We start from the raw sequence: 57671 nt of genomic DNA, 5'->3' as shown, positions 1-57671 counted from the left end.
ACCTTGTGGCGGCCGCCGGAAGCCGGGTCGTCCTTGCTGGCGGCGAAGGACAGCGCCGAATCCATCACCGGGTCCATGCCCGGGATCTTGCGGAAACGCTCGGCCATGAAACCGCCGGAGCGGTAATGCAGAAACGCCGGATCAGTGTGGCGCGTGAGGCGCGCCACCATCGCGTTGCCCTCGTGGCCGGATGATCCGATGGTGTAGAACACCTTGTTCTGCACGCGCAGCACGCGCGCCATCAGGTCGAGGTGGCGCGAGATCAGCTGCGACTCCAGCAGCTCGCGGAAACCGCGCGCGTCCAGCGAACTGCCCGGCAGCACCGTCTCGCCGTCGCGCGGCGCGATGCGCACCTCGCCCTGCCACAGCTGCACGAACTCGATGAAGTTCTGGTCGACGACTTCGGCACGGTTGAAGCCCTTGTGGCGGGCGCTGAGGGTGAACGGAATGGACATGGCGGTCATCGGCAAGGTGGTGAAAGGTTCTGTGCAGGAGCCCGCTTGCGGGCGATGCCTTTGAAGGTTATCGCCGCGCGAGCGGGTTCCTACGACGGTAGATGCTGCATCGGGGTGTGGCCGGGTTGTGCCCGCACGCGATCGAGCCACGCGCGGATGTTGGGGAACACGGACAGCTCGAAACCGCCGTCGCCGGCGCAGTGGGTATACGCGTACAGCGCGATGTCGGCGATGCCGTAGCGCTCGCCGACGAACCAGTCGCGCCCGGCCAGGTGCTGCTCCATCACGCCGAGTACCTGCGTGCCCTTCTGCAGCAGCGCGGGCAGCTCGGCCTGGCGCGGGTGGTCGGCCGGCAACCAGCCGCGGATGAAGCGCGCCACCGCGATGCATGGCTCGTGGCTGTATTGCTCGAAGAACAGCCACTGCAGCGTCTGCGCGCGCAGCCATGCATCCTCGGGCCCGGATCCATTCGGCCAATAGGCGCTGCCTTCGGCGAGGTAGCACAGGATGGCGTCGGACTCGGCCAGCCGGCGGCCGTCCTCCAGTTTCAGCAGCGGCACCTTGCCGTTCGGATTCATCGCCAGGTAGTCCGGTGTGCGCGTCGCACCATGCGCGCTGTCCACGTCGACCCAGCGATAGTCGCGGCCCAGCTGGTCCAGCAGCAGCTGCAGCTTGTAGCAGTTGCCGGAGGCGCGCATGCCGTAGATGGTGATCATGGCCGTTCCCCGCCCAATTGTTTCAGCAGCGCCGCACGTTGCAGGTCCTTGGGACGGCCGAAGCTTTCGCAAAGCCGGATCTGCTCTTCGACCGACGGCACCGGCACCGCCAAGCCGTTCACCCCGGCCAGCACGAGCTTTCCCGGCAGCACCGGCTGCCAGCGGTCATCGGCATGAAGCTCGAGCGCCCCCATCACCTCGACCGGCGCGCCGGGGAAATGGAAGCGGGCGAAGTGCGAACGGAACCGATCGGCATCCGGCGGCGTGAACGCGGGCTCGCGCCACTGTGCCCAATGCGCCATCAACACCTCGGCGTCGGCACGCGAGGTCAGCACGTCCAGGTCCGCGGCGCTGGTCTGCGCGCCGAGTAGCGGCGCCGCGGCGCTGCCGATCAGGCACCATGGATCGACGCAATGCACGTGCAGGTCGGGCACGATCTCGGCCAGGGTGGCGTACAGCGCGGGCGAGAGGTGGCTCATGCGCGGCGCCGACGCCACTGCTCGCGCGTCTGCGCCCAGATTTCGGTGGGGGAATCCTCGTACGGCGCGGGCAACTTGCCGGGGCCGCGGCAAGTCGAGCCGAGCCGCTGCGCCAGCGCCTGCGAGGCGTGGTTGTCCGGGTGGATCGAATGGATCATCTCGCTCCAGCCCAGCTGATCGAACGTCCAGTCGATCGCCGCGACGCAGCCTTCCAGCGCGTAGCCGTTGCCCCAGGCAGCACGCGCCAGACCCCAACCCACCTCGGTACCGGGCCAGTCGACCGGATGCCACGGCCCGAGCCGGCCGACCCATTGGCCGCTGCTCTTCTCGATCACCGAAAACATCGCGAAACCCTGGATCGACCACGCCCCGGCCAGCGACAGGAAACCGCGCCAGGCGGCAGCACGCGCCTGCTGCCCGCCGATGAAGCGGGCGGCCTCGGCGTCGGCCATGTTGGCCGCGTAGGCGTTGAAATCCTCCGCCCGGGGCGGACGCAGGATCAGCCGATCGGTTTCGATGCGGATGTCGGGAACGTGCAAAGCCTCGTCTCCTGGAAGCCCCTCTCCCGTCGGCGACCAAAGGAAGTCCCCTTGCGGGAGAGAGGGGTTGGGGGTGAGGGTGCGAAACTTGCGCGATGAGTGGCCGCGCGCTCCGCCCGCACCCTGATCCATCGCTGCGTTGACCTTCCCCTTACGGAGAAGGTCAACGCTAGAACGCGTTGATGCCGGTCAACTCGCGGCCCACCACCAGCTCGTGCACGGTCTCGGTGCCCTCGTAGGTGATCACCGATTCGAGGTTCAACGCGTGGCGGATCGCGCCGTGCTCGGTGGTGATGCCGGCGCCGCCGAGGATGTCGCGGCACTGGCGCGCGATGTCGATCGCCATGCGGCAGTTGTTCCACTTGGCCAGCGAGACCTGGGTCGGCTGCATCTTGCCGGCGTCCTTCAGCCGACCGAGTTGCAGCGACAGCAGCTGTGCGGTGGTGATGCGCCGGGCCATGTCGGCGAGCTTCAGCTGGATCGCCTGGTTCGAGGCCAGCGGGCGGCCGAACAGGATGCGCTCGGCGGTGTAGTCGAGCACTTCCTTGAGGCACGCCTGCGCCGCGCCGATCGGCCCCCAGGTGATGCCATAGCGCGCCTGGGTGAGGCAGCCCAGCGGACCCTTCAGGCCCTTCACGTTGGGCAGGCGATTGGCTTCCGGCACGCGCACGTTGTCGAAGAACAGCGCGCTGGTGACCGAGGCGCGCAGGCTCATCTTCTTGTGGATTTCCTGCGCCTTGAAGCCGGCGCTGTCGGTCGGCACGATGAAGCCCTGGATACCATCGTCGGTCTGCGCCCAGACGATCGCGATGTGCGCCAGGTTGCCGTTGGTGATCCACATCTTGGCGCCGTTGATGACCCAGTCGGCGCCGTCCTTCTTCGCGTGGGTCTTCATGTTGGCCGGATCGGAGCCGCCGTGAGGCTCGGTCAGTCCGAAGCAGCCGATGATCTCGCCCGCCGCCATCTTTGGCAGGTAGTGCAGCTTCTGCTCTTCCGTGCCATAGGCGTAGATCGGGTACATGCACAGCGAGCTCTGCACCGAGGCGAAGCTGCGCAGGCCCGAATCTCCGCGCTCCAGCTCCTGGCAGATCAGGCCGTAGCTCACGCCATTCATGCCCGCGCAGCCGTACTTCTCCGGAATGGTGGCGCCGAGCAGGCCGAGGCTGGCGATCTCGGGCACCAGTTCCTTGGGGAAGCGGGCCTGGTCAAAGCAGTCGCCGATGATCGGCAACACGCGCTCGTCGACGAAGCGGCCGACGGTGTCCTGCACCATGCGCTCCTCGTCGGTGAGCAGCGAGCGGACGTCGTACAGGTCGAGCGGATTCAGACGGACAGCCATGGAAGCTCCGGAGAGGGGGCGTAAAACCGGTATTGTAGCGCGGCCCATGCCGCTGCACAGGCCGGCTGCGCCCGGCTTGGGCCGGCCGGACTGTTGCGGTTGGCGCCCGGCCCGGCCGCCGTTCCCGTCCCATCCCACATCCCCCCGGAAATCCATGTTCAAAGGTGTCCTGCTCGGCTTCATGGCTTTTGCCGCCTTCGCCATCAGCGATGCGTTCGTGAAATCGCTGCGCGGCTCGCTGCCGGCCTACGAAGCGGTGTTCTTCGGTGCCGCGCTGGGCCTGAGTGCGCTGCCCTTCATCAAGGGCGCCGGTGACCGCTGGCGCGACGTGGTGCTGGCGCAGCGCCCGGGCCTGTGGCTGGTGCGCGCCGGCGCCAGCGCGGTAGGCAGCATCGCGGCGGTGATCGCCTTCACCGCGCTGCCAATGGCCGAGGCGTTCGTGCTGATCTTCCTGCTGCCGATCTTCGTCACCATCCTGTCGGTGCTGGTGCTGAAGGAGCATGTCGGCTGGCGCCGCTGGTCGGCCGTGGTGGCCGGCTTCGTCGGCGTGCTGGTGGTGCTACGGCCCGGTTTTCGCGTGCTCGGCATCGGCCACCTGGCAGCCACCGTGTGCGGACTCTCCGGCGCCGTCTCGATGATCGCGCTGCGCCTGTCCGGCGCGCACGAGAAGCGCGTGACCCTGTACGGCGCCGGCATGATCGGCTCGATGCTGGTCGCCGGAATGATGATGCTGGCCAGCTTCCGCTGGCCGGATCCGGCCCAGTGGGGCCTGCTGCTCGGCTACGGCCTGCTCGCCGCGCTCGGCGCCGTGCTGCTGATGCTGGCCACGCAGAAAGCGCCCGCCAACCACGTCGCGCCGACCCAGTACAGCCAGATGCTGTGGGCCGTGCTGTTCGGCTACGTGCTTTTCGACGATCCACTGGACTGGCCGATGGCGATCGGCATCGCGATCATCCTCGGCGCCGGCCTGTTCACCTTCGTGCGCGAGGAGAAGGTGACGCGCTGGTGGAAGCGGATCCGGATGATCTAGGCGCCCCTCACAGCTGCACCCGATTACCGGCAGCAACCGCATCCACGACTGCGCGACGCGCCCGCCGCGCCGGAAGTGCCACTGGACGCCGAAGACCGGTGCGGGTGCACAATCCGGAGGGCCGGCAAAGGGCGCTCCGCCCGCTCGGCCATCTAGGTCGCGCGGCTCGCTATGCGGCGTCGCGTGCGCCTCCCCAGCGCGACCAGTGCAGCCAGCAACAGCAGCACGGCACCGGCGATCATGCCGCGGTAATGTTCCTGCAGGAAGCGCGCCGTGCCATAGATCCGATCGAGACGCCGCAAGGTGGTCGTGTCGCCGAAGGCCGTTTGCGTTATGCGCTCGGCCAGTTGCATGGTCTGCTGCGTTTTTGGTTCAAACGCCGGCCACTCAGGCAGGCCTGGCCCATTGGGGTTGCCCGTCTTAGCAAAGTTGGTCCAGTAAGCGATCATCGTGTCGGATAACTGGCGGTCCGCCGCCGACCATGCCAGCGACTGCAGGTCCAGGTGTCCGAATACGTACGGCATTTCCATGCCATGTCCCGCGCCCCAGCCGAAGTAGCGGTCACCCGGCCGATACGGCGGAACCTGCACAAACTCATACAGGAAAACCCGGGCACGACCCGCACTCGAAACAAGCCGTGCCCACGTCCACATGTCCCAGCGAAAACGCATGTCGCGATGGAACATGGCGGCTGCGTTCCGCGCCGTCTCGTCGGTATCGCCCGGATCGGGCGCAGCGAGCCTGACCAGCAGATTCGGGAAACTGCGCTCCAACTCGCGCCGGAAATTTTCGCGCGTGATGGTCTGCCCGGCGATGAAGCCCGAGCCCTCGTCGCGGTTGAACCCGACAAGCAGCGGCACGTCCTGCTGTCGACCCGCGCGATACACATCGTACGGCGGCTCAGGCAACGCATGGCCATCCACGATGAGATGCGGATCGAAGCCGATCTGCAACAGTTGATCGGCGGGCATGCGGCGCAGCGCCTCGATGGAGTCACCGCGGGCGCGTCTCGCAAAACGCAGACCCGCCTGTTCCGCTCCGCGCAGCATGAAGTCATCGGACAGGCTCATCGGTTCGAACAGACCGCCGCTCTCGGCAATGGCGCGCTGGAATAACCCTCGCGCGAGCGGCGATGTGGTCAGTGCGCTGATCGAAATGGCCCCCGACGACTGGCCGAATACGGTTACCCGCGATGGATCACCACCGAATGCCGCAATATTCCGTTGCACCCACCGCAAGGCAGTAATCTGGTCGAGCAGGCCGTAGTTGCCGGAGCTGTGGTACGGCGATTCGCGGCTCAATTCCGGGTGCGCGAGGAAACCGAACACGCCAAGGCGGTAATTCAGCGTCACCACGATCACACCTTTCCGCGCCAGTCGGTCACCCGCGTACAGCGGCGTCGACGAGGAACCGTTCTCCAGGCCGCCACCGTAGATCCACACCATCACCGGCAGCTTGCCAGCCGCAGGATCGGCCGGGCGCCACAGGTTGAGATACAGACAATCTTCGCTGGTCGGCTCTGCCGCCGCATCGGGTGGATAGGTGCCGCTCTGCATGCACACCGGCGCGAATCGATCTGCCTGCCGGACGCCCGGCCAGGGCTCGGCTGGCTCCGGGGCACGCCAGCGCAGCTCACCGACAGGTGGCCTGGCGAATGGCACCCCCTTGTAGACGAGCACATCGTGCTCGGCCACGCCCTCCAACATGCCCGTATCGAGGCGTACCAATCCCACTTGTGCACACGCCGTCGTTGCCCACAGCAACATGACACCCGCAAATATCCACGTCGCCAGATGCCGCATACGCCGGCGCCTCCCCAGCAAAGCCATCATCCCTGCCCCCTTGGATACCCACGTATGTCCGTCGGAACAGCTCCGCGCCCGCGCCGATGCTAGTGATTGCTCACGCCGTGCGGCACGTGCCCGGTGGCCACGTGCTTGCGCGCTGACTCCACGTTGGCCAGCGAGTCGTCGAAGAAGATGTCCGCGCCGAACGCGTCGAGGAACGGACCCTTGTCGCGGCCGCCGAGGAACAGCGCCTCGTCGATACGCACGCCCCAGCGACGCAGGGTGAGGATCACCCGCTTGTGCGCGGGGGCGGAACGGGCGGTGACCAGCGCGGTGCGGATCGGCGAGTCCTCCGCGGGGAACGCGGTCTGCAGGTGGTGCAGCGCGGTGAGGAAGCCGCGGAATGGACCGACCGATAGCGGCTCGGCAGCATGCTCGGTCTCGTTGCGGTGGAAGGCCTCCAGGCCTTCCTCGCGCGAGACGCGCTCGCCCTCGTCGCCGAAGATCACGGCGTCGCCGTCGAAGGCGATGCGCAACTGCTCGCTCATGCGCGGTGGCGCAACGCTGGGCAGGATGGTGGCCGCCGCCACGCCGGCAGCCAGCGCGCGGCCGACGTCTTCGGCGTTGGCCGAGAGGAACAGGTCGGCCCGGAACGGCGCAATGTAATCGGAGGTGGGCGCGCCGCTGGTGAACGCGGCGCGGCTGATCTCCAGGCCGTAGTGCTGGATCGCGTTGAAGATGCGCAGCCCAGTGTCGCCGGAGTTGCGCGACAGCAGGATCACCTCGACCGGCGGCACGTCACCGGCCAGCTTGTTCAGCCCGAGCAACTTCTGCACCAACGGAAAGGCCACGCCAGGCTGCAGGATCTCGTCCTCGTGCTCGATCTGGAACGAGCGGTAGGCATCGAGGCCCTCGCGTTCGAACAGCGCATGGCTGTCGCCGAGGTCGAACAGCGCGCGCGAGGAAATCGCCACCACGAGGCGGTTGTCGGTGGAGGAGACGGGATCGTGGGCGGTTGGCTGGTTCATGCCGCGAATCTACCGCATCGGGCGGGCGAGCGGAGAGGGTGAAAGGCTAGAGACGGCGGGCTCAGGCTTTTCTCCCACCTCCCGCCTTTCTCCACGCGTTTCTGCTCGTTCATTCCGCGGCGAACTGCTCGTCGAGGATGCGCTGCTCCAGGTTGTGCTCGGGGTCGAACAGCAGCCGCACGCCCTGCCCGCCGGACTGGCGGATCGCCACCGTGCGCACGTCGCGCACCTCGTGGAAATCGGCGGTGGCGCTGACCGGGCGCTTGCCTGGATCGAGCACGCGCAGCGTCACCTGGGTGCGGTGCGGCAGGATCGCACCGCGCCAGCGGCGCGGGCGGAACGGGCTGATCGGGGTAAGCGCCAGCACATTGGCGTCCAGCGGCAGGATCGGGCCATGCGCGGACAGGTTGTAGGCAGTCGAGCCGGCCGGCGTAGCCACCATGATGCCGTCGCAGATCAGGTTCGGCAGCTTCACCGTATCGTTGAGCTGCACCTCCAGGTGTGCGGCCTGGTTGCTCTGGCGCAGCAGCGAGACTTCGTTGAACGCCAGCGCGACGTGATGGTTGCCGGCCGCGTCGACGACCGCCATCTGCAGCGGAAACAGCGAGGCCGTGTGTGCGCGCGCGACCCGCTCCGGCAGGCCGTCAAGCCGGTGCTTGTTCATCAGGAAGCCGACCCGGCCCAGCTTCATGCCATATACCGGCACGTCCAGCGCGTGGTACGCGTGCAGGGTGCGCAACATGAAGCCGTCACCGCCCAGCGCCACGATCAGCTCGGCGTGCTCCGGCGGCACGTTGCCATAGCGCTCCACCAGTTTGCGCCACGCCTGCTGGGCGACACTGACCTCACTGGCGACAAAGGCAATGCGCATGGGGAGGGGCCGGGAATAGGGAGTAGGGAATAGAGAGTCGGAAGAGCTGTCATGCGTGCTCTTCCGATCATCCCGGCAAGATACGCGACAAATCAAGCCTGCGCGCCGCCGCCTATACCATTCCCTATTTCCTGTTCCCTATTCCCAGCTCTCAGACCACCGGCACCTGCGCCAGCTGGGCCAGCCGGCGCACCGCGACCGAGGCGATCGGGTAGTCCGCGTTCTGGGTGAGGATTTCCGCCAGCATGCTGCGGGTGTACTGCAAGGTGGCGTCGTCGCGCTGCAGCCACGCCTGCACCGGCGAGACATCCTTGCTGCCGCCGCCGAGGTTCAGCACCTGCAGCGACAGCGCCCGGTGCTGGTGGTTGAGCTCGTCCAGCAGCGAGCCGCGGGCCTGTGCATGCCAGTGGCCTTCCACCGGCAGCGCCTCGATCTGGTCGCGCAGCCATTCCAGGTCCAGCGCCTCGCCCAGCTCGTAGAACACGCTGGCGACCTTCTCGATCGGCTGGCCGCTCTGCTGGCTCACCTCGACCATGTCTAGCGCGGCGCGCAGCTCCGGCATGCGGGCCATCCGCAACGCCAGCTCCACCGGCAGGCCCAGGCCTTCCCACTTCTCGTGGCTGGAGGAGAAATCGCCCTTGCCGGTCGCCGTGAGCACGCCGGGCAAGGCCTTGCGCAGGGCCGATACACCGGTTTGGTAGCGCTCGACGTTGGCGGCGATGTCCAGCGAGCCGCCGGGGCGGTTCAGCAGCCAGCGCGTCATGTGCCGCAGCAGCGACCAGATCTGCTTGATCGCGTCGATCTGGGTGTCCTCGGCTACCCTGGCGTCCAGCGCCTCGATCTCGGCCCACAGCTCGCGCGCCTCGAGGATCTCGCGCGCCGCGGTGTACGCCTTGGCGATCGCCGCCGGGCCCTGCCCGGTGTCTTCCTGCATGCGCATCATGAAGGTGGCGCCCATGCGGTTGATCGTCGAGTTGGTCACCGCGGTGGCGATGATTTCGCGCTTCAACCGGTGGCGCTGCATGTGCGCGGCGTACTTCTCGTGCAGCGGCAGCGGGAAGTAGCGCACCAGTTCCTTCGACAGATAGGGGTCCTCCGGCACGTCCGAGTCCAGCAGCTGCTGGAACAGGCGGATCTTGTCGTAGGACAGCAGCACCGCCAGCTCCGGCCGGGTCAGCCCCAAGCCGCGGCTCTTGCGCTCGGTCAGCTCGGCCTCGCCGGGCAGGTTCTCCACCTGGCGGTCGAGCGTGCCTTCGGCCTCCAGCGTGCGGATGAAGTGCGCCATCGAGCCGATGCGGTGCACCGACTGCTGCTCCATCAGGGTGATCGCCTGGTTCTGCCGGTAGTTGTCCCACAGCACCAGCTGGGCCACCTCGTCGGTCATCGCGGCGAGCTGGGTGTTGCGCGCGTCGAAGCTGAGCTCGCCGCGCTGCACCGCGTCGTTCAGCAGGATCTTGATGTTCACCTCGTGGTCGGAGGTGTCCACGCCGGCGGAGTTGTCGATGAAGTCGGTGTTCAGCAGCACGCCATGCTGCGCCGCCTCGATGCGGCCCTTCTGGGTCATGCCCAGGTTGCCGCCCTCGCCGATGATCTTCGCGCGCACGTCGGCGCCGTTGATGCGCAGCGCGTTGTTGGCGCGGTCGCTAACCTCGGCGTGCGTTTCGCCGGACGACTTGATGTAGGTGCCGATGCCGCCGTTGAAGATCAGGTCCACCGGCGCCTTCAGGATCGCGCTGAGCAGGTCGCTCGGCGCCAGCTGCTCGACCTCGGGCTTGAGCCCCAGCACCGCGCGCATCTCCGGCGACAGCGGGATCGACTTGGCGCTGCGCGGGTAGACGCCGCCGCCGGCGGAGATCAGCGACTTGTCGTAGTCGTCCCAGCTCGAGCGCGGCACGTCGAACATGCGCTTGCGCTCGACGAACGAGCGGGCCGCATCCGGGTTCGGATCGAGAAACACGTGGCGATGGTCGAACGCGGCCACCAGCAGGGTGTGCTCGGACAGCAGCATGCCGTTGCCGAACACGTCGCCGGACATGTCGCCGATGCCCACGCAGGTGAAGTCCTGTGTCTGGCAATCGCGGCCGAGCGCGCGGAAATGACGCTTCACCGACTCCCACGCACCGCGGGCGGTGATGCCCATGCCCTTGTGGTCGTAGCCGTGCGAGCCGCCTGAGGCGAACGCGTCGCCGAGCCAGTAGTTGTGCTCGATCGAGATCGCGTTGGCGATGTCGGAGAACTTGGCGGTGCCCTTGTCGGCGGCCACCACCAGGTAGGGGTCGTCCGCGTCGTGGCGCACCACGTCGTGCGGATGCACCACCTTGCCGTCGACCAGGTTGTCGGTGACGTCGAGCAGGCCGTTGATGAACAGGCGGTAGCAGGCGATGCCCTCGGCCAGTACCGCGTCGCGATCGCTGGCGGCCGGGGACTTCTTGACGAAGAAGCCGCCCTTGGAACCGACCGGCACGATCACCGTGTTCTTCACCATCTGCGCCTTGACCAGGCCCAGCACCTCGGTGCGGAAATCCTCGCGGCGATCGGACCAGCGCAGGCCGCCGCGCGCCACCGGGCCGAAGCGCAGGTGGACACCCTCGACGCGCGGCGCGCACACCCAGATCTCGCGGTACGGTACCGGCTTGGGCAGGCCAGGCACGGCATGCGAGTCGAGCTTGTAGCTGATGTAGTCGCGGTACGCGCCGTCCCACTGCTGGAAGAAGCTGGTGCGCAAGGTGGCGCGGATCAGCTTCACGAAGCCGCGCAGGATACGGTCCTCATCGAGGCTGGCCACGTTCTCCAGCAGGATGCCTACCGCGCTCTCCACCGCCTGGATCTGCTCGTCGCGCGGCTTCGACAGCGACGCGGCCAGCTCGCCGATCAGGCCCGGCTGCGCGGCCTGTACGCTGGCCGGGATCAGCGCCAGCATCTCGGCAGCAAGCGTCGCGACGGCGGCCTGCAACTCGTCGGCGGAAAGCGTCTCGCGGCGCGGATCGAACTTGGCCAGGAACAGCTCCACCAGCAGCCCGGCGATCGCGGGATAGCGGTTCAGCGTTTCCTCCATGTACGACTGAGAGAAGGTGGCGCCGGTCTGCAGCAGGTACTTGCAGTAGCCGCGCAGCATCGCCACCTGACGCCAGCTCAGCTTGGCGCCGAGCACCAGCCGGTTGAAGCCGTCGTTCTCGGCGTTGCCGCGCCAGATCTGCTCGAACGCGTCCTCGAACAGCGCGCCGACCTGCTCCACCCCGAAGGTGAGCTTGCCGACCGGCTGCACCTCGAAATCCTGGATCGACAGCGAAGCCTCGCCGGAAACCTCGTAGACATGCTCGGTGAGCACGCGCAGGCCGAGGTTCTCCAGCTGCGGCAGCACTTCGGACAGCGCGATGTCGCCGCCGGAGCGGTACACCTTGAAGCGCAGCGTCTCGGGAGCCTTCGGCGGGTGGTAGAACGACATCCGCAGCGCGTTGTCACCGACCAGCTGCGAGAGCTGGTACACGTCCTCGGCGGCCACCGCGGGGCTGACGTCCTCGATGTAGCCGGCCGGCAGCGCGCGTGTGTAGCGATTGGCCAGCACCACGCCCCCGTGCTCGCCGCGCAGGCGCACCAGCGCGTCGCGCACCTCGTCGTGCCAGTTGCGCACGATGCTGGTCACCCCCTGCTCCAGCTCGGCCAGGTCGTAGGACGGTTGGTCGCCGATCTTCGGCCGCAGCACGATGGTCAGCCGCGCCAGCGCGGCCTCGCCCATCTGCACCGAGGAATCGCTCTGCTCGGCGTGCAGCGCCGTGCGCAGCAGCGACTCGATGCGCTCGCGCACGGAGGTGTTGAAGCGGTCGCGCGGCACGAACACCATGCAGGTGAAGAAACGGCCGTAGCGGTCGCGGCGCATGAACAGCCGCGTGCGCGCGCGCTGGCGCAGTTCGAGGATGCCCATCGCAGTGGCGAACAACTCGTCCTCGGTGCTCTGGAACAGTTCCTCGCGCGGCAGGGTTTCCAGGATGTGACGCAGCGACTTGCCGGAGTACGAATCGCGCTTGAGGCCGGAGCGCGCCAGCACCGCTTCCGCCTTGTGCCGCACCAGCGGCACGTCCTGCGGGCGGGCCATGTAGGCATTGGAAGAGAACAGGCCGAGGAAGCGCTGCTCGGCCACCGCACGGCCGTCGGCACCGAACTGCAGCACGCCGATGTAATCCATGTAGCCGGTGCGGTGCACGTGCGAGCGCGCGTTGGTCTTGGTCAGGATGATCGCGTCGATGGCACCCGACTGCGGCAGCTCGCTGGCGGCCAGCGTGCTCAGCGAGCGCGGCGCCATCGAGCGTTCGTTGCTGCGCAGGATGCCCAGGCCGGACGATTCGACCGCCCGCAGCACGCGATCGCCGTCGGCGTCGGCGACTTCGTATTCGCGGTAGCCGAGGAAGGTGAAGTTGTCGGCGGCGATCCAGCGCATGAACTCGCTGGCTTCCTGCACCGAGGCGGCATCCAGCGGCAGCTTGCGCTGCGGCAGCTCGTTGGCCACCGCCAGCGCCTTGTCGCGCATCGCCGACCAGTCGCCCACCGCGGCGCGCACGTCTTCCAGCGCGGCGGCAACCTGCCCTTCCAGTTGCGCCTGTTCGGCGGCATCGGCAACCCGGTCGATCTCGAAATGCATCAGCGATTCGGCGCCGCCGGCGGCGCCGCCAAGGCCAAGCAGCTTGCCGGAAGCGTCGCGCACCACCTTCAGCACCGGGTGGATCACCGCATGGATCTGCAGCTTCGCCGAGACGACCATGCTGACCGTGTCGACCAGGAACGGCATGTCGTCGGTGACGATCTGCAGCAGGCTGCGGCCGGCCTGCACGTCCGCCGGACTGAGCACACGCACGCAGGCCTCGCCTTCACGACGCTTCTGCATGAAGTCCAGCAAGCTGCCGACCAGCGCCGCCCATTGCACCGGTGTGTGCAGATGCGCGTCGCCGCCCCCGATGCGTGCAAAGAAAGCCTCGCAGAAAACCTGCGCCTCATTCAGGCGCTCGGGCGAAAAACCGCCCTTTTTCAGCTCGGCGAATACTACTGACGAAAGGGAAGGGTCGTTCGCTGCAGGGGTCGCATTCATGGCATCTTCTGATTGATGGAGACGATGATGGGTGTGGCGGGTATAAAGCCTTGGAAGGATACGCCGCGAGACAAGGCGAATCCAGCCGCGCACCCCCGTCGCGACCATGCACGCGCGCATGGTTCCGCGCCCGGCGCGGGGGATGTCCGCGGTGCCTCGAAGTGCATCGCGGCAATCGGCGCGCCACGAAAAACTGCATCGCTCGGCAAGCCCGCGTGATGACTCCGGCAGGGGCTGGTCAGCCCGCTTGCTCCAGCACGTGTCCAGACCGTCATGCCCCTGTCAATGGCTGGATTCGTGGCCTCCATAAAATGTAAACTGGCCGGTATAGTCTGAGTTCACACCGCTTTGCGCAGCGCGTTGCGGAGCAGATGCCGCTTCGAGGCACGACAATTCCCCATCGCGCCAACCTATGACACAGGACACGTCGAACGCTTTGCTGTATCCCGTCTACGGGACCCGGCCTTGCGTCCGGCATCACCCCCTATCCCTGTTTCAACAAGTTCTGGAGTTTCCATGAAGTCCTCATCACTGAGCACACCCTTGCTGTGCCTGAGCCTGCTGGCGCTGGCCGCCTGCGGCAAAGGCAAGGAACAGGGGCCGCCGCAGATGCCACCGCCGGAAGTCGGCGTGATCCAGGTGCAGCCGCAAAGCTCGCCGCTGACCAGGAACCTGGTCGGCCGGCTGTCGGCCTACCGCAGCGCCGACGTGCGTGCCCGCGTGGCCGGCGTGTTGCTCAAGCGCGCGTACACCGAAGGCACCAACGTCAAGCAGGGCCAGCTGCTGTTCCAGATCGACCCGGCCCCGCTGAAGGCCACGCTGGACGCGGCCCAGGCCTCGCTGGCCCAGGCCCAGGCCACCTGGACCAACAACAAGATCACCGCTGCGCGCGTGCGTGAGCTGGCGCCCAAGGGCTACGTGTCCAAGGCGGACCTGGACAACGCCCTGGCCGCCGAACGCAGCGCCGCCGCCGCGGTGCAGGCAGCGCAGGCGAATGTGCAGACCGCGCGCATCAAGCTCGACTACGCCAGCGTCAGTGCGCCGATCGCCGGCCGCGCCGGCCAGCAGCAGGTCACCGAGGGTGCGCTGGTCGGCGCCGACGACGTGGCCACGTTGCTCACCACGGTCGACCAGATCGACCCAATGTATGTGAACTTCACCATGAGCGTGGATTCACTGGAGCAGATGCGCCGCGCGCAGAGCAGCGGCAACGTCACCCTGACCGAGCCGAACAAGGCGAGCGTGCAGATCACCCTGCCCGACGGCAGCACCTACGGCGAGCCGGGCGTGCTGGACTTCTCCGACATCGCCGTCAACCCGGCCACCGGCGCGGTCAATCTGCGCGCGGTCGTGCCGAACCCGAAACACGGCCTGCTGCCGGGCATGTACGTGACGCTGAAGGCTAACCTCGGCCAGCAGCACAAGGTGTTCGTCGTTCCGCAGCAGGCGGTGCAGCGCGACACCGGCGGCACCTACGTGATGACGATCGGCAAGGACGGCAACGTCAAGCGCAAGAACGTCACCACCACCGACATGCGCGACGGCAACTGGGTCGTCAGCGACGGCCTCGCCGCCGGCGACCAGGTCATCATGTCCGGATTGCAGAAAGTGAAGGACGGCGCGCCGGCCAAGCCCACTCCGTGGAAGCCCGCGACCGCCAACGGACCCGCCACCGCCAGTGCTCCGGGCGCCGTCCCGAACGCCAAGTAACGGAGTCCGACCATGCCGAGTTTCTTCATCGACCGCCCGATCTTCGCGTGGGTGGTGGCCATCCTGATCGCGCTGGGCGGCGTACTGTCCATCCTCAACCTGGGCGTGGAGTCCTATCCGTCGGTCGCCCCGCCGTCGGTCGTGGTCAACGCCACCTACCCGGGTGCCAGCGCAGATACCACCGAGAAGAACGTCACCCAGGTGATCGAGCAGCAGCTGACCGGCATCGATCACCTGCTGTACTTCAGCTCCTCGTCCAGCTCCAGCGGACGCGTCAGCATCACGCTGACCTTCGAGAACGGCACCGACCCGGACATCGCCCAGGTGCAGGTGCAGAACAAGGTTTCGCTGGCCACGCCGCGCCTGCCGTCGGAGGTGACCAAGCAGGGCGTGGTGGTGGCGAAGGCCAACACCGGCTTCCTCGAGGTGGTCGCGCTGCGTTCGGACAACCCGGCGATCGACCGCGCCCGCCTCAACGACATCGTGGCGTCGCAGGTACTCGACCAGATCGCGCGCGTGCCCGGCGTCGGCAACACCCAGCAGTTCGGCGGCGAGTACGCCATGCGCATCTGGCTGAACCCGGACAAGCTGCAGGGCTACGGTTTGTCGGCCAGCGAGGCGCTGGCCGCGGTCACCGCGCAGAACGTGCAGTTCGCGGCCGGCTCGCTGGGTTCCGACCCGGCGACGAGCGGCCAGGGCATCAGCGTCACCGTGGCCACCGAGGGCCGCTTCACCACGCCCGAGCAGTTCGAGAACATCATCCTGCGCGCCAACAACGACGGCACCACGGTCAAGCTCGGCGACGTGGCCCGGATCAGCTTCGGCGCCGGCGTATACGGCTTCGACACCACCTACGACGGCGCCCCGGTGGCGGGGTTTGCGGTCATGCTGCTGCCCGGCGCCAACGCGCTGGACGTGGCCACCGCGGTGCACGGCAAGATGGAGGAGCTGGCCGGCAGTTTCCCGCAAGGCGTGAGCTGGCTCGTCCCGTACGACTCCACCACCTTCGTCAAGGTGTCGGTCAACGAGGTGGTGCGCACACTGATCGAGGCGATCGCCCTCGTGTTCCTGGTGATGCTGATCTTCCTGCAGAACATCCGCGCCACCATCATTCCCACCCTGGTGATCCCGGTGGCCCTGCTCGGCACCTTCATCGGCATGCTGCTGCTCGGCTTCACCATCAACCAGCTGACCCTGTTCGGCATGGTGCTGGCGATCGGCATCGTGGTCGACGATGCGATCGTGGTGATCGAGAACGTCGAACGCATCATGACCGAGGAAGGCCTGCCGCCGAGGGAGGCCACCAAGAAGGCGATGGGGCAGATCACCGGTGCCGTGGTCGGCATCACCGTGGTGCTGGTCGCAGTGTTCGTGCCGTCGGCATTCCAGCCGGGCGCCGCCGGCGTGATCTACAAGCAGTTCGCGCTGACCATCGCGATGTCGGTGGCTTTCTCCGCCTTCCTCGCGCTGTCGTTCACGCCGGCACTGTGCGCCAGTTTCCTGACGCCGGTCCACGAAGAGAAGAAAAACTTCGTGTTCCGCTGGTTCAACACCGCGTTCGAGAAGGTCACCCACACCTACACCGGGCACATCGGCAGCGCCGTGCGCCACGCACCGCGCTGGATGGTGGTGTTCGTGCTGATCAGCGTGCTGACCGGCTTCCTGTACACCCGCCTGCCCGGCAGCTTCCTGCCCGAGGAGGACCAGGGCTTCGCGCTGGCGATCGTGCAGTTGCCGCCGGGTGCCAGCCTGCAGCGTACCAACGCGGCCATGGGCCAGATGCTCACCGTGTTGAAGCAGGATCCCGCCGTAGATAGCTCGCTCCAGGTCTCAGGCTTCAGCTTCCTCGGCCAGGGCGAAAACGTGGGCATGGCGTTCATCCGGCTCAAGCCATGGGGCGAACGCGGCTGGGCGCCGGACCAGAAGGCCGCGCAGGAGCAGCACGACAAGCTGGTCAAGGAGGGCAAGGCCAAGCCGATCGATCTGGGCGTCACCGCCGCGGAATTCATCCAGCGCGCGAACGGGGCCGTGCAGTCGGTTCGCGACGCACAGATCTTCATCGTCAACGTGCCTACGGTGCAGGGTCTGGGCCAGTTCGGCGGCTTCGACATGTACCTGCAGGATCGTGGCGGTACCGGGCGTGATGCACTCACCGCCGCCCGCAACACCCTGCTTGGTGCGGCCAGTCAGAATCCAGTGCTGGTCGGCGTGCGCCCGAACGGGCTGGAGGACGCGCCACAACTGCGCCTGGACGTCGACCGTACCCAGACGCTGTCGATGGGGCTGTCGGTGGGCGACATCTACAACGCGATCAGCCTCATGCTGGCACCGGTGTACGTCAACGATTTCTCCTACGGCGGTCGCGTCAAGCGCGTGATCATGCAGGCCGACTCGCCCTACCGGATGGGTCCGGAGGCATTCCAGCACATCTTCACGCCCAGCACGCGGACCAATGCCGACGGCACCCCGCAGATGATCCCGCTGTCCAACGTGGTGCAGGCGAAATGGCAGATATCGTCACCGTCGCTGACCCGCTACAACGGCTACTCGGCGGTCGAGATCGTCGGCTCGCCAGCGCCGGGACATGCCTCGGGCGAGGCGATGAACGCGATGCAGAAAATCGTCAGCGACGACCTGCCCCGCGGCTTCGGCTATGACTGGACCGGCCAGTCGTACCAGGAAATCCTCTCCGGCAACGCGGCGATCCTGCTGATGGTGCTGTCGGTGCTGATCGTGTTCCTGAGCCTGACGGCGCTGTACGAGAGCTGGTCGATCCCGGTATCGGTGCTGCTGGTGGTGCCGCTGGGCATCCTCGGCGCGGTGGTGTTCACCCTGCTGCGCGGCCTCCCCGACGACATCTATTTCAAGATCGGCGTGATCACGGTGATGGGCCTGGCCGCGAAGAACGCGATCCTGATCGTGGAGTTCGCGGTGATCGAGCAACGCCAGGGGCGCACCTTGCGCGAAGCCGTGGTGGACGCGGCCAGGCTGCGACTGCGGCCGATCCTGATGACCTCGATCGCATTCATCGGCGGCGTGTTCCCGCTGTTCATCTCCACCGGCGCCGGCGCCAACGCGCGCCATGCGATCGGCACCGGCGTGATCGGCGGCATGCTGTTCGCCACCTTCCTCGGCGTATTGCTGATCCCGGTGTTCTACGTCGTAGTGCGTCGCCTGCTCGGCGACAAGCTGGACGGCCACGAGCATCCGGGCATCCAGGGGCCGCACACGTTCGACTCCGATCCGCGGCGGGGGCATTGAGGGCCTGGAGCAGGAAGTAGGGATTGGGGAATAGGGAATCGGAAAAGCCCGTCCCGCAAGCCCCAAATAAAAACGCCCCGGCACCAGCCGGGGCGTTTTCATTTCCGTCGGAAGCGACGAAGCTTCAATCAGCCGGATTGCGCCGGACCGCGACGCTCTTCCGATTCCCTATCCCTGCTCCCTATTCCCAGCCTCACCGCAACCCGGTCTCCGCCCGCGCGATCACCATGCGCTGGATCTCGCTGGTGCCTTCGTAGATCTCGGTGATCTTGGCGTCGCGGAAGTAGCGTTCCAGCGGCATCTCCTTCGAGTAGCCCATGCCACCGTGGATCTGCACCGCCTGGTGGCTGATCCACATCGCCGCTTCCGATGCGGTCAGCTTGGCCACTGCCGCCTCGGTGCCGAAGCGGCCGCCGTGCTTCTCGGTCTCGCCCTTGGTCCAGGCCGCGCGCAGGGTCAGCAAGGTCGCCGCATCCAGCTTGCACTTCATGTCAGCGATCTTCGACTGCGTCATCTGGAAGCTGCCGATCGGCTGGCCGAACGCCTTGCGGTCGCGCGACCACTGCAGCGTGGCCTCGTACGCAGCGCGGGCGATGCCCACCGCCTGCGAGGCGATGCCGATGCGGCCGGCGTCGAGCACGCCCATCGCGATGGAGAAGCCGCGGCCTTCCTCGCCCAGCAGGTTTTCCTTCGGGCAGACGTAGTCGGTGAACTCGATCTCGCAGGTGGCCGAGGCGCGGATGCCCAGCTTCGGCTCGGTCTTGCCGGCGTGGAAGCCCGGCAACTGAGTGTCGATGATGAAGGCCGACACGCCCTTGGCGCCGATGCCCGGCGTCGAGATGGCAAACAGCACGATGTAGCGCGCCACCGGGCCGGAGGTGATCCAGCTCTTCTTGCCGTTGATCACCCAGTCGCCGTTCGCATTCTTCGTGGCGCGGGTGTGCATCGCCGAGGCGTCGGAGCCGGATTGCGGCTCGGTCAGCGCGTACGCGCCGATGGCCTCGCCAGTGGCGATGGCACGCACGAACTTCTGTTTCTGCTCCTCGTTGCCGTGCTTCAGGATGCCGTTGCAGAACAGCGAATTGTTCACGCTCATCACGGTCGCGGTGGCCGCGTCGGCAGCGGCGATCTCGATCATGGCCAGCACGTAGGCGACCGGGTCCATGCCCGCACCGCCGTAGGTCTCCGGCACTTCGATGCCCATCAGGCCGAGCTGGCCCATCTCGCGAATGTTCTCCAGCGGGAACTCGCCCTTCGCATCCAGCTCGGCGGCCACCGGCACGATGCGCTTTTGCGCGAAATCACGGGCAACCGACTGGATCGACAACTGGTCTTCGGTAAAACGGAAATCCACGGGCGGGCTCCTTGAGGCAATCGAGCCGCCGATTTTAGCGGGAAATGGCCTGCCGCTCCGGCGGCGCGCGCTTGACGCGTGGCAATGCGCGGCCTAGCCTGTACATCTTTGTATCGCGATACAGGGATACCGATGGATCTGGCCACCGCTTCCAGCGTGCTGCGCCTGCTGGCCGACCCCACCCGCGTGCGCCTGCTGGCCCTGCTCGAGCACGAGGAACTCACCGTGGCCGAACTGGCCGCGGTGCTGCACCTGGCGCAACCGCGCGTGTCCACCCACCTGGCCAAGCTGAAGGAGGCCGGCCTGGTACGCGACCGTCGCGCCGGCGTTTCCGCCTACTACCGCGCCAACAACGAGGGCGATGAAGCCCAACACGGCCTGCTCGCCTCACTGCGCGCCAGCATCGACGACGCCCTGCTGCGCGAGGATTCGGCGCGCCTGCCCGGCGTGCTGGCCAACCGCGCCCGCGAGGAAGGCTGGGCCGACACCGTGGCCGGCGACATGGAGCGCCATTACTCGCCCGGCCGCACCTGGGAAACCCTGGCGCGCTCGCTGCTGCAGCTGCTGGAGACCGGCGACGTGCTCGACATCGCCTCCGGCGACGGCATCACCGCCGAGCTGCTGGCGCCGCACGCGCACTCCATCGTCTGCGTGGATTCCAGCGAGCGCGTGGTCGAGGCCGCCGCGAAACGGCTCAAGGCGTTCACCAACGTGCGCGTGGTGCGTGGCGACATGCATGCGCTGGAGCTGGGCCAGCAGCGCTTCGACCTGGTGCTGATGCTGCACGCGCTGACCTACGCCGAACACCCGGCCAAGGCGGTGGCCGAGGCCGCGCGCCTGCTGCGCCCCGGCGGCCGCCTGCTGGCGGTGACGCTCGGCCAGCACGACCACCGCGCCGCCGTCGAGCCGTTCGACCACCGCAACCTCGGTTTCAGCGGCGAACAGCTCGACGGTTACGCCCGCTCCGCCGGCCTCGACGTGCTGAGCTGCAACCGGCTCAGCCGCGAACGCAAGGCGCCCCATTTCGAAGTGATCAGCCTGCTGGCGCGCAAGCGCGCCTGAACACCGCGGCGCCGCCCGACACCGTTGCGCCGCTCAACCAGAGGAAGTTCGATGAGTACCCTGCCCTGGCTTCATCCCGATCGCGTCGCCGCCCTGGAACAGGCGCTGCGCCAGCGCATCCTGATCCTCGATGGCGGCATGGGCACCATGCTGCAGGCACACGGGCTGGATGAGCACGGCTTTCGCGGCGAGCGTTTCGAGCATGGCCACGACGGGCACGCGCACGATGGCCATGCCCATGGCCATCCCGGCGGCTGCGACCTCAAGGGCAACAACGACCTGCTCACGCTGACCCGCCCGGAGATCATCCGCGGCGTGCACGAGGCCTACCTCGAAGCCGGCGCCGACCTGGTCGAGACCAACACCTTCAACTCCACCCGGATCAGCCAGTCCGACTACAAGCTGCAACATCTGGCGCACGAGTTGAACCTCGAAGGCGCGAAACTCGCCCGCGCCGCCTGCGACGCGATGACGGCGAGGACGCCGGAGAAACCACGCTTCGTGATCGGCGTACTCGGCCCCACCAGCCGCACCGCCTCGCTGTCGCCGAACGTCAACGACCCCGGCTTCCGCAACGTCACCTTCGAGGAACTGGCGGCGAACTACACCGAGTCCGCCAGCGGCCTGATCGACGGCGGTGCCGACGTGATCATGGTCGAGACGATCTTCGACACGCTGAACGCCAAGGCCGCGCTGTTCGCGCTCTCCGAACTGTTCCACCAGCGCGGCGCGCGCATGCCGGTGATGATCTCCGGCACCATCACCGACCGCTCCGGCCGCACGCTTTCCGGGCAGACCGCCGAGGCGTTCTACTACTCGGTACGCCATGCCCTTCCGCTGTCGGTCGGCTTCAACTGCGCCCTCGGCGCCGAGGACCTCCGCCCGCATATCCAGACCCTGGCCAATCTGGCCGAGAGCTACGTCAGCACCCACCCGAACGCCGGCCTGCCCAACGCATTCGCCGAGTACGACGAAACGCCCGAGCACATGGCCGGGGTGATCGCCGGCTTCGCCCGCGACGGCCTGCTCAACCTGGTGGGAGGCTGCTGCGGCACCACGCCGGCGCACATCAAGGCGATCGCCGAGGCGGTGCGCGACTGCGCGCCGAGGCGACTGCCCGGCGAAGTGCAGGAAGCGGCATGACGGCGCCCGTCCTCACCTCCGCCCGAGCGCCATTCCCGCGCAAGCGGGAATCCATCCTGCGCGCGTGCGTAAAAGCGAAACTGGGTTCCCGCTTGCGCGGGAATGACGAGCAAAAAACAAGCAAGGCGAAAGCAAACGCATGACCACTCCCCGCCACACCCGCCTGTCCGGCCTCGAGCCGCTGGTCATCACGCCCGACCTGCTGTTCGTCAACGTCGGCGAACGCACCAACGTCACCGGCTCGGCGAAGTTCAAGAAGCTGATCAAGGAAGACCGCTACGACGAAGCGGTGGAAGTGGCCCGCCAGCAGGTGGAAAGCGGCGCGCAGATCCTCGACGTGAACATGGACGAGGGCCTGCTCGATTCCGAAGCGGCGATGGTGAAGTTCCTCAACCTGATCGCCGCCGAGCCGGACATCGCGAAAATCCCGGTGATGGTGGACTCCTCCGAGTGGAGCGTGATCGAGGCCGGCCTCAAGTGCCTGCAGGGCAAGGGCGTGGTCAACTCGATCTCGCTGAAGGAGGGCGAAGGCCCGTTCCTGGAGCAGGCGCGGAAGATCCTGCGCTACGGCGCCGCCACCGTGGTGATGGCGTTCGACGAGAACGGCCAGGCCGATTCCGTGGCGCGTCGCCTGGAAATCTGCGAGCGCTCGTACAGGCTGCTCACCGAGGAAGTGGGTTTCCCGCCCGAGGACATCATCTTCGACTCCAACATCTTCCCGATTGCCACCGGCATCGAGGAGCACGCCGACAATGCGGTGAACTTCATCGAGGCGGCGAAGTTGCTCAAACAGCGCTTCCCACACTCGCACCTTTCCGGCGGCGTCTCCAACGTCTCGTTCTCGTTCCGCGGCAACGACAGCGTGCGCGAGGCGATCCACAGCGTGTTCCTCTACCACGCCATCCAGGCTGGGATGGACATGGGCATCGTCAACGCCGGCCAGCTGGCGATCTACGACGAACTGGAACCCGAACTGCGCGAGCGCGTGGAAGACGTGGTGCTGAACCGCCGCGCCGACGCCACCGAGCGGCTGATGGAGATCGCCGAGAGGCACAAGAAGGGCGCACGCGGCCAGGACAACGGCAACGCGCTGGCCTGGCGCGAACTGCCGGTGCGCAAGCGGCTGGAACACGCGCTGGTGCACGGCATCGACCAGTTCGTGGTGGAAGATACCGAGGAAGTGCGCCAGACCGTCACGCGCACGCTGGACGTGATCGAAGGCCCGCTGATGGACGGCATGAACGTGGTCGGCGACCTGTTCGGCGCCGGCAAGATGTTCCTGCCGCAGGTGGTCAAATCCGCCCGCGTGATGAAGAAGGCGGTGGCCTGGCTGCTGCCCTTCATGGAGGAAGAGAAAAAGCTCAGCGGCAACACCAGCAAGAGCAATGGCAAGATCGTGATGGCCACGGTCAAGGGCGACGTGCACGACATCGGCAAGAACATCGTGGGCGTGGTGCTCGCCTGCAACAACTTCGAGGTGATCGATCTCGGCGTGATGGTGCCAGCGCAGAAGATTCTCGACACTGCGATCGAGGAGAAGGCCGACATGATCGGCGTCTCCGGCCTGATCACGCCGTCGCTGGAAGAGATGGCCAACGTCGCCCGCGAAATGAAGCGGCGCAACTTCAGCATCCCGCTGCTGATCGGCGGCGCCACCACTTCGCGCGCGCACACCGCGATCAAGATCGAGCCGAACTACGAAACCGCCTGCGTCTGGGTCAAGGACGCCTCGCGCGCGGTCGGCGTGGCGCAGTCGCTGGTCAGCAAGGAGCTGGTCGACGGCTTCCTGGCCAAGGTGCGCAGCGAATACGCCGAGGTGCGCGAGCGCCACAAGCACCGCGGCCCCGGCAAGAAACTGGTGACGCTGGAACACGCGCGTGGCAACCGCTTCACCTGCGACTGGGCCAGCTACGACCCGCCGCAGCCGGTGCAGCCCGGCATCACCGTGTTCGACGACTACCCGCTGGCCGAGCTGCGCGAAACCATCGACTGGACGCCGTTCTTCCAGGCCTGGGAACTGGCCGGCCACTACCCGGCCATCCTCACCGACGCCGTGGTCGGCACGCAGGCCAGCGAGCTGTTCGCCGACGCGCAGGCGATGCTGGACAAGATCGTCAACGAGAAGTGGCTGAAGGCGCGCGCGGTGATCGGCTTCTGGCCGGCTGCCAACCTCATGGACGACGTGGAGATCTACACCGACGACACCCGCACCCAGCCGCTGGCCAGGCTGCACCACCTGCGTCAGCAGGCCGACAAGCCGGTGGAACGCCCCAACCTGTGCCTGGCCGATTTCATCGCGCCGAAGGCGTTCGGCAAGCCCGACTGGATCGGCGGCTTCGCCGTCACCGCAGGCCTCGGCATCGAGCCGCACCTCGAGCGCTTCCACGCCGAGCACGACGACTATTCCGCCATCATCCTCAAAGCCCTGGCCGATCGCTTCGCCGAAGCCTTCGCCGAACGCATGCACCAGCGCGTGCGCAAGGAGTTCTGGGGTTTCGTGCCCGACGAAGCCCTGGACAACGAGGCGCTGATCGCCGAGCAGTACCAGGGCGTGCGCCCCGCCCCTGGCTACCCGGCCTGCCCCGACCATACCGAGAAGGCCACCTTGTTCAAGCTGCTGGACGCCACCAACAACGCCGGCATCGAACTTACCGAAGGCTTCTCGATGTACCCGGCGGCGGCGGTGTCCGGCTGGTACTTCTCGCACCCGGGCAGCCAGTATTTCGTGGTCGGCCGCCTGAGCCTGGAACAGGTGCAGGACTACGCCAAACGCAAGGGCTGGAGCCAGGCCGAAGCCGAACGCTGGCTGGCCGCCAACCTCGACTACGACCCGGACTGACCGCACGGCGCCCGCATGGGCGCCATGCCATCACGCGGTCGCGTCGCCGGTGACGCTGTTCTTGCGGTGGCGCAAATGCACCACCAGGTTGTAGACCGAGACGAACACCGGGAAGAAGTTCGAGATGATGCCCACCGAATCGTTCTTGCCGACCACGAAATACGCCAGCAGCAGGGCGCTGCCGAACACCGACAGCCACCAGAACGCCAGCGGCATCACCACCCGCTTGTACTTGCGCGTGTAGTAGAGCTGCACGAACCAGCGGCTGGTGAACAGCAAGGTTCCGGTAAAACCGACCATCTTCCACGGCGTCAGCTCGAACTGCTGCAGGGCGCGCAGAATGCCGGCCAGGTGATCGTTGATGAATTCCATGGTGGTGCGCTTCGACGTGAAGTAGGGGGACGCAAGTCTAGCAACCTGCGTCACCGGCCTCGCGCGCTCCGGGCTCCGCCGGGCATTGACCCACCCGGCGACTGCCCCTAGAATGCCGCGTTCTCGACCGGGCGATTAGCTCAGCGGTAGAGCACTGCCTTCACACGGCAGGTGTCGCAAGTTCGATCCTTGCATCGCCCACCATCTGATCCGGAAACCGGCCCCTTGCGGCCGGTTTCGTCGTTTCAGCGGTACCGAAGCGCAGCGTGCGTGCACACAACGGCTCATTGCTGAAAACTGTCCAGCACGTGCCCGACCAGCAGCGCGAGGAAGGCTTCGCGCTCGCGGCGGTAGACCGGGTCGGCCGGGCCGGCCAGGGCGGCCCGGTGCATGGCCTGGTGACTGGCATCCAGCACCTCGCCGAGTTCCGGCCGGTGCAGGTATTCGCCGGGGTCGCAGCTGATCTGTGCAAGCCGGGCCCAGCTTGCGGGATCCGGCGGCAAGGCGACGAACTGCTCCTCCCAGCGCAGCTCGCCGGCGAGCGCGCCCAGCCCGGTTTGCGGCCATATGGAACCCGGTGCCGGCCGGTAGCCCTCCAGCCAGGTGGACAAAGCATCTGCGGGCATCGGTCGTGCCAGCGCGTAGCCCTGGCCGAAATCCGCGCCGAGGATCGTAGCCGCCTCGATCAGTTCGGGCGACTCCAGCCCTTCGACCACCACCTCGAGCCGCAGGTCGTGTCCGATCCGGATCAGCTGCCGGATGAAGCGCAAGGTGCCCAGCGGATCCTGCCGCACCTGGCCGACGATGGCCTGATCGATCTTGATGCGGTCGAACGGCCACTGGCGCAGGCGGATCAGCGAGCTGTAGCCTGCGCCGAGATCGTCCTCGACCAGACGCACGCCGAGCGCCTTCAGCGATTGCATGCCCGAGCCATGCGGCACGGCGGCATGCTCGGTGCCGATCGGCGATTCGAGTATCTCGAACAGCAGCGCCTGCGCCGCGCAGCCGCTGCGTGCGATGACCGCCGCCGCCACCTCCGCGTAGCGCGGATCCTGCAGCGCGGCCGCCGGCGCGTTCACCGAGACGTCCAGCGCATGCCCCACGCGCAACAGCGCCTCGCGGCAGGCGACGGCCTGGTCCAAGCCCTGGCGAAACAGCGCCAGCAGGTCGTCCGCCCCCAGCGCGGGAAGGAAGCGCGCCGGCGCCAGCAGCTCGCCATCCTGGTCGCGCAATCTGGCCAGCGCCTCGATCTCGGCGACCCGGCCGTCGGACAGCCTGACCAGCGGCTGGTAGTGCATCTGCAGCGCGTCGGTGGCGACCATCGCGCGCCAGCGCTCGCGCACGAAGAACGGCAGCAGCTCGGTGCCCTGGCGCGGCGGCGCCAGCCGCGCCAGGGCGAGGTCCAGCACGGTCTTGATCTGTTCGAGGAAGGCGCGCTGGTCCTCGCTGTGGAAACCGCCCGCGTAGGGGCTGTAGACGGTCAGCACCACCGCCGGCTGCAGCGGCGAAGCGCACAGCGGAATGGCCACGTTGGATACCACCCCGAGGCTCAGCGCCATGTCGCGCCAGGACGCCATCGCCGGATCGCTGCCGTAGTGGGCGCAACGCTGGATCCGCGCCGTACTCCAGGCACGCCCGCTGGGTCCCTGCCCCGCCGGCTGGCCAGCGTCGACCCGGATCGGCGCCGCCTTGCCGCCGACCAGTGCGTGCAGGTACTCGGCAAAGGCCGCTCCCGCCACCGCCTCGTAGGTCAGCTGGTCCATCGCGTCCGGGCGCCCGGCCGAACAGGCGACGATCTCCTTGTGCGACACCAGGATGTCGGCCACGCCCTGGATCAGTTCCAGGTAGCCCTCGGCCGACCACGCCAGCGCATTGACCCTGGCCAGCAAGGCCACCCGGCGGCGCTGCAGTTCGCGCATGCTTTCCAGTTGCCACTGCCGTTCCATGCCCAGCCGCTGCAACAGGATCGCCAGCGCGCGGCGGTCGTTCTGGCCGGTGCCGGCCAGCACCGCGGCCAGGATGTCGCGCAGCTGCTCGATCGCCTCCAGCAGCCAGACCTCCTCCAGCCCGCAGGCCGCATGGAACAAGCCGGTGCGGGTCGCCCGGGCGCGATGGCCGGCCAGGTCCAGGTCACCCTGCAGCAGGGCGCGCAGATGCCGCATCTGGTGCTGCTCGAACGCTCTCAGGTCCTCGGCCGGAAGCACGTCCAGCAGCCTGGAGATGCCGTCGTGTGCGCGCAGTGCGGCATGAAAGCTTTCCACGATGCCGGGCAGCCGCGGCTCCCACGCCTTGCTGCAGCCGTCCAGCAATGCGGCGGCATGTTCGCCGTAGGGTGTCGCGGCATCGGGTTCGTCGGCCTCGTCCACCACGCCCTCGGGCGAAACCAGCGACCACCAGCGCGAGCGACGCCGCTTGCGTGATTTCACCAGGTACATCGCCTGATCGGCGCGGCGCAGCAGCTGTTCGCCGGTACTGCGGATCTCGCTGGAGTACAGCGCAATGCCCAGGCTGGCGCCCACCGACATGACGGTGCCGTCGATGTTCATCGGAAAGCGCAGGACCTCGCCGATGCGCTCGAGCAAGCCGTCGATGTCCTGCGCCGCATCGAGATCCTCGAACACCAGCACGAACTCGTCGCCGCCGAGCCGGGCCACGTAGTCGCCGGCGCGAAGCATCTGCCGGAATCGTTCCGCCATCTCGGCCAGCAGGCGGTCGCCCACGGCATGGCCGTGACGGTCGTTGATCGGCTTCAGGTCGTCCAGGTCGAGCAGCCCCACCGCGACCATGCGGCCGCGACGCCGGGCGCGCTCCAGCACAATCTCCAGGTGCCGGTCCAGCGCGCGGCGGTTGGGCAGGCCGGTGAGGTCGTCGTGCAGGGCGAGGTAGGTCTGCCGCTCCTGTTCCCGCAGCAGGGCGTGCCGCTGCGCGTGCTGGCGCAGCGCCAGCCCGGTGGCGTCGGCGATCTCGTCCAGCAGGCGGCACATCTCATCGTCGAAGGCATCCGGCTCGATGGTGATCACCACGAACACGCCGGTCGGCGCCTGCGTCGCCCCGATCGCGTCGGCCGACGCGAACAACGGCCAGCAGCCCACCGTGGCGGCGTGTTCGAGCAACTCATGGCGGAACGCGGTGTTGCCCTGGCATGGTCCGGGCGAGCGGCGTCGGATGACCGGTACACCCTGCATGAAGGCCTGCGTCGGCGCCAGCACCACCGCCCCGTCGTCGTACCTCGGCGGCAACGGCAGGCTGCGCACGACATCCGCGAGCGGCCCGACCAGCGCCATCCGCCGCAGCACCGGCTCATCGTCCTCGGTGGCGAATACGTCGACCGCGGCGGCGCCGGCGATATCGGCCAGCGCCTCGGCCAGCGTGCAATAGACCGCCGCCGGGTCGGGCTGCTCCAGCAAGGCGCGCTGGATCGCGCGCTGTGCATCGCGATAACGGCTCATCCGCGCGCTGCGTTCCAGCAACCCGTGGTGGTCCCAGTACCGGCTCAGCTCGTCGACCAGCCGCTGCGCCCAGTCGAGCAGTTCGTCGCTCAGGCTGGGGCCGTCGTCGCGGGAGTAGGCGACCAGTACCAGCTGGCCGTCGTCGCGCGTCCTCGATGCGGCCGCGATGCAGGAGCCGAATCCGTGCCGTCGCGCGGCCTCGCGCCACGGCACGAACTCCGGCGCGCCGACCGGGGTCGCCCGGGCCCGTTCCTCGCGCAACACCCTGCCCACCGGCCCGCGCCCGCCAGGCACGGATTCGTCCGCGCTCAGCTTCAGCGCAGACGCGTAGGCCGCGGCAGTTCCCGCCGCCGCCACGACCTCGACGTCATGGCGATCCGGTTCACGCCGCCCGATCCATACCAGCGGAAGATCCATGGTCGACGCGAGGATGCCCGCGATCGTGGCCAGGGTGCGGCGGCGGTCGGGGTCCGGTGGGGCATGCAACAGCGCAAGGGTTTCCGCCACGCTCCGGTAGAAGCGTTCGCGAAGCTCGCCACCTGCCTGTTGTTGGCTATCCATCCGCTGGCCGGCTTCCCCCGAACGAACAAACTACGCACCGATAGTCGGCATACTTCATCACGGGACTACGCATTAATCCACTGCGCCGTGTCGGCGCGCCGGGCAGGCCGGGGCGAGGTCGTTCAACCGGGTGGCGCGTTGCCGCTGCAGGCCCGGGCGCGGCGATGCATCAGCTCGCGCTCGCGCCGGTTCATCGCCAGGGTGGCGGCCCGCTCGAACTCCCGCTGGGCCTCCTCGATGCGGCCCAGCCGGACCAGCAAATCGCCGCGCACCGCCGGCAACAGGTGGTAGCGCTGCAGGCTCGGTTCGCCGACCAGGCCATCGACCAGGGCGAGGCCCGCCGCTGCGCCGTCCGCCATGCCCACGGCCACCGCGCGGTTGAGCTCGACCACCGGCGACGGCGCCACCTCGGCCAGCGTGGCGTACAGCGCCGCGATGCCCGGCCAGTCGGTTTCCCCGCTGCTCATCGCGCGCGCATGGCAGGCCGCGATCGCCGCCTGCAACGCATACGGGCCCAGCGCGCCGCCGAGCTTTCCGGCCCGCTCCAGCGCAGCCAGGCCGCGGCGGATCAGCAGCCGGTCCCACAACGCCCGATCCTGCTCCAGCAGCAGGATCGGCTCGCCATGTGCGTCCACCCGTGCGCGCGAACGCGAGGCCTGCAGCTCCATCAGCGCCACCAGGCCGTGCACCTCCGGCTCGCGCGGCATCAGCCCGGCCAGCACGCGGCCCAGCCGCAGGGCGTCCTCGCACAGCCCCGGGCGCATCCAGTCGTCGCCGGCGGTGGCCGCGTAGCCCTCGTTGAAGATCAGGTAGATCACGCCGAGCACCGCGGAAAGGCGCCCGGCGATCTCCTCGCCGCGCGGCACCTCGTACGCCACCTCGGCCTTGGCCAGGCTGCGCTTGGCACGCACGATGCGCTGCGCGATGGTCGGCTCGGGCAGCAGGAAGGCGCGCGCGATTTCCTCGGTGGTCAGGCCGCCGAGCAGGCGCAGGGTCAGTGCCACGCGCGCCTCCATCGACAGCACCGGATGGCAGGCGGTGAAGATCAGCCGCAGCAGGTCGTCGCCGAACGGGTCGTCCAGCGCCGCCTCGTTCGCCGATCTCGCGGAGTCCTGTTCGTGTTCCAGCTCGTGCATCAGCTGCTCGTGCTTGCGTTCGAGCAGCTTGCTGCGACGCAGCCGGTCGATCGCGCGATGCTTCGCGGTGGTCATCAGCCAGGCGCCGGGGTTGTCCGGCACGCCGCTCTGCGGCCACTGCTCCAGCGCCACCACCAGCGCGTCCTGCGCCAGCTCCTCGGCCAGGCCGACGTCACGCAGCATGCGCGTCAGGCCGGCGATCAACCGGGCCGACTCGATCCGCCAGACGGCGTCGATGGTGCGATGGGTTTCGGTTACGCTCATGACGAGCGATCACAGCATCCCCATGGCACCGGCGCAAGGCCGGAAGTCACGGCCTGCCGGCGTCACGCACGCCGGCCTGCCGCGCGGTTCACGATTTCGCGGCGAGCTGCGCGCGCAGGCGTTCCTCCTGCTCGCGCAGTTCGGGCGTGAACTCGGCGCCGAAATCGTCGGCCTCGAACACCTGGCGAATCTCCAGCTCCGCATCGTCGTCGAACGGCGCGCGCTTGAGCCACTCGACCGCTTCCTCCATCGACTTCACCTGCCACAGCCAGAAGCCGGCCACCAGTTCCTTGGTTTCCGCGAATGGACCGTCGGTCACCGTGCGCGCGTGGCCCGAGAACTTCACCCGCACACCCTTCGAACTGGGCTGCAGGCCCTCGCCCGCCAGCATGATGCCAGCCTTCACCAGTTCCTCGTTGTAATGACCCATCGCGCTCAGCAACTGCTCGCTGGGCATCACCCCGGCTTCCGAATCCCGGTTCGCCTTCACTATCACCATGCATCGCATCGTCATGCCTCCTCTGGATGGACGAAAGCCAGGCAGCCCCGGCCCTATGCGAATGACGAACGGCGGCCCGGCGAATCGACATGTCGCAAACGATGAGCCACGGCTCGGTATGCTGTGCAGGTTGCGTCGAACAGAGCAGGAAGGCATGAGGGACAACCCAGGCGGACTGATCGTCCACCGCGGCAGCCGCACCGAGCGGCTGGCCGACGCGCTGGCGCTGCAGCTGGAAGCACAGCGCCCGGCCAACCCGCTGGCCGCGCAGACCGTGGTGGTGGCGCACCCGGGGCTGCAGCGCTGGCTGCTCGGCCATCTGGCGCAACGCAACGGGCCGCACGGTGGGCACGGCATCGCCGCCAACATCGAGATGATCCTGCCGTGGCAATGGTTCGAACGCGCGGCCCGCCGCGTGCTGGGCGACGAGGCGCTGGTCGGCGGCGCGTACCGGCACGAGCTGCTGCGCTGGCGCCTGCTGGCGGCCCTGCCCGCACTGCAGGCGCCGGAAGTGGAGAGCTACCTGGCCGGCGACGGCGCCGCGCGGCGCAGCTTCCAGCTGGCCGAGCATCTGGCTGGCCTGTACACCCAGTACCTGATCTACCGGCCGGACTGGATCCTCGACTGGGAACAGCGCCCTGCGCGGCACGGCGGTGACTGGCAGGCGGCGCTGTGGCAGCGGCTGCGGGCCGCCATCCCGCGGCCGCACCGCGCGCAGCGCAGCACCGCGTTGCTGGAGGCGCTGCGCAGCGGCAACGCGCTGGCCGGCGACCCGCCGCTGCACGTGTTCGGGGTCAGCCACCTGCCGCCCGACGTGCTGGCGGCACTGCAGGCCACCGCATTGCACGCGCCGGTGCACCTGTACTTCCCCGACCCCTGCCGCGAACACTGGGTCTACCTGCGCCGGCAGCGCTTCCTGCTCGCCCACGCGGACGACCCACAGGCGCTGTACTACGAGGTCGGCCACCCGCTGCTGGTTGCGCTCGGCCGCATCGCGCAGGATTTCTGCCTCACCCTGGACGAATGCGATGTGACCGAAGAGCGCGACCCGCTCGACGAGGCCGAACCGCTCGACGACGCCATCTCGCTGCTCGCCCGCCTGCAGTCGAGCATCCGCTGTCTGCAGCCGGAGCTGGTCGGCGCGCCGATCCGCGCGCAACAAGCGGACGGGGCCGCGCTGGACGACATCCTGCCCGCGCTGCGCCACGATGCCAGCCTGCGCGTGCATGCCTGCCACACCCGCCTGCGTGAGCTGGAAGTGCTGAAGAATGCCCTGCTGCGTTGCCTGGCCGACGACCCGACCCTGCAGCACCGCGACATCGTGGTAATGGCGCCGGACATCGGCGCCTATGCACCGTACCTGGCGGCGGTGTTCGGCGAGCCGGCGCAGTACCGCCGCGACCCGCTGCACATTCCCTGGCATCTGGCCGACGTGGGGCTGGCGCATGCGCACCCGTTGATGCACGCGTTCACGCAGTGGCTGGACCTGGCCGAGAGCCGCTTCACGGTCAGCGAGGTGCTGGATTTCCTCGACGTGCCGGGGGTGGCGCGGCGCTTCGCGATCGACGCCGGCAGCCGCGACGCGCTGGAACGCTGGCTGCGCCGCGCGCGCGTGGCCTGGGGGCTGGACGCGGCGATGAAGGCCGAGGCCGGCGCGGCGGCGGTCGACGCGAACTCGTGGCAATTTGGCCTCGACCGCATGTACGCCGGGCTGATCGCCGGCCAGGACGCCGGCGACGGCCTGCTCGACGGCATCCTGCCGCTGCAGGGCGTCGCCGGCGGCGCGGCGGAAGCATTGGGTGAGCTCGATCGCCTGCTCGGCGAGCTGCGCCAGGCACGCCACGCCTTCGCCGGTGCGCGGCCACTGGCCGCGTGGAGCGCATGGCTGCTGGAACGGATCGACGCGCTGTTCCTCGCCGACCCGCGCGACGCCGCCGAACAGCATGCGCTGGACGCCCTGCGCCGGCTCGCCGGCGGTCTCGCCAGCCAGGCCAGCGAAGCCGGCCTCGACACACCATTGTCGTGGAGCGTGGTGCGCGAGGCGCTGCGTGGCGCGCTCGACGCGGTGCCGGAGCGTCAGGGCTTTCTGCTCGGCGGGGTGACCTTCTGCGGGCTGGTGCCGCAGCGCTCGATCCCGTTCCGCGTGGTCTGCCTGCTCGGCATGAACGAGGGCGAGTTCCCGCGCCCCGGCCACGACGCCGGCCTCAACCGGATCCTCGCCCAGCCGCGCCGCGGCGACCGCGATACCCGCAACGAGGACCGCTACCTGTTCCTCGAGGCGCTGATGTCGGCGCGCGACGTGCTGCACGTGAGCTACGTCGGTGAGGGCGTGCGCGACGGCAAGCCGCGCAACCCCGCCGCGCCGCTGGCCGAGCTGCTGCAGTTTCTCGATGAGCAGCACGGCCTTGCCGCCGACGCCCAGGCCGAACGGCCATGGCGCGTGCGCCACCCGCTGCAGCCGTTCGACGCGCGCTACTACGAGCGCGACGCGCAGGGCCGGCCCCGCCATGATCCGCGGCTGTTCTCGTACGAGCCGGCATTTCTCGCCGCCGCATTATCCGGCGCCAGCGCCCGGCCTTTCCTCGACTCACCAACGGCCACGCCCCAAACCGTGGCTGGCGAGCTTGCCCTCGGCGCGCTGCAGCGCTTCTGGCGCGACCCCGCGCGTGACGCACTGCTGCGCAGCCAGGGCATCAGCCTGCAGGCGCTGGACGACAATGGCTGGCCGGATCGCGAACCGCTGGAGACCCCACTGGAAAAAATCGAGCGGGTCGATCACCGCCTGCTGTTCGAGTCGCTCGCCGCCGGCCACGCCGAGCTGCCCAGCGAACCGCCAGCGTGGCTCGCCCGCTCCGGCATGCTGGCCGGCGGCGCGATCGGCGAGCGCAGCTGGACCCGGCTGCGCGACTCGCTGCGCCCGATGCTCGCGCAGGCACGGCCGCTGTTCGCCGGTGGCGGCGCGCAAGCGTTGGCCCAGGCCATCGACCTCGACCTCGGCGACGGCCTGCGCCTGACCGGCACGGTCGATCGCGTGTTCCGCGGCGCCGATGGCGGATTGCTGTGGTTCGACGCCCGCCCGGGGCGCGCCGCCAACCTGAAAGACCTGCTGGGCTTCTACCTTGACTGGGCCTGCCTGAAACTCGCCCGTGCCGGCGACGACGCGCCCCTGCAGGCCACGTTGCTGGAGCAGGTCCGCCGCACGCAGGGCGGTGTCAGCGTGCTGGTCACCCAGCGTGCCGGCACGCCCGGCAACATCATGGCGCTGCAGCACGACGCACTGCGCCACGGCCTGCGCCGCCTGATCGAGGCGTATCGGGCCGCCGCGCGGCAACCGCTGCTGTTCTTCCCACGCACCGCGCAGGCCTGGGCCAGCAACGAGCCGGAGCACCGCCTCGCCAGGGCGGCCGCAGCGTGGGAAGGCGATGGCTTCAACCCCGGCGAGCGCGACTACGCGCCCGGCTACGCGGCCCTGCTCAGCCGCGGCCTCGATCTGTTCGACGTGGACAGTCCGGCGCATCGCGCCTTCGTCGCCGCCACCGAACTGGTCTGCAGCGTGCTCGATCCGGACCATGCAAGCCTGTTGAAGAGCCCCGCCGATGATCACTGACACACGCAAAGCCGGCGGGCAGTGCCCGCCCTACCCAGGCGGCGTCGTAGTGCGGGCACTGCCCGCCAGCCCTTCGACCCGCCCTATGGAAACGCCGTGACCGCCACCGATGCCACCGCCCTGCCCCCGCTCGACTGGCGCGCCATGCCGCTGCACGGACGTGTGCTGATCGAGGCCAGCGCCGGCACCGGCAAGACCTGGAACATCGGCGTGATCTACCTGCGCCTGCTGCTCGAACGTGGGCTGCGGGTGGAGCAGATCCTGGTGACCACCTTCACCGACGCCGCCGCGCAGGAACTGCGCGAGCGCCTGCGCCGCCGCCTGGTCGAAGCCGAGCGCCTGCTCGAAGCTGCGGCGCGTGACGCGGACAGCGCCGATCCGCTGGAAAGCTGGCTGGCCGCGCTGTGCCCCGACGCCGACAGCACCCGCCTCGCGCTGCGCCGGATTCAGCTTGCCCGCACCGACCTCGACCGCGCGCCGGTGTCGACCATCCACGCGCTGTGCCAGCGCATCCAGCGCGACTACCCGCTGGAGAGCGGCGCCGCCTTCGCCGACGACCAGCTGTTCGACGAGCAGCAGCTGATGCGCGAATGCGTGGAGGATTTCTGGCGCCGCCGCTACCTCGCCGGCGAGGTCGACCCGCGCGAAGCCGAGCTGCTGCTGAAGGATGGCCCGGAAGGCCTGCTGCGCGATCTCGGTGGGCTGACCAACAGCGTCGACGCGCGGATCGAGGCCGGCGGCCTGGCCGAACTCGATCATGCACTCGCCACGCTGCGCGGCCACGATAGCATCGCCGAGTTGCAGCGGCTGGCAGATGACGCCACGCTGTACAAGCGAGCCAACGCGGCACTGCGCAGTCGACTGGGCGAGATCACTCCGGCGCTGCGCAACGGTGACGAGGCGCAACTGGCCAAGTCGATCAGCGACGTGTTCGAGCCGGAAAAACTGCTGGCCCAGGCCGCTGCCGGCCGAGCCGGCGAGCTCGCTGCGCATCCACTGATCCATGCGTTGCAGACGCTGCGCCCGCTGCTCGGGATGCGCGACATCCTCGTGCGCGGCGAAGTGCTGGCCACGGCGGCGCAAACCTGCCGCGATGAGATGCCCCGCCGCGCACGCCAGCGCCACGTGCTGACCTTCTCGATGTTGATCGACGCGGTGTACCAGCGACTGTGCGGCGACGCGTCTGACGACCTGCTGGCCGACCGCCTGTTCGAAGCCTTCCCGGTGGCGCTGATCGACGAGTTCCAGGACACCGACCAGCGCCAGTTCGCGATCTTCGAGCGGATCTACCGCGAGCGCGGCACGCTGGTGATGATCGGCGACCCCAAGCAGGCCATCTACAGTTTCCGCGGCGGCGACATTGCCGCCTACCTGCGTGCCGGCAAGCAGGCCGGCCAGCGCTTTTCGCTGGGCACCAACCATCGTTCCAGCCGTGCGCTGGTCGAGGCGCTGAACGCCTGGTACGGCCACACCGAAGGCGGCTTCAGCCCGCCGCAGATCCGCTATCAGCCGGTCGAACCGGCTGGCAAGGCAGACCAGCAGCCATACACCGTCGGCGGCCAGCCGGTGACGCTGCCGCTGCTGATCCACCCCTTCCGCGGCGATGCGTGCGACAAGAACGGCAACCCGCTGATGGCGCTCGGCGAACTCGAATCGCTGGCGCTGGACGACTGCGCCAACCGCATCGCCGAACTGCTCAACGACCCGCGGCAGGCGATCGGTGGCTGCCGGGTAACGCCCGGCGACGTCGCCGTGCTGCTGTCCACCAACAAGCAGATCGTGGCGCTGCGCCAGCGGCTGGTCGCCCGCGGCGTGCCCTGCGTGGGCAGCGGCCGCGGCAACATCTTCGCCGGCGAGGTGGCGCGCGAGCTGGAGCTGGTGCTGTATGCCGTGCTGCATGCCGACGACGACCAGACCGTGCGCGGCGCGCTGGCCACCAGCTTGCTCGGCGCCACGCTGGAGCAGTTCCACGCGTGGCAGACGCAGCCCGCCGCGTTCGAGCGCGAGCTGGAACGCTTCGAGGCGTGGCGTGCGCTGGTGCGCAGTCGCGGCGTGCTGGCGTTGGTCGGCGAACTGCTGGCCGCGCGCGCCACCGCCCTGCTGGCGCTGCCGGAAGGCGAGCGCATGCTCACCGACCTGCGTCATCTGGGTGAACTGCTCGCCGCGGAGGAAGGCGCACGGCAGGGACTGGACGGCCTGTACGCGTGGCTGCAGGAGATGCGCCGGGAAGGCAGCGACGGCGATGCCGAGGCGGCTGACGAACGCCAGCTGCGCATCGAGAGCGACGCCCGCCGCGTGCAACTGCTGACCATCCACGCCAGCAAGGGGCTGGAGTTTCCCATCGTGTTCCTGCCGCTGGCATGGCGCATCGGCGACCGCAACGGCCCGCGCACGCCAAAGCTGCTGCGCTACCACGATGCCGGCGGCCAGCGCTGTGTGGACCTGGGCTCGGCGCATTTTGCCGGGCACCGCGTGCGCCACTTCCGCGAGGAACTGGAGGAACGCCTGCGCCTGCTCTACGTGGCGCTGACCCGCGCCGTGCACGCCGTGCACGTGTACTGGGCAGACCGTGGCCTGAGGCCCGACGACGACGCGCAGGCGTGGGAATGGGCGGCGATCGATCTGCTGCTCGGGCAGGCCCAGCGGAAGCTGGAACTGCCCGAGGGCGAAGCCTCGCTCGCCGCGGTGGCCGCAGCACTCGGCGGCATGCAGTTGGCCCCGCCGTTCGCCGACGTCTACACCCGCTACCGGCCGCCAGTCGAAGCCCTTGCGCCGCGCGCCACCCAGGCGCCGCTGCCGCAGCTGCGACCGTTCCAGTGGCTGCACAGCTTCAGCGGGCTGACCCGCCATGCCGCCACCCTGATCGAGGACAGCGGCAGCGCCGACGAAACCGGCGCGGAAGAACCGGCTATCGAAGTGGAGGACGACATCGAAGACGGCCGCCTGCTCGCGCTGTACCCGCTGCGTGGCCCGCGCTTCGGCGACGCCGTGCACCAGGTGTTCGAGCTGGCGCAGCCCGGCCCGCTGTGGCCCGAGCAGCGCCAGCTGCTGCACCGCCAGCTCGCCGCGCAGGCCGTCGCCGCGCCGCATCTGGCGCACGAGGAAGCGCTGGAACGCGTGGGCCGGATGATCGACCGCGCGCGCCAGGCCGACCTGGGCGGCGGCCTGCGCCTGCTCGACCTCGCGCCCGACCAGCGCATCGCCGAATTCGAGTTCCAGTTCCCGGTGCGCCAGGTGCCGCTGGCGGCGTTGCGCCGGCTCTGCGCGGCCCACGGCCATGCCGACGCGGTGCCTACCGGCCTCGACGCCACCACGTTGAACGGCATGCTGACCGGTTTCGCCGACCTGATCTTTGCCCGCGACGGCCGCTTCCACGTGCTCGACTACAAAACCAACTGGCTCGGCGCGCGGCTGCGCGACTACCAGGGCGAATCGCTCGCCGCCGCCATGGCCACGCACCACTACCCGCTGCAGGGGCTGCTCTACACCGTGGCGCTGCACCGCTACCTGCGCCAGCGGATGGACGGCTATACGGCCGAACGCCACCTGGGTGAAAGCTGGTACCTGTTCGTGCGCGCGCTGGGGCTCGCGCCCGGGCTGGGCGTGTGGCGGCGGCGCTGGCCGGCGGCGCTGATCGAGGCGCTCGACCATGCGTTCGCCGGCGCACAGGAGGCCGCATGAATCACCCGCTGCCGCAGATTGCCGACGCCGACGAGCGCGCGATCGACCAGACTCTGGCGCAATGGGTGCTCGGGCGCACCGGCTCCGCGGCGCTCGCCGCCGCCGCGAGCGCGGCCAGCCGCGCCGAGGGCCGCGGCCATGCCTGCGCCACGCTGGTCGACCCGGACACCGGCGCCGGTTTCGATGCCGATGCGCTGGAAGCGCTGCGCCGCCACGATTGGGTCGGCGACGGCACGTCGTTCACGCCATTCGTGCTCGATGCGCGGGATCGCTTCTACCTGTGGCGCAACTGGCAACACGAGGCGAAGCTCGCCGAGGCGATCCTGCAACGCTGTGCCCAACGCACGCTGCCGCTTGCCGCCGCAACCCTCACCGACGACCTGGACGCGCTGTTCGCCGGCATGCCGCGCGGCGCCACCGACGGCCAGCGCGCCGCCGTGGCCGCGGTGCCCGGCGCGCGTTTCTTCGTGCTCACCGGCGGCCCCGGCACCGGCAAGACCACCACCGTGGTGCGCATGCTGCTGATGCTGCTGCGCCATGCGCAGGCCTGCGGCCTGCCGGCGCAGCCGTTGATCGCGCTGGCCGCGCCCACCGGCAAGGCCGCCCAGCGGCTGGCGCAGGCCATCGCCAAGGGCAAGGCCGAGCTGCAGGCCAGCCTTGCAGGCACCGGCTTTGGCGACCTCGTGCCGCACATTCCGCACGCCGATGCGCGCACGCTGCACCGCCTGCTCGGCTACCGGCCGATGGACGACAGCTTCGAGCGCGGCCCGCACAACCCGCTGGCCGAGGACCTCGTGGTGGTGGACGAGGCCTCGATGGTGGACCTGGCGATGATGCGCCAGCTGCTGCAGGCGCTGCGCCCGGGGGCAGTGCTGATCCTGCTCGGCGATCCGGGCCAGCTGGCCTCGGTCGACGCCGGCTCGGTGCTGGCCGACATCGTCGCCGCCGCGCCGCGCCAGCGACTGCCGCCGGCGCTGGCCGCCCTGCTCGCGCCGCTGCTGCAACACCCGCCCGGCAGCGCCGCCGACAATGCCCCGCTGGCCGGCCAGGTGCTCACGCTGAGCCACAGCTGGCGCGCCGGCAGCGGCCTGCAGCGCGGCGTCGAGGCGCTGCGCGATGCGCCCGATCCAGCCTGGCTGGACACGCTGCTGCGCGAGCGCCGCGACGGCGACCTGCACCTGCGCCACTGTCCCAACGGGCATGCGCTGCGCGCCTGCGTGGATGGCTGGATCGAGCGCCACAACGACCTGCTGCAGTCGCTGCTGGGTTCGGCGATCGACGCCGCCGAAGCGTTGCCGCGGCTGCGCCAGCTGCAGATCCTGTGCGCGTTGCGCGACGGTCCGTTTGGCGCGCAGGGCATCAACGAGCTGATGCTGCGCCGGCTCGCTGCGCGCTTCGGCCTCGACGCCGGCCGCGCCTGGTACCCCGGCCGCCCCGTCATCATCACCCGCAACGACTACGCCCGCGGCCTGTTCAACGGTGACGTCGGCATCGCGCTGGAAAGTGCGGAAGGGCTGCGCGTGTGGTTCGAGCTCAGCGACCGCGACGGCAACGCCGGCCTGCGCAGCTACTCGCCGCGCGCCCTGCCCGCGCACGACAGCGCTTGGGCGATCACCATCCACCGCAGCCAGGGTTCGGAATACCGCGACGTGGCCGTGCTGCTGCCGCCGGACGCCGACAACCGCATCCTCACCCGCGAGCTGGTCTACACCGCCATCTCGCGCGCGAAGGAGCATGCCGAGATCTGGACCACCGACGACGCACTGCGCACCGCGCTGGCTCGGCCGATCCGGCGGCTGGGCGGCCTGCGCGAGCGGTTGCTGCAGCCATGAAGCGACGTCCACCAAACCGCCGTCTGGTGTCGAAGAACCGGCGGTGATTCAACGCAAACGCGATGGCATCACCAGCAGCCGGCCGTACTGGGTCCGCGCGTGCCAGCCTGGTCGAGCGAGAGCGTGCCGCACTTGGTGTCGCGGGTCAGTTGGGCGTTGATCGGCGTGGCAGTGATGCTGTACCCCACCGTCGACGCCGCTGCCAGGGCGAACTGGTAATCGGCACCGGTGCGCTGGGGGCTGGCGCAATCCAGTCCCGGCAAGGCATTGGCCGTGCCGGCGCTGTCCTTGGCATAGTTGAGGTTGGTCGTGTAGTAACGCTCCATGTAATTGGCGTGCTCCGACAGACACCCCTCCGCCGCCACCCGCTTGGTCTTGGTGATGTAGTTGGTGTAGGTCGGCAAGGCAATTGCCGCCAGGATCGCGATGATCGCCACCACGATCATCAACTCGATCAGGGTGAAGCCGGCGCTGCGGCACTCGCGCATGGCCGTCGTCGCGATACTGTCAACCGGTGAGAATCGTTTCATCGCTTCATTCCTTTACTGGTTGATCAGTTCGCGCCACGAAACCCGCTGGATGCTGCCGGTCGAGCCCGAGGTGGTGATGCTGCTGTTCGAGCCGTTGTCGAAGCTCACCAGCATGCTGCCGCCGACGAAGATCGGGTTGTTGGGCAGCGAGCTGAAGCCGATGCCGGCTGCCGGATAGCTCTTGTCGCCGACGGTCACCGTGTCCGACGCGTTCACCAGGCCGTCGCCGTTGACGTCGAAGAAATTGTCGGACGGATTGGTGCCGGTGAACGGGTTGATCGCCATGATCCAGCCGCTGCCGGACGGATTGCAGATGTCGGAGGCCTGCGGAATCCGCGTGGTGCCCAGGAGCAAGTTGCCCTGGAACTGGTTGGAGGTCACGATCCGCTCGCCCTGCGACACCAGGGCGCCACCGGTGCCGGTGGGCGCGAGCAGGTCCATGTACCAGCCCGACTTGCCCGTCATGTCGGAGGAGGTCGGCGTGGGCGTCACCGCCCGCGCCGGTGCGACCGGTGGCGTCGCGCTGGAGTCGCCCGCCGTCTCCGCCACGATGGCGCGCTGCACGAGGTTGTCGGCGCGGGTCATGCTGGAGGCGACCACCGGGCTGTTGGTGGCGTTGGTGGTCTGCACGATCAGGCCGTACCAGCTCTGGGTGGCGGTATTGGTGAGATCGGTGGTGCTCAGGTACTGACCGGTGCCGAAGAACACCCAGGTATTGCCGCTTGCCGGATCCTTGCCCACCAGCATGCCGCCGGTGATGGGCTGCCGGTTGTCGCCGCCGTCCTTGGCCACGAACAGCAGGCTGCCGGTGCTGGAGGGCGTGCTGGTACTCGTGCCGCTGCCGGTGTTGAGCGTGAACGACCAGACGTTGCCGTGCAGGTCGCCGGCGTAGGCCACCGTGCTCACCCCGGTACCCGCCGGGTCCATCCATACGCCCGGGGCGGCCAGGCCATTGTCGGCGGTGGTGTCGGTGGTGGCGTGCACGTTGAGTGCGCCGGTGGCGAGATTGAACTGCAGCAGGGCCGACACGCCGGCCGCACTGTTGTAGCCGTTGCCCATCAGCACCGACCAGGTACTGTCCGCCGTCTGCGCGATCACCGGCTTGCCGGACATCTGGCCGATGTAGTTGCTGTTGGTCTGGCCATCGCCAGCCGAGCGTTCCCACAGGAACTTGATCGCGGTCGGATCGGTGATGTCGAAGGCATATACCGCCTTGGCCAGGCCGCGGCCCGTGGTGCCCACCAGCACGGTCTTCCATGCGCTGCCCAGGTAGACGTCCGCCACCGTCAGCTCGCCGTCGTTGAAATACTGGTGCGGCGCGCCCGCCGTGGTGCCGTAGTCGGGACTGGACAGCTGGCTGAGACCGACCAGCCCGCCGGCGCTGCCGGCCGTGAGCACGGCGCCCGGGATGTAGGCGAACTTCTCCGCGCCGGTGGTGGCGTCGAAGCCGTGCAGCATGCCGTCGTTGGCGGCGACGTAGATCAGTCCGGCGCGCGAGGCGGCGGTGCTGGGCGTGAAGTTCCCCTTGTTGTCGGTGGTGCCGCTGGCGAAGGCCAGGTAGGTCGACGAGCCAGTGAAGGTCTGGTTGGCGAACAGGTTCGGGTCGGGCGAGCCCACGTAGACCGGCTGCGAATCGACGATGTCGCCCAGCGGCGTGTCGCGGTTGCGGTAGGTGCCGCCGGTGTTCTTCTGCTCCAGCGTGGCGTCGCCCCGCAGGTAGTTGACCATGTTCGCCTGGGCAGCCGCGGTACTGCCCAGCGCTGCGAGTTGCGTGGCGGACAACGCCGGCGGCGTGCTGCCCGTGCCGTTCTGGAACGCCAGGTACTTCGGCGTCGTGGCGGTGCTGTAGGTCCAGATGTTGCGGCTGGCCGCGGCCGGCAGCGAGCCGGCCGCGGTCCAGGTCGGGGTGGCGGCGATCGCGCCGGTGTTGGGATCCACCGCCAGCGCCTTCAGGTCGCCCTTCCACTTGGCGGTGTAGTAGTTGGCCTGGTACGCCACCGTGCCGGTCTTCAGCTGGGTGGAGTTGGCCGCCAGGCTGGCGCCCGTGCCGACCCGCTCGGAGGCGCGCTTCAGCGCATCCCTCATGCCGCTGGCGAACGCCTGGGGGCTGGTGGCGGAATAGAAGCCGCCGTGGCCGTCGACCGCGGCGTGGGCCAGGTCGGCGATATTGTTCTGGCTGTCGGAACTGGGAGTTGGCCAACTGAAATTGGGAATGGCGCTGCCGCCATTGGCCCAGTCGAAGATCTGCTTGACCGTCGTACCCGTGGGCGAGATGCCGGTCGGCGTGAAGCCCATGCCCAGGGTGAATGTGGTCATGTGCTGCCAGAACGCGGGGTCTTCCGTACTGGTCGGCACTTCGTTCGGCGTGCCGCTGCGCAGATCCGTTACCCAGTATTTCATCGCCACATCGGCAAGCGTGTCCTTCACGCCGTCCGCGTACGGCGCAGCCGCCGCATAGGCATAGGTCTGGCCGTTACTGCCGCTCAACGTGGCCTTGGTGCTGTCCACGTCGCCGATATTGCTGGGCGTACTGCCATTCCAGAAACCGTCGGTGGTCAGGATGCTGTAGGCCTGCCGGCAGGCAAGTTCGGTATTGGTGCCGCTGACGTAGCCGGACTCGCCGGCGAGGGTCAGCCAGGGCTGCTGGGTCTGGTAGTACTTGCCTACTGCATTCAATGCGCCGCGCAGCGGTGTCCAGCTGCTCGGCTTCGTACCCACCAGCCAGTTCCACAGCTTGCTCTTTTGCGTGCCGTCGGAACCATCGCCGAACGGCTTCACCAGCGCAATGCCCGTCTGGTAGGTGTCTCCATGCGCGGACGTCGTGAAGGCGTAGTAATCGTCACCCAGCGAGCTCGTGCTCGCATTGCTCCCGCCGATCGAGCCAAAGCCCACGCGAAAACTCGCATCCACACCGGAAAACGCACTCATGACGCCGCTTTTGGCCATCAACATGCGCGTGCGGTAATACGAAAACCAGTTGGCGACGTTCTGCTGCGTGGCACTGCTGTCGTCACAGACGGCCTGGCTCGCCGAGGGCAACGACGCGCAGTCGCCGCTCTGCCCGACGTAATGCGGCGTATTGCTGCTGCCCGCGGTGTAGGTGAAAAAGTACTTGTAGCTGTACGTGGTGGCCGTGCAGATGTTGCTGCCGTCCGGGCCACTGTCGCCGTAGCTGCATGCGTAATAGGGAGAGTAGTAGGTGTAGCCGCTCCTGGTGCTGTGCCGGCATTGGCCCTTGTAGCTGCCGGAAGTCATCAGGGTGTCGCCCGAATTGCAGCTGAGCGTGGCCGTGTAGGTGCTCGTGCTGGCGATGGTGAATCGCGTGTAGTAATTGAAGCTGCCCTTGTACTGGGTGACGTCGGTCGTGCTCGTGTCGCGAAAGCCGTCCTTGTAGGCATTCGCGATGCCCGGCGAGTTCGGGTACGGCGTGCCGTCGGCCTTGGGCGGCGGGGCATAGACCACGCTCGGGTTGTAATACACGCCGTTTATGGCCGAATTGCGATAACCGCCAAGACTCGTGTCGCTCAGGTCGTCCGGCATGTAGTCATTGTTCATCGACCCCGAGTCGTCCAGCATCAGCACCACGTTCGGCGGCAACGGCTTCTGGATGATCAGCGGCGCCTGGTCGACGGGGACGGCGGCCAGCGCCGGCGAGCAGGCCACGCCCAGCATCCACACGGACAAGCCGGCCGACAGCGCCCTGCCAAAGAAACGGCTGGAATTGCGGTGCAGACGGGTGATGGTGTTCATGGCGATTCCGCTCCTGGATGGTGCGGCATGGGACGGCCCATGCGATCTGTCTGGTGGCCTGTGCGTCGACGATCAGCGCTGCTTGATCATGGCCTGCAGCATCACCACGGCGCGGTCGCCGACCACGGCGGGGTCGCCGCTGCGCGCGGTGATGCGGTAGTACACCGCCGTAGTGGACGTTCCCTGCGCGCCGTAGTTCTGCGAATTGGCGCTCTGGTTGAAGCCGGTGCTGGAGGTGGTGTCGACCCAGTTGCCCATGTTCTCCACCACGTACTGCGGCGGGCTGGCGGCGACGCTGCTGGTGGTGAACTGCCCCACCCCGGTGCCGGTAGCCACCGTCTGGATCTTGCCGGTCGGGAAGTTCGGGTCGGTGAACGGATTGGACAGGCATACCACGCTGGCGGCCTGGCAATTGCGGGCGATGACGCCGGGGTTGGTGGCAATCACGGCCGCCGCCGCGCGCATGGCGGCTTCGGCGCCCTGGAACGCGATCTGGCGGTCATACAGGTTGTTCGCCATCTTCTGCTGCATGATGGTGCCGCGCACCGCAGCCAACCCGACCAGGGTGATCACCACCAGCAGGATCAGCGCAACCACCAGCGCCGCACCGCGCTGGCCGGCACGCCGCCATGGCGGATAGCCGCCACGGTGGAATGGCCGCGCTGCGGACAGGGACGAGGATGCGAGAGCACGTTGCATGTCAGTTCACCCGGTTGCGCACGGTGGTCGTGGCGGTGAAGGTGCGCGTCAGCGGCTTGACGTCGGTGCCGGCGCGCTGGTCGGCGCTCTGCAGCGTCAGGGTGACCTGCACGGCATCGACCAGGGCCCAGTTGGCGATCGAACCGGCGGGCACGAACGAGGCGCTGCCCTTCGCGTGGTAAGTGATGGCCATGCCGGTGACGTCCCGCACCATTTCCTGCGGCGTGCCGAGGAACACGTTCTCCTTGGCATCCGGGGCGGCCAGCTCGACCCGGTACAGCGAGCGTCCCTTGACCGGGTTGTTGCCGATGTACCAGTCGGCGGCGCCCAGCTTGGCGATCTGCGAATTGGCGCCGAACTGGTAGAGGTTGCCGTTGACGCTGCTGCAATCGCTGGGATAGCCCAGACCCTTCGAGCAGTTGCCCGGGTTGACCGAGTTGCCGGTGTTGTGCACGAAGGTGACGGTGCTGTTGTTGTAGTTGCTGATCTGCACCATCACTGCATGGTCGGGATCGCACACGATGACGATGTCGCCGGACTGCAGGTTGGTGGTCTTGTCGTTGAGCTTGAAGTTCGCCGCGGGCTCCTTGTCTTCCGCCACGCTCATGCCGTCGTCGACCGCGCCCAGAACCTGCACGGAATCCGTGCCGGCAACCCGTTCGCCCACGCCGGTGCCGAACACGCTTCCCGTCGCCGGGTCGCCCTGGGTGCCGCCGTAGCCGCGCAGCGCGTTGCCCCAGTTGGCCCACCAGTCGGTGGCGCTGTTGTTGAGCACGTTGGCCATGCGGCCGTCGTTGTTGCAGGGGTTGAGCCCGGCGTTGCGGATATCGCGCGCCATCAGCTCGAACGCGATGCGCGAACCGTCCTGCACGTCGCCCAGCGCCTGATTGGTGCGGTAAGTGCGCTGGTTGGCGAGGAACACGCTGACCACGCCGCCGATGACGATCAGGCCCAGCAGCATGGCGACCATCAACTCGATCAGGGTAAAGCCGGCCGGAAGCGTCGCCCGACGGGGAACGCGGCCCATGCTGCGGCACATCGGGAAACCGCCGTTCATAGCATCGCCCGCGTGACGACCTGCTGGGTGCTGCTGCCGCCCGTGCCTGCGCGGCTGTCGTCGAACGTGATGGTGATGGTGCAGTCGGCACTGGCGGTACCGACCGCGCTGCAGGAGATCTTGCCGGTGGTGCTGGCCACGGCGCCCAGGCTCTTGTTGCCGAGCTGGCTGCCGCACCATTGGGAGAGCTGCGCGCTGGCCAGGCTTCCGCTTCCTGCCGGGCACGCGTTGGCGACGACCGTGGTGTTGTAGGCGCCGCTGCGGGCGCTGCCAATATCCGCCCGCATGGCGTCTAGGATCGAGTAGCTGGCGATGGTGGCCATGCTGCGCGCCATCGCGCTGTTGTTGGTGGAGAGTGACATGGCCTGCAGCGCGGCGATGCCGAGGAAGGCGATGGACAGCACCAGCACGGCGATCAGTACCTCGATCAGGCCGACGCCGGACTGCACCGGGCGCGCCGCCATGCGCGGCATGGCAGGAACAGGGCGACGGATCATGGGCAGGCTCCCGAGCTGGTATCGACCACGAGAATCGAGCCGGTGGTCATGCTGATGATGCGATGGTTGTCCTTGCTCATCTGGCTGGTGCAGAGGTCGGCCACCGTGCCGGTGTAGGGGGTGGTCGTGCCGACTTTCTGCCCCAGTCCCTGTCCGCCGAAGCGGATCGCGGTCACGTCGCCCTTCAGTTGCACCGCTCCGCTGATGCCGACCGTGCCGGCCAGCACCTGGCTGGCGGCGCCAGCGGCCATGGCATAGACCGCACCGACCTCGGTAGTGCAGGCTTTACCCAGCGTATCGGTGCTGTTGGCGCTGGCCGCGTTGCTGCACAGCTGGGTGTTCGCGTTGCGCTTGACCGCTTCCATGCGCGCCACGTGGATCGCGTTGACGATGTCGTTGGCGGCGGTGGTGAGCTTGTTGGAAAGCGTCAGCGACTTGAAGCTCGGCACCGCGATCACGATCAGCACCACGGCCACGGCCATGGTGATCAGCAGCTCGACCAGGCTGAAGCCGCGCTCGCGTCTGCGTGCCGGCGTGCGCCACCGCGGGCGGTCGCCGGTGTCCACCGACGCGCGTGCCCGGATCAACGAGACGCCTCGCTGACGCGACCAGACTTGCATGGAATTCTCCCTGATGCCCCTGCCGGCAATGTACCGATCCGCCCGGCCCCGGCCAGCCCTCAGCCGACCAGCGGTAGGAATTGGCCGACAAGCGGCGGCTGACGGCATCGGGAAGGTGACTGCGGTCACGCGCGGCAACCGCGCGGATGCGTCGGTGCCGCGGCAGATCCGGTTCGCTACGGTGCCGCTTCGACCCGGTTCCGGCCGTTGTCCTTGGCGTGGTACAGCGCGGCGTCGGCGCGGCGCACCAGCGAGGCCGCGCCGCTCTCGGTCGGCCGCAGCTGGGCCACGCCGAGGCTGATCGAGAGCTGCAGCTCCACGCCGTCGACCACCGGCCGCGCCGCGGCCACGCAAGCGCGCAGCCGCTCGGCCACCTGCAGGCCGCCCTCCAGGTCGGTATCCGGCAGCACCACCAGGAATTCCTCGCCGCCCATCCGGCCAAGCCGGTCATGCTGGCGCAGCGCGCCCAGGCAGACGCGCACGAGCTGTTCCAGCACCTGGTCGCCGGCCGGGTGGCCGTGACTGTCGTTGACGCGCTTGAAGTGGTCGATGTCGAGCATGATCACGGCCAGCTCCTGCTGGCTGCGGCGAGCCTCGTCGACGGCTTCGCCCAGCATGTACTCGATATGGCGCCGATTGGAGATGCCGGTGAGCGCATCGGTGAGCGCCAGCCGGTGCAGGTGGCGACTCTGGCGCAGCTGTCGCCACGCCAGCCACAGCATCAGCAGCAACAGCACGCCGGCCAGCAGGATGGCCAGCCACTGCCAGCCGCGCACGCGCTCCAGCGTGGCCAGCTGCTGTTCCTTGAGCGCCTTGTCGGCGGCCAGCTTGCGGTTCTCCAGCTCGCGCCGCTCGGTGTCGAACTGCCAGCTCATCAGCGTGGTCAGCTGGGTCTTGGCCATGCGCGCCAGCGCCGCATCGGTCTCCATTTTCAGCTTGAGATCGGCCAGCGCGGCGGCCGGCTTGCCCAGCGCCTCCTGGTTCCTGGAACGCTCCTCGTACAGCTCGGCCAGGTAGCGCATGTTGCGGCTTTGCCTGACGCTCGCCTCGGCGAGATCGAACTCGCGCGCGGCCAATTCGTGCTGGCCCAGGCCCGCATGCGCCTCGGCCGACTGCAGCAGCAACATGCCGGTATTGGAGTGGTCCGAGACGGCCTGGAATTCCTTCGTGGCGGCCTGCACCTGCTGCAGCGCCTCGGCATGACGCTGGCGAGCGTTGTTGCTTTCCGCCAGCGCCAGCAGGGCGGAACCCACGCTTTGCCGCGAACCGGTTTCGCGCGCCAGGGCCAGCGCCTGCTGCAACGGGGCGACGGCACCCGCGGGATCGCCCCGCTCGGTGGCCAGGAAACCCTGCTGCATGTAGACCACCATCTGTTCCTGTTTGTCGCCCTTGCGCTGCGCCGACTGCATCGACTGGCGCAGGTAATCGCCGGCCTTGCCGTACTCGCCCAGCCGACGGTAGATGGTGGCGATGCTGATGAGGTTGGACTGCGCCGCCGTCGTGTTGCCCACGGTTTCGTACAGGCGCTGCGCCTCCAGGAAATCGAACAGCGCCTTGGCCTGTTCGCCCAGCAGCGACTGGGCGCTGCCGCGCCAGGTCAGCGCGTCGGCAATCAGGCGGGAGTTCTCCAGGCGCCGGGCAATCCGGATAGCCGCTTCGTAGTCCGGCAGCGCGTCGCGCTCCGTGGTCAGCTTGCTCTGGTAAAGGCCACGGCAAATCCGGAAGTTGGATTCCGCCTCCAGGTCGCCTGCCTTCTGCGCCTGCTCGGTGCCGCGGCCCGCATAGGCGTAGCCGCCCTTGACGTCGTTGTCGAAGGCCAGGAAGCAGTACACATACTCGTAGCGGCGCTGTCGGTAGGCGTCGCCGGGCGGCAGCAGCGCGCCCAGGCGCTCGAGCGCCTGCGTGGCCGCGGCCTGGTCGTTGAGCGGGATATCGCCGTTGTCCAGCTGGCGGACGAGCAGGTCGAACGCCGCCACGTCGTGCGCTTGATGCTGGATGGGCGGCCCCGCCAACGCACACGGTGCCGCTGCCAGAAGCAACACCAGCCAACCTGCCCATCGAAAAAATAGTCCGGACAACACGCCCCCAAGAAAGTCGATTCAGACCCTCCTTGTCCGTGCGGCCCGCGCCCTCGCCTCGTTATCGGCCATGCCGCGGAAAACCTGAGCCGGCATGATCGCTCGCGGCGTCCTTCCCCAGCCGCCGGCAGCAAGGCCGCAACCATCGTCTCATGACTGCCACGCGGCGCAAACGCCGCCGCGATCGCTTGCGCCGCTGCGGTGCGCCCCGTAGAATCCGCGGTTCTCCGCCGGAGTAGCTCAGTTGGTAGAGCACGTCATTCGTAATGATGGGGTCGTAGGTTCGATTCCTATCTCCGGCACCAGTTGACGCAACACGAGGCCCCGGAAAGCCGTGCTTTCCGGGGCCTTTCATTCCTGCGGTTTCGATCTCGGGGGATCAGAAGCTGGCCGAACCGTTGCCGCCGACGACGCGCAATTCCTTGGGCAGCGCGAAGGTGATGTTCTCCGCTTCGCCGTCGAGCTCGCGCACCTGGCCGGCGCCCCACGACTGCAGGCGGGCGATCACGTCGCGTACCAGCTTCTCCGGAGCGGACGCGCCGGCGGTAAGGCCGATGCGGCTCACGCCATCGAGCCAGCTGCGTTCGATGTGCTCGGCGCCGTCGATCAGGAACGAGCGCACGCCCTGCTTCTCGGCCAGCTCGCGCAGGCGGTTGGAGTTGGAGCTGTTGACCGAACCGACCACCAGCATCAGGTCGACCGCATCGGCCAGCCGGCGCACCGCATCCTGGCGGTTCTGCGTGGCGTAGCAGATGTCGTCCTTGCGCGGCCCCTCGATGTCGGAGAACCTCGCGCGCAGCGCGGCGATGATCGCCTTGGTGTCATCCACCGACAGCGTGGTCTGGGTGACGTAGGACAGCGCATGCGGGAACTTCGGCGCGAGCGTGGCCACGTCCTCCACCGATTCCACCAGCAGGATCTCGCCGGCATGGGCACGGTTCCACTGACCCATGGTGCCCTCGACCTCGGGGTGCCCGGCGTGGCCGACCAGCACCACGCTGCGCCCGGTACGCCCCAGCCGTGCCACTTCCATGTGCACCTTGGTGACCAGCGGACAGGTGGCGTCGAAGACCTTGAGATGCCGCTGCTCGGCTTCCTCGCGCACCGCCTGCGACACGCCGTGGGCGCTGAAGATCACGGTGGCGCCGTCGGGCACCTCGTGCAGTTCCTCGACGAACACCGCGCCGTCGGCGCGCAGCTTGTCGACCACGTAGCGGTTGTGCACCACCTCGTGGCGCACGTAGATCGGCGCGCCGTAGGATTCCAGCGCGCGCTCGACGATGGCGATGGCGCGATCGACGCCGGCACAGAAGCCGCGGGGGTTGGCGAGAAGGATGTCCAAGACGACCTCGATACGGAATCCCGTAGGAGCCCGCTGGCGGGCGATGCTTTTCAATTCAGGAGCATCGCCCGCCAGCGGGCTCTTACATCAAGATCGGTGATTATCGCACGCCGTCAGCGGGCTTGCCGGCGAACAGGCCGAACGCGATCAGCATCACGGCGCCCACCGTGATCCCGCAATCGGCGAGGTTGAACACCGGGTAGCTCCACTGGCGAAAATACACGTGGATGAAGTCGGTGACCTGGGCCGCGTGCAGGCGGTCGATCAGGTTGCCGACCGCGCCACCCACGATCAGCGCCAGCGGCAGCGCGGTACGCCAGTCGCGCCGCGGCGTGCGCGCCAGCCATGCCACCAGCACCGCGCCGATGGCCAGCGCCAGCAGCACGAAGAACCAGCGCTGCCAGCCTGCGCCGCCGGCGAGAAAACTGAAGGCGGCGCCGGTGTTGAACGCCAGCGTCCAGTTGAGGAGGCCGGGGATTACCGGATGCGGCATGCCGGCGGGCTGCAGCGTCGACAACGCCCACCACTTGCTGAGCTGATCGAGCACGATGACCGCGGCGGACAGCCACAGCCAGGAGAGTGCGTTGGGTTTCGGGGTCATGGCGGGAGGCTCGGTCAGGAAATTTGGAGATGCTTTCGTGCGCGCCCCGCGTAGGGCGGGCACTGCCCGCCGCTCCGGCGGGATCCGTGATGCGACGAGCCATGCAGTCGGCGGGCAGTGCCCGCCCTACGCTCCCTGCACCGCCGACGTCACCGGTCAGAACCAGCGGCGGTCCTCGCCGGGACCTTCGATGTTGCTGATGCAGCGGCTGCACAGTTCGGGATGATCGGCATGACTACCCACGTCGTCGCGGCGGTGCCAGCAGCGCACGCACTTGGCGGCGCTGCTGACGTCGGCGGAAACCCAGGCTTCGGCGCCATCCAACTCCACCGTCGCCGCATCGTCAGCACGCGGCGTCGACGGCGCCAGGGTGAAGTCGGAGGTGATGAAGAAGAAACGCAGTTCGTCGGCGACTTCGGCGTAGCGAGACTGGATCGCGGCATCGGCATGAACCACCAGCTTTGCTTCCAGCGCCGCACCGATCTGCTCGGCCTTGCGCATGCCCTCGAGCACGCGCGAGGCCCCGTCGCGGATCGCCAGCAGATCGCTCCAGTAGCGCCGCTGTTCCGGCGAGTTCTGGGTGGCGGCGAGGCCGTCGTACCAGGTCTCGAACAGGACGCTGTCGCCGCGCTCACCCGGCAACGCCTGCCAGATCTCCTCGGCGGTGAAGCTGAGGATCGGCGCCAGCCAGCGCACCAGCGCCTCGGCGATGCGGTACATCGCGCTCTGCGCGCTGCGCCGGCCGCGACTGTCGGTCGGCATGGTGTAGAGCCGGTCCTTGGTGATGTCCAGGTACAGCGCGCCCAGTTCGTTGGTGCAGAAGTTCTGGATGCGCGACACCACCTCGGGATAGTCGTAGCGCTCGTACGCGGCGGTCACCGCCTGCTGCACGTCGTACGCCTGCTGCACCGCCCACTGGTCGAGCAGCACGCTGCCTTCCACCGGCAGCAGGTGTTTCGCCGGGTCGAAGCCGTCGAGGTTGCCGAGCAGGAAGCGTGCGGTATTGCGGATGCGGCGGTACGCATCGGAGACGCGCTTGAGGATCTCGTCGGAAACGGTCATCTCGTTGCGGTAATCGGCCGAGGCCACCCACAGGCGCAGCACGTCGGCGCCCAGCGTGTCCATCACCTTCTGCGGCGCCACCACGTTGCCCAGCGATTTGGACATCTTGCGGCCGTTCGCATCCACCGCGAAGCCGTGGGTGAGCACTTCGTCGTACGGCGCGCGGCCGTGGATCGCCGCCGAGGTCAGCAGCGACGACTGGAACCAGCCGCGATGCTGGTCGGAGCCTTCCAGGTACATCACCTTGTAGTGCGACGCCCTACCCTGCTGCAGTTCCGGGCGCTGGCCGATCACCGCGAAATGGGTGACGCCGGAATCGAACCAGACGTCCAGCACGTCGGTGACTTTCTCGTAATCGTTCGCCTGGTCGCCGAGCAGTTCGGCCGGGTCCAGCGCGAACCACGCGTCGATGCCGCCCTGCTCCACTTTCTTCGCGACTTGCTCCAGCAGCGCGACGGAATCCGGGTGCGGCTCCTGCGTGGCCTTGTGCACGAACAGCGCGATCGGCACGCCCCAGGTGCGCTGGCGCGAGATGCACCAGTCCGGGCGCCCGGCGACCATGCCGGCGATACGCTCCTCGCCCCAGCCCGGCACCCAGCGCACGGCCTTGATCGAGGTGAGTGCCGTCTCGCGCAGCTGCGCCTGCTCCATCGAGATAAACCACTGCGGCGTGGTGCGGTAGATCACCGGCGTCTTGTGCCGCCAGCAGTTCGGGTAGCTGTGCTCGATCTTCGCGAACGCCAGCAGCACGCCGCGTTGGCGCAGCAGGTCGACGATGGTGTCGTTCGCCTTCCAGATGTGCATGCCGGCCAGGTCGAGGCCGTCGGCCGCCGGCGTGTCGGCGCGGTAGCTGCCGCGCGAGCCGATGTAGTTGAGCAGGCCGATGCCGTACTCGCGCGCCACCACGAAATCCTCGACGCCGTGATCGGGCGAGGTGTGCACCGCACCGGTACCGTCCTCGGCGCTGACGTGCTCGCCGAGGATCACCGGCACTTCGCGCAGGTAGAACGGATGGTGCAGCTGCAGGCCTTCCAGCGCCTTGCCTTCGGCATGGCCCAACACGGTGGTCTGCCCGATGCAGTAACGCTGCACCACCTTGTCGACCAGTGCGCTGGCGACAACGAGCAGTACGCGCTTGCCGTCGCGCGACGGGCCTTCAATCAGTGCGTACTCGAGATCCGCGCCGAGCGATACCGCCTGGCTTTCCGGCAAGGTCCACGGCGTGGTGGTCCAGATCGGGATGGCGACGATGGCGTCGCCGGCATCCACGCCGAACTTCGCCGCCAGCACTTTCGGTTCGACCGCGTCATACGCCACGTCGACTGCGGGCGAGACCTTGTCGCCGTATTCGATCTCCGCCTCGGCCAACGCCGAGGCGCAGTCGAAGCACCAGTACACCGGCTTGGCGCCGCGCACCACGTGGCCGTTGGAAACGATGCGCGCCAGTGCACGCAGCATGTCGGCCTCGTACTTGAAATCCATCGTGCGGTACGGATGCTCCCAGTCACCGAGCACGCCAAGCCGCCTGAAGCCGGCGCGCTGGTCGTCGATCTGCTGCTGGGCGTACTCGCGGCACTTCTGGCGGAACTGGGCGGCATCGAGCTTCTCGCCCGGCTTGCCGTACTTCTTCTCCACCGCGATCTCGATCGGCAGGCCGTGGCAGTCCCAGCCCGGCACGTAGGGCGCGCGCTGGCCGGCCAGCAGCTTGGACTTGACCACCATGTCCTTGAGGATCTTGTTGACCGCGTGGCCGATGTGGATCGCTCCGTTTGCGTACGGCGGGCCGTCGTGCAGCACGAACACGCTGTCGCGGTGCGCGGCCTTGCGCTGGATCTGCGCATAGCGGCCGACCCGCTCCCACTCCGCCAGCCAGCCAGGCTCGCGCTTCGGCAAATCGCCACGCATCGGGAAATCCGTCTGCGGCAGGTTAATCGTGCTCTTGTAATCGTGGTTCATGGGCCTGGATGCCATCGGTGAGGTGTTGCTGCCCGCCGATCGACGGACGCAAGAATGCAAAGTTAAACGATACGAACGCGCACCGGAATACGGCTCATGCCTCGGCCAGCCGCGGGTTCATGCCCAGCAACTCGCGCGCCCGGCGCGCATCCAGCGCCATCTGCGCCTTGAGCGGTTCCAGTCCGTCGAACTTCTGCTCATCGCGCAGCTTGGCGACGAACTGCACGGCCATGCGCTGGCCGTACAGGTCGCCCTCGAAGTCGAACAGGTGCACTTCCAGCAGCGGCTCGACGACCTCGTTCACGGTGGGGCGCACGCCGAGGCTGGCCACGCCGGGCCAGCTGCATTCGCCCTCGCCCAGCCCCACGCGCACCGCGAAAATGCCCTGCACCGGGCTGACCCGCTGCTGCAGATGGATGTTGGCGGTGGGGTAGCCGAGTGTGCGGCCGAGCTGGTTGCCGTATTCCACCCTGCCGTCGATCACGAACGGCCGGCCCAGCAGGGGTTCGACCCCGGCAAACTCGCCAGCGGCGAGCAAGGCACGCACGCGGCTGGCCGATACGCGCGCGCCGTCGATCTGGATCGTCGGCATGGCGCAGGCGCGGAAGCCGAGCTGCGCCCCCATGCGCTCCAGCAGCGCCACATCGCCACCGCGTCCGTTGCCGAAACGGAAATCGCCGCCTACCCAGACCTCGCGCGCGGCCAGCCGCTCGACCAGCACCCGTCGCACGAAATCCTCGGCCGGCATCAGGGTCAGCGCCCGGTTGAAGCGCAGCAACAGGGTGTGCTCCATGCCTGCGGCAGCGAAGCCGCGCAGCTTCTCGCGCACGCTGGACAGCCGCGGCACCGGCGCCGGCGAGAAGAACGCCCGCGGCAGGGGTTCGAAGCTCACCACCACCGGGCTGCAGCCGAGCGCCTGCGCGCGTTCGCGCACCTGGCTCAGCAATGCCTGGTGGCCGCGATGCAGGCCGTCGAACGCGCCGACCGCGATCACGCTGCCGCGCGGCGCCAGGCAAGGGCCTGCGACATCCCGGGAAAGTCTCATCATCGCGTGAGTATAACGGCCAGTCGCGGGGGTTCACGCAGCCCGCAGGTCGCGCAGGCGGAAGCCGCCGGCGAACAGCACGGCCACGTAAGTCGTCCCGCCGGCCAGCACCAGCACGGCCAGGTGCCACAGCCGGGTCAGCACCGGCACGCCATGGGTCCAGTTCGGCCACAGCCAGCGCCCCAGCAGCAGCACCGCCACCATCACCGCGCAGGCTGCCGCCAGCCGCAGCAGATGCCGCGGCCAGCCCGGCTGGCGCTGGTACACGCCGGCCTTTTTCAGCCAGTGCCACAGCAGCCACAGGTTCACATAGGCCGCCACCGCACTGGCCATGCCCAGCGCCATGTGCAGGCCCGGCAACCGGGCCAGGCCGTCCATCCACGGCAGGCGTTTCAGCTCCGCCGGCGCCCACAGCTCGAACAGCAGCGCCAGGAACACCATGTTCAGCAGCATGTTGGCCAGCAGCGAGGCCACCGCCGCGCGCACCGGCGTGCGCGTGTCCTGGCGCGCGTAGAACGCCGGCAGCAGCACCTTCACCAGCGCGAACGCCGGCAGGCCGAAGCTCAGCGCGGTGATCGACAGCGTCGCCATGTGGGTGTCGTGTGCGCTCCAGTGGCCGTGCTGAAACAACGTGGCCACCAGCGGCCCGGCCAGCAGCATCAGCGCGAACATCGCCGGCACCGCGATCAGCAGGGTGATCCGCAGCCCCCAGTCCAGCGCGCGCGAGAAGCCGGCCGTGTCGGTGGTGACGTGGTGGCGCGACAGCGACGGCAGGATCACCGTGCCCAGCGCCACGCCGAACACGCCCAGCGGTAGCTCCAGGAAGCGGTCCGCCTGCGACAGCCAGCTCTGCGAGCCGACCACCAGCAGCGAGGCGATCACCGTGTCGAACAGCAGGTTGATCTGCGCCACCGACGAGCCGAACAGGGTCGGCACCATCAGTCGCATGATCTTGCGCACTTCCGGATGGCTCCAGCCCCAGCGCGGCAGGGTCAGCAGGTCCAGCCCGCGCAATGCCGGCAACTGGAACAGCAACTGCAGGATGCCCGCGGCCAGGATCGCCCAACCCATCGCCATGATCGGCGTCTGCAGCTTCTTCGACAGCCACAACGCGCCAGCGATCATGCACAGGTTGAGGATCACCGGGGTCAACGCCGGCAGCGCGAACCGATGGAAGCTGTTCAGCGCGCCGCCAGACAGCGCAGTCAGCGAGACGAACAACAGGAACGGGAAGGTCAGCCGCAGCAGGTCGACGGTGAGGCCGAACTTCACCGGCTCGTCGACCGCGCCGGGCGAGAACAGCAGCGTCACCTGCGGCGCAAAGATGATGCCCAGCGCGGTAATCAGCAGCAGCACCCCGCCCAGCGTGCCCGATACCCGCGCCATCAACTCCTTCAGCTGCGCATGCGTACCCTTTTCCTTCACTTCCGTGAAAACCGGCACGAAGGCGGTGGAGAACGAGCCCTCGGCGAACAGCCGGCGCATGAAGTTGGGAATGCGGAACGCCACCCAGAACGCGTCGGTGGCGCCGTTGGCGCCGAACGCGGCGTTGATCGACATGTCGCGCACCAGGCCGAGCACCCGCGAAACCATCGTCATGCTGCTGAACGAGAGCAGCCCGCGGAGCATGCTGGGGGACTTCATGGGCAGCGGTTCTACCTTCGGCGTCGGTCGCGCGGGGCGCACAGTTTGACAGCCCGCGGCGGCGGGATCACGGCCCGCCTATGGCAAAATGCCGGCACGACCACCGCCGCAGCACGGTCCGCCCCCCCGGGCGCCGCTGCCCAAGTGATTGACGCATCGGCGAATCGACCGCATAATTGGCGTCTTTTTCCACCCAACCAACCCTGCATCCGGAGTTCTACCTTGGCCAACATCAAGTCCGCGAAGAAGCGCGCGCGCCAGTCCGAACAGCGCCGCCTGCGCAACATCAGCGCACGCTCCATGGTCCGCACCGCCCTGAAGAAGGTCGTCAAGGCCGTCGAGGCCAAGGACAAGGCAGCCGCCGTCGCCGCGTTCGCCGCCGCCCAGCCGGTGATGGACCGCTACGCCGCCCGTGGCCTGATCCACAAGAACAAGGCCGCCCGCCACAAGAGCCGCCTGAACGCGAAGATCCGCGAACTGGCGTAAGCCGGAGCGCGACCCGCGTTGCACGAAAAAGCCGGCGCAAGCCGGCTTTTTTCAATCCAGATAACAGCAGGCCGGTGCAAGCCGGCTTTTTTTAATCCAGATAACAGCAGGCCGGTGCAAGCCGGCTTTTTTTCAATCCAGGCAGCGGCAGGCCGGCGCAAGCCGGCTTTTTTCATGTTCCGCTTTTGCTCCCTCCCCTGCTTGCAGGGG

Annotated in this window: 37 protein-coding genes and 2 tRNA genes (1 of these 39 running past the window's edge); 13 read left to right on the top strand and 26 right to left on the bottom strand. The window is 68.2% G+C overall.

The genetic code is table 11. The features are described 5' to 3' along the window. The 5 genes from UUA_RS06555 to UUA_RS06535 form a co-directional block, all read right to left on the bottom strand. Window positions 1–455, bottom strand: the start of a protein-coding gene (locus UUA_RS06555) for a thiamine pyrophosphate-dependent enzyme (RefSeq protein ID WP_039953671.1). 1816 nt of this gene lie to the left of the window's left edge; only the first 455 of its 2271 coding nucleotides appear in the window; its start codon is at window positions 453–455; its stop codon lies off the left edge, out of view. 89 nt (window positions 456–544) lie between these two features. Further along, on the bottom strand, window positions 545–1171 hold the full coding sequence (locus UUA_RS06550) for a glutathione S-transferase family protein (protein ID WP_008435299.1): 627 nt from the start codon (window positions 1169–1171) through the stop codon (window positions 545–547). After that, entirely contained in the window at window positions 1168–1650 is a 483-nt protein-coding gene (locus UUA_RS06545; RefSeq protein ID WP_039953670.1) for a nucleotidyltransferase family protein, read from the bottom strand. The genes UUA_RS06550 and UUA_RS06545 overlap by 4 nt, the downstream gene beginning before the upstream one ends. Beyond that, window positions 1647–2189 carry a GNAT family N-acetyltransferase gene (locus tag UUA_RS06540; protein ID WP_008435296.1) on the bottom strand — a complete coding sequence of 181 codons (543 nt, stop codon included), beginning with the start codon at window positions 2187–2189 and terminating at the stop codon, window positions 1647–1649. Before UUA_RS06540 ends, UUA_RS06545 begins: the two co-directional genes overlap by 4 nt. A 169-nt stretch (window positions 2190–2358) precedes the next feature. After that, the gene (locus UUA_RS06535) at window positions 2359–3528 is read right to left on the bottom strand and encodes an acyl-CoA dehydrogenase family protein (RefSeq protein WP_008435293.1); all 1170 of its coding nucleotides are present in this window, start codon (window positions 3526–3528) and stop codon (window positions 2359–2361) included. A gap of 154 nt (window positions 3529–3682) precedes the next feature. On the opposite strand from UUA_RS06535, the gene UUA_RS06530 reads away from it, so the two are divergent. Beyond that, window positions 3683–4558 (top strand): DMT family transporter, encoded by an 876-nt coding sequence (locus tag UUA_RS06530; RefSeq protein WP_008435292.1) that lies wholly within the window; start codon window positions 3683–3685, stop codon window positions 4556–4558. A gap of 152 nt (window positions 4559–4710) precedes the next feature. Here UUA_RS06530 and UUA_RS06525 read toward each other — a convergent pair whose 3' ends face one another. From UUA_RS06525 to UUA_RS06510, 4 genes are all read right to left on the bottom strand, one after another. After that, window positions 4711–6390, bottom strand: a complete 1680-nt coding sequence (locus UUA_RS06525; RefSeq protein WP_155943245.1) for a carboxylesterase/lipase family protein — start codon at window positions 6388–6390, stop codon at window positions 4711–4713. A 59-nt stretch (window positions 6391–6449) separates the two neighbouring features. Then, window positions 6450–7373, bottom strand: coding sequence for a 5'-nucleotidase (locus tag UUA_RS06520; RefSeq protein ID WP_008435289.1), 924 nt, complete (start codon window positions 7371–7373; stop codon window positions 6450–6452). A gap of 109 nt (window positions 7374–7482) precedes the next feature. Next, window positions 7483–8244, bottom strand: a complete 762-nt coding sequence (locus tag UUA_RS06515; protein WP_008435288.1) for an NAD kinase — start codon at window positions 8242–8244, stop codon at window positions 7483–7485. 151 nt (window positions 8245–8395) lie between these two features. Continuing rightward, on the bottom strand, window positions 8396–13324 hold the full coding sequence (locus UUA_RS06510) for an NAD-glutamate dehydrogenase (protein WP_008435287.1): 4929 nt from the start codon (window positions 13322–13324) through the stop codon (window positions 8396–8398). 516 nt (window positions 13325–13840) lie between these two features. Between UUA_RS06510 and UUA_RS06505 the strand changes: the two genes are divergently transcribed. Beyond that, complete coding sequence (locus UUA_RS06505) at window positions 13841–15034, top strand: efflux RND transporter periplasmic adaptor subunit (RefSeq protein WP_039953660.1); 1194 nt, start codon at window positions 13841–13843, stop codon at window positions 15032–15034. Between the two features lie 12 nt (window positions 15035–15046). Beyond that, the gene (locus tag UUA_RS06500; protein ID WP_008435285.1) at window positions 15047–18295 is read left to right on the top strand and encodes an efflux RND transporter permease subunit; all 3249 of its coding nucleotides are present in this window, start codon (window positions 15047–15049) and stop codon (window positions 18293–18295) included. Window positions 18296–18488: 193 nt separating this feature from the next. Here UUA_RS06500 and UUA_RS06495 read toward each other — a convergent pair whose 3' ends face one another. Continuing rightward, the gene (locus UUA_RS06495) at window positions 18489–19682 is read right to left on the bottom strand and encodes an acyl-CoA dehydrogenase family protein (RefSeq protein WP_425476885.1); all 1194 of its coding nucleotides are present in this window, start codon (window positions 19680–19682) and stop codon (window positions 18489–18491) included. Between the two features lie 99 nt (window positions 19683–19781). Here UUA_RS06495 and UUA_RS06490 point away from each other — a divergent pair, with 99 nt between their 5' ends. The 3 genes from UUA_RS06490 (at window position 19782) to metH (ending at window position 24693) form a co-directional block, all read left to right on the top strand. Beyond that, window positions 19782–20711 (top strand): ArsR/SmtB family transcription factor, encoded by a 930-nt coding sequence (locus UUA_RS06490; RefSeq protein WP_008435283.1) that lies wholly within the window; start codon window positions 19782–19784, stop codon window positions 20709–20711. Between the two features lie 51 nt (window positions 20712–20762). After that, window positions 20763–21854, top strand: a complete 1092-nt coding sequence (locus UUA_RS06485; protein WP_008435282.1) for a homocysteine S-methyltransferase family protein — start codon at window positions 20763–20765, stop codon at window positions 21852–21854. 139 nt (window positions 21855–21993) lie between these two features. Then, window positions 21994–24693, top strand: coding sequence for a methionine synthase (gene metH, locus UUA_RS06480; protein WP_008435281.1), 2700 nt, complete (start codon window positions 21994–21996; stop codon window positions 24691–24693). 30 nt (window positions 24694–24723) lie between these two features. Here metH and UUA_RS06475 read toward each other — a convergent pair whose 3' ends face one another. Next, window positions 24724–25065: a lipid-A-disaccharide synthase N-terminal domain-containing protein gene (locus UUA_RS06475; RefSeq protein WP_008435280.1), complete on the bottom strand. Its 342-nt coding sequence runs from the start codon at window positions 25063–25065 to the stop codon at window positions 24724–24726. 129 nt (window positions 25066–25194) lie between these two features. Here UUA_RS06475 and UUA_RS06470 point away from each other — a divergent pair. Beyond that, a tRNA-Val gene (locus tag UUA_RS06470) sits at window positions 25195–25269 on the top strand. Between the two features lie 80 nt (window positions 25270–25349). Here the strand turns inward: UUA_RS06470 and UUA_RS06465 are convergent. From UUA_RS06465 to UUA_RS06455, 3 genes are all read right to left on the bottom strand, one after another. Beyond that, the gene (locus tag UUA_RS06465) at window positions 25350–29075 is read right to left on the bottom strand and encodes an EAL domain-containing protein (RefSeq protein ID WP_008435279.1); all 3726 of its coding nucleotides are present in this window, start codon (window positions 29073–29075) and stop codon (window positions 25350–25352) included. A gap of 122 nt (window positions 29076–29197) precedes the next feature. After that, window positions 29198–30475 (bottom strand): RNA polymerase sigma factor, encoded by a 1278-nt coding sequence (locus UUA_RS06460; protein WP_008435278.1) that lies wholly within the window; start codon window positions 30473–30475, stop codon window positions 29198–29200. Window positions 30476–30563: 88 nt separating this feature from the next. Further along, the gene (locus UUA_RS06455; RefSeq protein WP_008435277.1) at window positions 30564–30983 is read right to left on the bottom strand and encodes a YciI family protein; all 420 of its coding nucleotides are present in this window, start codon (window positions 30981–30983) and stop codon (window positions 30564–30566) included. Between the two features lie 145 nt (window positions 30984–31128). On the opposite strand from UUA_RS06455, the gene recC reads away from it, so the two are divergent. The 3 genes from recC (at window position 31129) to recD (ending at window position 40094) form a co-directional block, all read left to right on the top strand. Continuing rightward, complete coding sequence (gene recC / locus UUA_RS06450) at window positions 31129–34581, top strand: exodeoxyribonuclease V subunit gamma (RefSeq protein ID WP_008435276.1); 3453 nt, start codon at window positions 31129–31131, stop codon at window positions 34579–34581. A 96-nt stretch (window positions 34582–34677) separates the two neighbouring features. After that, window positions 34678–38262: a UvrD-helicase domain-containing protein gene (locus tag UUA_RS06445; RefSeq protein WP_008435275.1), complete on the top strand. Its 3585-nt coding sequence runs from the start codon at window positions 34678–34680 to the stop codon at window positions 38260–38262. Further along, window positions 38259–40094 carry an exodeoxyribonuclease V subunit alpha gene (gene recD / locus UUA_RS06440; protein ID WP_008435274.1) on the top strand — a complete coding sequence of 612 codons (1836 nt, stop codon included), beginning with the start codon at window positions 38259–38261 and terminating at the stop codon, window positions 40092–40094. Before UUA_RS06445 ends, recD begins: the two co-directional genes overlap by 4 nt. Before the next feature lie 68 nt (window positions 40095–40162). On the opposite strand, the gene UUA_RS06435 is transcribed toward recD, so the two are convergent. From UUA_RS06435 to UUA_RS06405, 7 genes are all read right to left on the bottom strand, one after another. Next, window positions 40163–40582 (bottom strand): type IV pilin protein, encoded by a 420-nt coding sequence (locus tag UUA_RS06435; RefSeq protein ID WP_155943246.1) that lies wholly within the window; start codon window positions 40580–40582, stop codon window positions 40163–40165. A gap of 54 nt (window positions 40583–40636) precedes the next feature. Continuing rightward, window positions 40637–44374 carry a PilC/PilY family type IV pilus protein gene (locus UUA_RS06430; RefSeq protein ID WP_008435271.1) on the bottom strand — a complete coding sequence of 1246 codons (3738 nt, stop codon included), beginning with the start codon at window positions 44372–44374 and terminating at the stop codon, window positions 40637–40639. A 72-nt stretch (window positions 44375–44446) separates the two neighbouring features. Beyond that, window positions 44447–45073, bottom strand: a complete 627-nt coding sequence (locus UUA_RS06425; RefSeq protein WP_008435270.1) for a pilus assembly PilX family protein — start codon at window positions 45071–45073, stop codon at window positions 44447–44449. A gap of 1 nt (window position 45074) precedes the next feature. After that, window positions 45075–46100 carry a PilW family protein gene (locus tag UUA_RS06420; RefSeq protein ID WP_155943244.1) on the bottom strand — a complete coding sequence of 342 codons (1026 nt, stop codon included), beginning with the start codon at window positions 46098–46100 and terminating at the stop codon, window positions 45075–45077. 26 nt (window positions 46101–46126) lie between these two features. Further along, window positions 46127–46627, bottom strand: a complete 501-nt coding sequence (pilV, locus tag UUA_RS06415) for a type IV pilus modification protein PilV (protein ID WP_039953659.1) — start codon at window positions 46625–46627, stop codon at window positions 46127–46129. Beyond that, a complete protein-coding gene (locus UUA_RS06410; RefSeq protein WP_039953658.1) occupies window positions 46624–47247 on the bottom strand; it encodes a GspH/FimT family pseudopilin in 624 nt (207 codons plus the stop codon). Before UUA_RS06410 ends, pilV begins: the two co-directional genes overlap by 4 nt. A gap of 176 nt (window positions 47248–47423) precedes the next feature. After that, window positions 47424–49289: a GGDEF domain-containing protein gene (locus UUA_RS06405; protein WP_039953657.1), complete on the bottom strand. Its 1866-nt coding sequence runs from the start codon at window positions 49287–49289 to the stop codon at window positions 47424–47426. A gap of 265 nt (window positions 49290–49554) precedes the next feature. On the opposite strand from UUA_RS06405, the gene UUA_RS06400 reads away from it, so the two are divergent. Next, window positions 49555–49630 (top strand) — tRNA-Thr (locus UUA_RS06400). 74 nt (window positions 49631–49704) lie between these two features. Here the strand turns inward: UUA_RS06400 and ispH are convergent. The 5 genes from ispH to murJ all read right to left on the bottom strand — a co-directional run bounded on the left by ispH (window position 49705) and on the right by murJ (window position 56975). After that, window positions 49705–50667 (bottom strand): 4-hydroxy-3-methylbut-2-enyl diphosphate reductase, encoded by a 963-nt coding sequence (gene ispH / locus UUA_RS06395; RefSeq protein WP_008435264.1) that lies wholly within the window; start codon window positions 50665–50667, stop codon window positions 49705–49707. 100 nt (window positions 50668–50767) lie between these two features. Beyond that, window positions 50768–51268 carry a signal peptidase II gene (lspA, locus tag UUA_RS06390; protein ID WP_008435258.1) on the bottom strand — a complete coding sequence of 167 codons (501 nt, stop codon included), beginning with the start codon at window positions 51266–51268 and terminating at the stop codon, window positions 50768–50770. A gap of 156 nt (window positions 51269–51424) precedes the next feature. Then, on the bottom strand, window positions 51425–54286 hold the full coding sequence (gene ileS, locus UUA_RS06385) for an isoleucine--tRNA ligase (RefSeq protein ID WP_008435256.1): 2862 nt from the start codon (window positions 54284–54286) through the stop codon (window positions 51425–51427). A 94-nt stretch (window positions 54287–54380) separates the two neighbouring features. Beyond that, window positions 54381–55334: a bifunctional riboflavin kinase/FAD synthetase gene (locus tag UUA_RS06380; protein ID WP_039953656.1), complete on the bottom strand. Its 954-nt coding sequence runs from the start codon at window positions 55332–55334 to the stop codon at window positions 54381–54383. 30 nt (window positions 55335–55364) lie between these two features. Further along, window positions 55365–56975 carry a murein biosynthesis integral membrane protein MurJ gene (murJ, locus tag UUA_RS06375; protein WP_008435253.1) on the bottom strand — a complete coding sequence of 537 codons (1611 nt, stop codon included), beginning with the start codon at window positions 56973–56975 and terminating at the stop codon, window positions 55365–55367. A gap of 222 nt (window positions 56976–57197) precedes the next feature. Here murJ and rpsT point away from each other — a divergent pair, with 222 nt between their 5' ends. Both rpsT and UUA_RS19955 read left to right on the top strand, forming a co-directional pair. Further along, a complete protein-coding gene (gene rpsT / locus UUA_RS06370) occupies window positions 57198–57461 on the top strand; it encodes a 30S ribosomal protein S20 (protein ID WP_008435251.1) in 264 nt (87 codons plus the stop codon). A gap of 18 nt (window positions 57462–57479) precedes the next feature. After that, window positions 57480–57671, top strand: a 192-nt coding sequence (locus tag UUA_RS19955) for a hypothetical protein (protein WP_238533002.1), incomplete at its 3' end; no start/stop codon positions are given.

The organism is Rhodanobacter thiooxydans LCS2 (assembly GCF_000264375.1).
GTDB classification, from domain to species: domain Bacteria; phylum Pseudomonadota; class Gammaproteobacteria; order Xanthomonadales; family Rhodanobacteraceae; genus Rhodanobacter; species Rhodanobacter thiooxydans.
Note: the sequence above shows the minus strand (reverse complement) of the source record. Positions and strands in the feature narration are given on the sequence as shown.

Bases quoted from the DNA above. Each gene is read 5' to 3' on its own strand.
- pilV (WP_039953659.1), bottom strand. From the start codon at position 46,627: ATGATCCGTCGCCCTGTTCCTGCCATGCCGCGCATGGCGGCGCGCCCG.
- UUA_RS06465 (WP_008435279.1), bottom strand. From the start codon at position 29,075: ATGGATAGCCAACAACAGGCAGGTGGCGAGCTTCGCGAACGCTTCTAC.
- recD (WP_008435274.1), top strand. From the start codon at position 38,259: ATGAATCACCCGCTGCCGCAGATTGCCGACGCCGACGAGCGCGCGATC.
- UUA_RS06435 (WP_155943246.1), bottom strand. From the start codon at position 40,582: ATGCGCGAGTGCCGCAGCGCCGGCTTCACCCTGATCGAGTTGATGATC.
- UUA_RS06525 (WP_155943245.1), bottom strand. From the start codon at position 6,390: ATGATGGCTTTGCTGGGGAGGCGCCGGCGTATGCGGCATCTGGCGACG.
- UUA_RS06380 (WP_039953656.1), bottom strand. From the start codon at position 55,334: ATGATGAGACTTTCCCGGGATGTCGCAGGCCCTTGCCTGGCGCCGCGC.
- UUA_RS06420 (WP_155943244.1), bottom strand. From the start codon at position 46,100: ATGGGCCGCGTTCCCCGTCGGGCGACGCTTCCGGCCGGCTTTACCCTG.
- UUA_RS06515 (WP_008435288.1), bottom strand. From the start codon at position 8,244: ATGCGCATTGCCTTTGTCGCCAGTGAGGTCAGTGTCGCCCAGCAGGCG.
- UUA_RS06490 (WP_008435283.1), top strand. From the start codon at position 19,782: ATGGATCTGGCCACCGCTTCCAGCGTGCTGCGCCTGCTGGCCGACCCC.
- UUA_RS06410 (WP_039953658.1), bottom strand. From the start codon at position 47,247: ATGCAAGTCTGGTCGCGTCAGCGAGGCGTCTCGTTGATCCGGGCACGC.
- UUA_RS06535 (WP_008435293.1), bottom strand. From the start codon at position 3,528: ATGGCTGTCCGTCTGAATCCGCTCGACCTGTACGACGTCCGCTCGCTG.
- UUA_RS06545 (WP_039953670.1), bottom strand. From the start codon at position 1,650: ATGAGCCACCTCTCGCCCGCGCTGTACGCCACCCTGGCCGAGATCGTG.
- lspA (WP_008435258.1), bottom strand. From the start codon at position 51,268: ATGACCCCGAAACCCAACGCACTCTCCTGGCTGTGGCTGTCCGCCGCG.
- UUA_RS06505 (WP_039953660.1), top strand. From the start codon at position 13,841: ATGAAGTCCTCATCACTGAGCACACCCTTGCTGTGCCTGAGCCTGCTG.
- recC (WP_008435276.1), top strand. From the start codon at position 31,129: ATGAGGGACAACCCAGGCGGACTGATCGTCCACCGCGGCAGCCGCACC.
- UUA_RS06550 (WP_008435299.1), bottom strand. From the start codon at position 1,171: ATGATCACCATCTACGGCATGCGCGCCTCCGGCAACTGCTACAAGCTG.
- UUA_RS06425 (WP_008435270.1), bottom strand. From the start codon at position 45,073: ATGCAACGTGCTCTCGCATCCTCGTCCCTGTCCGCAGCGCGGCCATTC.
- UUA_RS06460 (WP_008435278.1), bottom strand. From the start codon at position 30,475: ATGAGCGTAACCGAAACCCATCGCACCATCGACGCCGTCTGGCGGATC.
- UUA_RS06455 (WP_008435277.1), bottom strand. From the start codon at position 30,983: ATGCGATGCATGGTGATAGTGAAGGCGAACCGGGATTCGGAAGCCGGG.
- UUA_RS06475 (WP_008435280.1), bottom strand. From the start codon at position 25,065: ATGGAATTCATCAACGATCACCTGGCCGGCATTCTGCGCGCCCTGCAG.
- metH (WP_008435281.1), top strand. From the start codon at position 21,994: ATGACCACTCCCCGCCACACCCGCCTGTCCGGCCTCGAGCCGCTGGTC.
- UUA_RS06500 (WP_008435285.1), top strand. From the start codon at position 15,047: ATGCCGAGTTTCTTCATCGACCGCCCGATCTTCGCGTGGGTGGTGGCC.
- UUA_RS06520 (WP_008435289.1), bottom strand. From the start codon at position 7,373: ATGAACCAGCCAACCGCCCACGATCCCGTCTCCTCCACCGACAACCGC.
- UUA_RS06510 (WP_008435287.1), bottom strand. From the start codon at position 13,324: ATGAATGCGACCCCTGCAGCGAACGACCCTTCCCTTTCGTCAGTAGTA.
- UUA_RS06430 (WP_008435271.1), bottom strand. From the start codon at position 44,374: ATGAACACCATCACCCGTCTGCACCGCAATTCCAGCCGTTTCTTTGGC.
- murJ (WP_008435253.1), bottom strand. From the start codon at position 56,975: ATGAAGTCCCCCAGCATGCTCCGCGGGCTGCTCTCGTTCAGCAGCATG.
- UUA_RS06530 (WP_008435292.1), top strand. From the start codon at position 3,683: ATGTTCAAAGGTGTCCTGCTCGGCTTCATGGCTTTTGCCGCCTTCGCC.
- UUA_RS06485 (WP_008435282.1), top strand. From the start codon at position 20,763: ATGAGTACCCTGCCCTGGCTTCATCCCGATCGCGTCGCCGCCCTGGAA.
- ileS (WP_008435256.1), bottom strand. From the start codon at position 54,286: ATGAACCACGATTACAAGAGCACGATTAACCTGCCGCAGACGGATTTC.